Genomic DNA, 55,664 nt, shown 5'->3' on the forward strand with positions numbered 1-55,664 from the left:
AGTAATCCATCTCCACAACCAAACGGATCGCCTCCGCTTTTTCCTCAGATGTAACAACCCGATATCCCATGATGATTCCTAAAGTCGACGCTCCTACATCATGGTCCAAAAATATTCGACCACTACACGGCAGCTCCTACAGGAGCGCTTCGGTCTGCGTAGGAGCTGCCGAAGGCTGCGATCTTTTTAGGTGTCAGGCCTTGTTCAGCGCCTGAGCCGCAGCCAATACCGCATCCACATGGCCCGGCACCTTCACTCCGCGCCATTCCTGACGCAGCACGCCGTCCTTGTCGATCAGGAAGGTGCTGCGATCAACGCCCATGTATTCTTTGCCATAGAGTTTTTTCAGCTTGATCACGTCGAACTGCTGGCAGAGCGCTTCTTCCTTGTCGCTGATCAGCTCAAAGGTGAACGCCTGCTTGGCCTTGAAATTTTCGTGTGATTTAAGGCTGTCGCGGGACACGCCGAAGACTTCGGTGTTGGCGGCTTTAAAAGCATCAAGCTGATCACGAAAGCCCTGACCCTGAGTGGTGCAGCCTGGCGTGCTGTCCTTCGGATAGAAGTAAATCACCACCTGCTTGCCTTTGAGGCTAGCGAGGTTGACGGTCTGCCCGCTGGTGGCGGGTGCTTCGAAGTCGGCAACCGGTTGGTCGATGGCAACGGCCATGAAAGCTTCCTTACATTGGGTTTTGTGGGCGCCACGGTTCGATAAGGGCATCCAGGTTCAGCGCGTCGGCGAAATCCAGGAACTGATCGCGCAGCCAGCTGATTTGCACGCCGGCCGGCAAGGTCACGGTAAACGTGGCATTGAGCATGGTGCCGCCGGTTTGCGGAGCCTGATAGGTGTCGCAGGTCAGGTTTTCCAGCTCGACGTTGTGGTCCATGAAGAACTGGCACAGCTCATTAATGATGTCCGAGCGGTAAGCCGAGCTGACATAGGCGACGTATGGCAGGGCCTGAGGGCGATTCTCCAGCGCCGCGCTGCGCACCACGTTGACCGTAAAGGCGTGCTTCTTGGCGAGGCTCGGCAGGCTGCCTTCGAGGCGCGCCAGGGCGTCCCAGCTGCCGGAGATCTCGAGGATCAACGCACTGCACTCGCCATGACGCGTCAGGCGAGAGGTGACCACGGCGCAGCGGTTTTCATGGCTGGCGCGGCACAGGACGTTAGTCAGCTCCATGGGGTTGGCGCCGAGGGCACTGATGACAAGGAATTGTTCGCGAACTGTGGGGGTGGACATGCAGCATTCCTAAAGCGATGAGCGGTCGATACTTCTACGGGCTTTTTTTACCGGGAGCGAGCCTGCGGATGCGAATTCAAAAAACCCGAGCCGCAAGGTTGCAACGTGCTCCAGAGTGGCAAGAGCGAGGGGTGGCAACGCTGGATCGGGGCTTGTGATGCCGAAAATGGAGGCTGGAACCCGGCGTACGAGCTTATCAGTACCGATCAAAGTCTGAAGGGTAGCGAAAAGCAGCGCCAAGGGGAATGGCAGCAGCGCAGTACTTCGCTTGTACAAGCATCTTGGCGCCAGTACCATTACCGCTCTCTTTTTCCGGCAGGAGCGGTTTCATGATTGCGGGCAGTATGGTGGCACTGGTCACACCCATGGATGCACAAGGGCGTCTTGACTGGGACAGCCTCAGCAAACTCGTGGACTTCCACCTTGAAAACGGCACCCATGCCATTGTCGCGGTCGGTACTACCGGCGAGTCGGCGACCCTCGATGTCAATGAGCACATCGCCGTCATCAAAGCCGTTGTCAAGCAGGTCAATGGCCGTATTCCGGTCATCGCCGGTACCGGCGCCAACTCGACCCGCGAAGCCGTCGAACTGACCCGCAACGCCAAGGATGCCGGCGCCGACGCCTGCCTTCTGGTCGTTCCGTACTACAACAAGCCGACCCAGGAAGGCTTGTACCAGCACTTCAAACACATCGCTGAAGCGGTCGACATTCCACAGATCCTCTATAACGTTCCCGGCCGCACTTCCTGCGACATGCAGGCCGAGACCGTGATTCGCCTGTCCACCGTGCCAAACATCATTGGTATCAAGGAAGCCACCGGCGACATGAAGCGTGCAAAGGCAATCCTTGATGGCGTGAGCAAGGACTTCATCGTGCTTTCCGGCGATGATCCGACCGCTGTCGAGCTGATCCTGATGGGCGGCAAGGGCAACATCTCCGTCACCGCCAACGTCGCCCCGCGCGAAATGGCTGACCTGTGCGAGGCCGCGCTCAAGGGCGACGCCGAGACTGCACGGGCAATCAACGAAAAATTGATGCCGCTGCACAAGGATCTGTTCATCGAAGCCAACCCGATTCCGGTGAAGTGGGCTTTGGTCGAAATGGGCCTGATGCACGAAGGCATTCGCCTGCCGCTGACCTGGCTGAGCGCACCTTGTCATGAAACGCTTCGCACGGCCCTGCGCCAGTGCAGCGTCCTGGTTTAATTGAGGAAGTACTACGCATGAAGCGATTGGCCGGACTTTCCGCACTTGCCTTGATCATCTCCAGCACCAGTGGCTGCGGATGGGTCTGGGGCCCGGAAGGTTATTTCCGTGACCGCGGTAGCGATTACCTGGAAGCGCAACAGACTGCACCCATGCAACTGCCGCCGGATGTCAGCACCGCCAAACGTCTGGATCCGCTGTTGCCGATCCCGCGCAACGTGGCCGATGACACCGTCAAGGGCGAGTACATCGTGCCTCGTCCGCAGCCGTTGTCGGCAGGGGCCGACGCCAGCGCCTACTCCCTGCAAAAGACCGGTGATTCGCGTTGGATCGTCGCGCAGAACCCGCCGGCCGAAGCCTGGCCAGTGGCTGTGCAGTTCTTCCAGGACAACGGTTTCCGTCTGGACGAACAGCGCCCGCAAACCGGCGAATTCACCACCACCTGGCAGCATTCCGACGAACTGTCCGCTGCGATGGCCAAGCGCCTGAGCGCAGCCGGTGTCGGCGCCGACAGCGAAACCCGTGTGCGGGTCCGCATCGAGCCAGGCGTGCAGCGCAACACCAGTGAAATCTACGTGGTCAGCGCCGAGCGTCCTGCTGGCAGCACCTCCGACGTGGCCTTCACCAACCGTTCGGTCAACACTGGCCTGGACGCGGCACTGGTCGACGACATGCTCGCGAGCATGAGCCGCATCTCGGAGAAGGGCGGTTCGGTCTCCATGCTGGCGTCGCGTGACTCCGATACGCCAAGTCGTGTCAGCCTGAGCGAAGACGGCAGCGGTAACCCTGTCCTGAACGTCGGCACCGATCTGGATCGTGCCTGGTCGAGCGTCGGTCGTGCGCTGGAGCAGGGCGAATGGCGCGTTGAAGACATCAACCGCAGCCTCGGTTTGTACTACATCAACCTGTCTGAAAAAGCCGAGAAGAAAGACGAGAAACCTGGTTTCTTCAGCGGCCTGTTCGGCAGCGCGCCGAGCAAGGAAGAAGTTGAAGCCCGTGCCGAGCGTTATCAGGTTCGCCTGAGCAAGGTTGGCGACAACGTCCAGGTCACCGTCGAGAAAAACATCAACACCGTGGCGCCAGCAGATGTGGCGCGCAAGGTATTGAGCGTGATTCAGGACAACCTGGGCTGATCACATGCGTTTTGCCGTTCTCGGCAGCGGTAGCCAAGGGAACGGCACGCTGATAGCCAGCGCTGACACGTATGTGCTGGTGGATTGTGGTTTCTCCCTGCGGGAAACCGAAAAACGCCTGCTGCGCCTGGGTGTGAACCCTGCGCAGCTGAGCGCGATACTCGTGACCCACGAACATGCCGACCACGTGCATGGCGTGGGTTTGCTGTCTCGGCGCTACAATCTGCCTGTCTACCTCAGTCGCGGTACCCTGCGCGGGATGCGCAAACCAATTGAACCGGCTGGCCTTCTGGCTGGCGGCGAGCAACTGCAGATCGGCGCACTGAGCATCGGCGTCATTGCCGTGGCCCATGATGCACATGAGCCGACGCAATATGTCTTCAGTGATGGTGAGCGGCGTTTTGGCCTGTTGACCGACCTGGGCTCGTATTGCAACAAGGTGCTGGACGGCTATCGGGACCTCGATGCGTTGATGATCGAGTCCAACCATTGCCGTGACATGCTGGCTCGCGGTCACTACCCGTACTTTCTCAAGCAGCGGGTAGGCGGTGAACTGGGGCATTTGAACAACCATCAGGCGGCATTCCTGGTGTCCGAGTTGGGCTGGCAAGGCCTGCAACACCTGGTCCTGGCCCATCTGAGCAGCAAGAACAACCTGCCGCAGCTGGCCCGGCAATGTTTTGTCGACACCCTCGGGTGCGACCCGGACTGGCTGCAACTGGCCGATCAAGATTCAGGGCTCGACTGGCGACACATCGCCTAGCCCACCTACTTAGCAAGCGGAGCCCATCATGGAAAAACGTGAAGAACTCTACCGCGGCAAAGCCAAATCGGTTTTCAAGACCGACGACGCTGACCGTTTGATCCTGCTGTTTCGCAACGACACTTCGGCGTTCGACGGCAAGCGCATCGAGCAGCTCGACCGCAAAGGCATGGTGAACAACAAGTTCAACGCCTTCATCATGCAGAAACTCGAAGCAGCCGGCGTGCCGACCCAATTCGACAAACTGCTGGGCGACAATGAATGCCTGGTGAAAAAACTCGACATGATCCCGGTCGAGTGCGTCGTGCGTAACTACGCCGCCGGCAGCCTGGTCAAGCGCCTGGGCGTCGAAGAGGGCATGAAGCTCAACCCTTACACCTTCGAACTGTTCCTGAAGGACGACGCCAAGGGCGACCCGTTCATCAACGAATCCCACGTTGTGGCCTTCGGTTGGGGCACCGCCGAGCAACTGGTTCGCATGAAAGAACTGTCGCTCAAGGTCAACGAAGTCCTGAGCAAACTGTTCGACGACGCCGGCCTGCTGCTGGTCGACTTCAAACTGGAATTCGGCGTGTTCTCCGACGGCTCCATCGTCCTGGGCGACGAATTCAGCCCGGACGGCTGCCGTCTGTGGGACAAGGCCACCGGTAAGAAAATGGACAAGGACCGCTTCCGTCAGGGCCTCGGTGACGTCATCGAAGCCTACGAAGAAGTCGCCAATCGTCTGGGCGTACCGCTTTAATCGACGCAAGCATCTGATAGCACGGAAAAATTTCGCTTAGGGGGTTCGCTTCCGGCAAAAGTGTTGTTATGATGCGCGCCGTTGGAGAGATGCCAGAGTGGCCGAATGGGACGGATTCGAAATCCGTTGTACCTTCACCGGTACCTAGGGTTCGAATCCCTATCTCTCCGCCATTATTGAATAAGACTAAGCCCCTGAAATTGTAAAAGATTTCAGGGGCTTTTTCGTTTCTGGCATTTCGTTCAGGGCAAGTTTGCCGCCTGTTTTCTGGCTGTTTAGCGATACCACCAACGGCGCTACCGCCAGCGCGCAGATCTATAGCCTGGTCGAGACCGCCAAGGTCAACGGCCAAGAGGCCTATACGTAGCTGCGTCACGTACTGGAGCGGTTGCCACAGGCCTCGTCGGTTGAGGACTACGAAGCGCTGCTGCCGTTGAACTGCTCGCCGGAAATGCCAAGGTAGATCGCTGCCCCGTCTTGGGGTAGGTGGGGTTTATGGAACGCTTACGGCCAAAGGCCCTCTCCCGGGCACCAAAACCTCGTAAACGCTCCACCGGAACCGTCCGACAAGCACGCCTTCCTCGCTCCATCGACCTAAGATGATTTCGTCAAGACGTGACTTAATGAAGGAGACAATCATTTTTCTGCAAGCTTCCTGAGAAATGGTTGCCACTTGTGCGTTGCTCCCTTCCAGTAATCACCTGAATCGCTCCAGTCGTTCGCTCCAGATATGCCCACTTCGGCGGTTTCAATCTTTCCACTCAATAATTGGCAGCCTGGGTCAGCAACGGCCAGCCGTGCCTGTGGGCAAACTGTTTTTAGCGCATCCAAGACCAGCAGGTAGTCCTCTTCGGAAGTCTGGAGTTCCTGCTCTTCTGGCATCGAGAATCGGCCGCGTTGGCGAACAAAGACAACATCCGGGGCCTCCGTGATAGTGTCAAACCACCGCTCAGTGACAAATTTCCACTTTGATGTGGCCTGCTCTACTTCCTCCAGCCAATTATCCGAAATGCCTCCGGATTCATCCCGCGAAAACTCATGGTGGAGGAAAACACCATAGCGGGTATTAATGACGGTTTCTAAACGTTTTCCGTTGAATGGGTGGAAGTAGTGCGACTTCTCGAGGAATCGTCTATCGGTGATGAACTTTAATCTTTCCGAGATCATCAGCGGGATTGACTGAAGTGGTGTAACTAGCCAGTCGAATGGCCCAGATAATTGGCGACCGAAAATGTTGCTTATTTGCCAAGCTACTTCGCATCGACCGCCCAAACTCGCAAACATTGGAGTTTGGCTAGCGCCGATTTTTTCTGCTTCCTGATCTCCCAAAGCCAAAAGCTTCTCCAGTTCTGAGATTCGATCACGTAGAGCCGCGCTTTCCTGCGAAATGGTTTCTATTGTTTGCTTTTTGCATATGACATATCCAAGCGAACCAATCATTTTTTGTATTTTGTTTTTCACTGAATAGTCCTTTCCAGTCCGCTTCAGGGCGGCTTATTGGTGCGGAGCATACCATGCTCATCATCCAGCAGAACGCCGGCCCAGTTGGACGTCGCGACCGCGAACTTGTGATCAAGTGCGAATGACGCTCAGCTCACAGACCGCGTTAAAGAGAAGATTTCAGGGGTTTTTTCGTTTCTGGCATTTCGTTCAGGGCAAGTTTGCCGCCTGTTTTCTCGGCGAGCGGTACGAGTTTCTCGCGAAACTCAGGCGGTATCGCTCTTTCCTATCGAACCTGAACTCTCGCCTGGATCACCCACAATCCCAGCAAAGTCAGAACAGCAAAGCCCCCACCCATCAAGAAAGTGCCTTGGAAGCCTACCGTGTCCCACAACGCTCCAGCGATGACGCTGGCCAGCAGCAAGGCCAACCCGGTCAACAGATTGAACATGCCAAATGCCGTTCCGCGCAGTTCAGCCGGCGCGCAATCGGCGATCAGGGCAGCGAATACCCCTTGGGTAAACCCCATGTGCAGCCCCCATAGAACGACGCCGACGACCAGGCCTTCGATGCCCGGCGCGAACGCCAGGGTCAGGTCGGCAGCAATCAGCAATATCAGACCCACGCCGAGCACTGCCACGCGGCTGACACGATCAGACAAGGCCCCGGCGGGATAGGCTGACAGTGAATACGCCACGCTCATCAGGACAAGCACCGCTGGCGCCCACATCGGCGCCAGCCCGACGGCCTGACCGCGCAGAATCAGAAAGGCTTCGCTGAAACGCGCCAGGGTGAACACCGCAGCGACACCCACCACCCACCAGTAGCCCGCGCCCAGTCGGACCAATTCCCGCCGGCTCAAAGGCGCACGCACCCGGTGCGTCCCTTCCACTTGTTTGGGCTCATGAACGAACACCAGCAGCACCGCGACGGCAAGGAAGGCCGGGATGACGGCCACCCAGAACACACTCTGGAAGTGGTTCGCGGTTAGCCACATCAATCCGATCGCCAGCAACGGTCCCAGGAATGCACCAACCGTATCAAGAGTTTGCCGCAGGCCGAAAGCTGCCCCCCGTATCTCGGGCGGCGTGATGTCGGCTACCAACGCATCGCGCGGGGCGCCGCGAATACCTTTGCCAATGCGGTCGATAAAACGCGCCCCGATCAGCCAGTCCAGCGAGCCCGCCAAAGGAAAGATCGGTTTGGACAGTGCCGCCAGTCCATAGCCCAGCGCCGCGAGCAATTTGCGCTTGCCCAATCGATCGCTGAGTGCCCCGGAGAATACCTTGGTGATCGAGGCCGTAGCTTCGGCTATGCCTTCGATGAGACCCACGGCCAAAACGGAGGTACCCAGTACTGTGACCATATAGAGCGGCAACAATGCATGGATCATCTCTGAGGAGATGTCCATCAGCATCGAGACGAAGCCCAGTGCCCAGATGCCGCCAGGCATGGTGCGCCAGACGTTGCCGGTTGACGTCTTCTTGATTGGCGCAGTAACCGAAGTGCCACCTGACTTGTCAGTGGTTTTCATCATGAGCCTCGAAAACCTGTTTTGGCGTAGGCATCCATTAGCGCCCCGCACCCCAGCAGCCGCGTTGCCGCTACCTCCGCCAAGATACGCTGTATCTATGAGTGATTTCGATCAACAGATTGCGCAATCTGCTGAAGAGAGTCGCCTTTCTGCCAGCGATGGCTTTCGGTGTAACCCTGGTCATTAGCTATCATGCAATACAGAGCAAATCACCGGATGACGGGGGAATGCATGAACAGATGGCGACGGATTTGGGTGTTTGTGAAGCTGCTGGCAGCATTTGCCGCCTGTGTGGCCGTTGCTGTTCAGGCTTTTAACTACATGTTGGAAAGTCCCGACGCAGCGCAGATGCACCCTTTGAGCATTTTGGTTGTTGGACTGATCTTTGGCTTCATCACCTATGGAATCCTTTCACTGATTGAAAGGGCTATACGGGGTTTCCTGCCCCATCCTGACCCAGTCACCACCACGGTAGCGGCTCAACCTCAAACAGAACTTGAGGAAGATGCCGGGCTGATGGAAGAACAGCCTTTGGCCCTGTCAGCCGACGATTCAACTCAGCAAAAAAATCAGTGAACAGTCCGTATGGCATGGATTACTGGGCGATCACCAAAGGCTCGAATCAGAGTTTTTGCGTCGGACCAGACAGCACCGCAGCGTAAGAAAAATATGCCTCTTCAAGGGAAAAGTTACTCAGCGCAGTCACCCAATTTACCGCCCCCCGAATCTATTGGTCGTCCCGCCAATCAAGGCTGTATCTGCGAAACATCCCCTGACATTGAAAGACCCTGCTGCAAAAAGTCCTCATCTACTCTCGTTTCGCAGGTCACTGATCTGCCGTCATCAGCAATCGCAAGGAGCGAGCAATGTATTTTGAGATTTACAGGCAAACCCGTGGCATCGCACAGACCGGCAAAGGTCAATGGCGGTGGCGTTTGAGGGCGGGAAACCATGAAACGATTGCCAGCGGGGAGGCTTACGTCAACAAGTCTGATTGTGTGCATGCCATCAGTTTGATCAAAGGGACCCACGATCAGACCCCGGTCAAGGAAATCTAGGCTTCAGGCGGTGAAGCTGCTCAGTCAGAGCAGCTTCGTTTCAGCGGGCGGTCTTACGGTTGTGAGCGCCGCTGCCTGAATCTGGATTAAACGTAAACTGCTCGAGTCGCATAGACGCCGATTGCGACACCTACCTAAACTGTTAGCAGATTTGGGGGCGCGGGGTCAGTGGATGAATCGTAACGAACTACGCAAGGCCGACATCAACCTGATGGTGGTGTTTGAAACGCTGATGCTCGAACGCAACGTCACCCGGGTGGCGGAAAAGTTGTTTCTCGGCCAGCCGACCATCAGTTCGGCACTCAATCGCTTGCGCACGATGTTCAACGACCCGCTGTTCATTCGCGTCGGGCATCGTATGGAGCCGACGGCGCGGGCCGAGGAGATTATTCTGCACCTGTCGCCGGCGCTTGATTCGTTGTCGGTGGCGTTGAGCCTGACCCATAATTTCGACCCCGCCAGCAGCACCATGACTTTTCGTATCGGGCTGTCGGACGATGTCGAGTTTGGCCTGCTGCCGCCGTTGCTGCGTGCCTTGCGCCAGGAAGCACCCAAGGTGGTGTTCGTGGTGCAGCATGTCGATTACTGGCGGATTCCGGATTTGCTGGCGTCGGGCGACATCACGGTTGGTATCAGCCAAACTCGCGGGCTGCCGGCTAACGCCAAGCGCAAGTTATTGCGGCACATCCTGCCCTGCATTTTGCGCGCGGACGCATCGGATACTCCGCTGACACTCGATGAATATTGCGCGCGACCGCACGTGCTGGTTTCTCACACCGCCAATGTCAGTGGTTACGCCGATGAGTGGCTGGCGGAGATTGGTCGTACGCGCCAAGTCGTCCTTTCCGTGCCGCAATACAGCTCGCTACCGGCCTTGCTCGCCGGGACAGATCTGATCGCCAGTCTGCCGGATTACGCCGCCGAAGCGATGGCCGCGTCCGGCCAGCTGTTCAAGGAACCGTTCCCGTTCAAGGCGCCGACCCTGGATCTGTCGATGGTCTGGCTCAGTCATGTCGATACGGACCCCGCCGAGCGCTGGTTGAGGTCGCGGCTGGAGGCGTTCATGAGTGAACGCTCGCTTTTACCGCCCGAGTGAGTAGGGCGATGCTGTGTTATATGTACGACCTTTCTGCCCACTTTCAGGAGCTCAGTCATGCCTCACCTGCACATGGAATACACCGCCAACCTGCCCGAGCTCAATGCCGACATGGCGTTGATCCGGCTCAACAATGCGTTGGTGGCTTCCGGTCAGTTTGCTGCCGAATACGACATCAAGAGCCGAGCGGTGAAGGTTGAGACGTTCAAGGTCGGCACGGTGTCAGGTGAGCGAGCCTTTGTGCATGTGAAACTGGCGCTGTTGAGCGGTCGTTCACCGCAGATCAAGCAGCAGTTGTCCGAAAGTTTGCTGGCCGTGGTGCAGGAGCTGTGTGAATGGCCGACGGACATTGAAGTCCAACTGGCCGTGGAAATCCTCGACATCGATCGAGAGTCCTACACCAAGATTGCCATCAGCCACTGAGTTTCAGGCCATTTCCTGCTCGGCGCAGGCCTTGACCACTTGCTCGCGCAGCCAGGTGTTGGCGCTGTCCTGATCGACATTCTGGCTCCACTGCATGTCGAGGCTGAAACCGGGCAAGCCGTTGGGCGCTTCGCAATGATTGAAGATCGCGTCGTTGGCCAGCAATTGCTGGATACGCCGAGGCAGGGTCAGGATGAAGTCGGTGCCGGTGATCATCTTCAGTGCCGCGCTGTAGCTGTTGGAGCGCGCGACGATCTGCCGTTTTTGCGCCTGCTGCGCCAGCCAGCCGTCGACCATGTTGGTGGTGGAAGTCCAGGGTGTCGGGAACACGTGCCGGCGTTCGACGAAGGCTTGCAGGCTTAAACGTGGCTCCGGCGGTGTGGCACGTTTATCGAAGACACAGACCAGGTCGTCCTCCAGCAGCAGCCGGGATTTGAAATCGCCATGACTGCGATGAAAGTTCGGGCCGAAGCAAATCACCAGGTCGAGGCTGCCGTCGCGTAGCTCTTCGGCCGGGATGTCGGTTTCGAACTTTTGCATGTTGACCATCACTGGAAGGTCGGCGAAATCGAAGCTTTTCAACAGACGCGGCAGGATCAACTGCTCGAAGTATTCCGGCGCGCAGATATTGAAGGTGACTGGTTGCAGGGTGGGGTCGAATGCTGGCGCACCGGCGTGACACAGGTTGATGCTTTCCAGGATCTTCAGCACGTGGGCGTACATGGTGCTGGCTTTGTAGGTAGGGCGCATACCCGCGCGGGTATTGATGAACAGCTCGTCTTCGAAACTGGTGCGCAGCTTTTTCAGGCAGTAACTCACGGTGGACTGGCTGACGCAGAGCGCCTCGGATACACCGCTGACGCTGCTTTGCTCATACACGGCGATAAACACCATGAGGTCCTGCATATCGAGCTTTCTAAGCAAGTTACTGTTCAACATCCGTTCCGTCTCGCTGTGCTCCTTGCGCTGACTGTGCGCAAACTTGTGCGAGTGATCCTAACGGAACGATGGTGCCAGGAGAATGCCTTGTAGGAGTTTTCATGGAAAGTTGTGGGGCGGTTCCAGAGTCCCTCAGCCCTGAACGGCTGCGGGCACCCCGCGGCGGCTGGACATCAGCAGTGCCCACATACCGACTCCCACCAGCAGCGCGCCGATGATTTCCAGCGGCAGTGGCGACTGACGTAACCAGAACCAGTGAAACAATGTGAGGAACAGCGTACTCAGGTAAATGTAGGAAATGACCGAGGAAGGGGCGATGACGCCGATGGCCCGATGCAGCAACCAGAAGGTCGCCAGCGTGGCGAACACCGCCAGGTAAATCAGCCACCAGAAATCGCTCACGGTCAGCAATGACGCCGATCGCCAGCCGCCGCTGAACCCACAGAATGCCAGCAGAAACAGCGCGCCGAACAGCATGTTCCAGAAAGTCATGCCCACCGGGCCGCGCCCCTTGAGGCTGCTGGCCTTGAGTCGTTGACTCAGGGGCGAGTAGAGCGCCATCACCAGGCAACCAACGCCATATACCGACACTGCATACAGCGAAGGTAGCTCACCCGGGCCTGCGCCTTTCAAAACCAGCAACCCGGCCCCGGCAGCGGCAATCAGCATCGGCAGCACCCGCTGTTTCAGGTTGCTGTCGGGCATCAATACGGCTTCGAACAGCAAGGTCAGCAGTGGCACCAAGGTGAACATCGTTCCAGTATTGACGGCCGAGGTGTAGCGCAGTGCCTCGAACAGCGAGCCGAAATACACCGCGAGCAGCAAGCCGAGCACGGCATGGCCGAACAGTCCGCGGGCGGTCATGGCGGTATCGCCCTTGAACAGCAGCAGCGGCAAAAACACCAGGGCGCAGAACAGCAGGCGCAAACCGGTCAGCAGGATCGGGTCGATGGCCTGGCTGACCTGTGCTGCCGCAGAAAACGAAGCCGCGATCAACAGTGCCCAGAGCAGCATGCCGACGTGAGCGGCGGCGAAACCGGTGTGTTTCATGGTGGGGTATCCGGGTCAGTGAATGTGTTGGGCGTAATGCCGCGGATCGAAGCGCAAAACCATCAGGATCATCAGTGCCATCACGCCGGTCAGTGACCACCAGGCCCATTCGAAGCTGCCAAGCTGATCGCGGATCAACCCGGCAATCAGCGGCGATAGACCGGCGATCAGGTAGCCGATGCCTTGCACGAACGCGGTCAGGCCTCCGGCACGCTGGGGATTGTCCAAATGATCCAGGGACACGATCAGGCTCATCGGGAACAGTCCGCCGATGCCGAGCCCCAACAGACATGGCCACAACAGACTCAGGTACTGCGGGCTGAGAATAAGTCCGCAGAAACCGGCCATGATCAGCGCCAGCAACACCACCAGCACCACGCGCCGGTCACGGCTGCGGTTGGCGATGGCTGGTGTCAGCAGGCCGGACAACACTTCCATGGCGGTTAGGAAACCCAGCAGCAATCCGGCGTTTTGTTCGCTCCAACCCTTTTCCACGTAGTACGGCGCCAGCCAGGCCAGCACACAGGTGTAGGACGCCGTGCCCAGGCCGAAGAAGATGGCGAGCAGCCAGGCGCGGGAATTGCCGAAGAAGGAGCCATTGCGCTGCGCCTGAGCAGGCTGCGCCGGCAGCCGTTCACGTTGCACGCACCAAAACAGCAACGCTATCAGCGCCAGCGCCGCCCAGATCGCCAGGCCTACGCGCCAGCTGCCAGTGCGGATCATCACCAGCGGCGCAAACGACGCCGCAATCGCTGCGCCGGTCATTATCGACGTGACGTAGAGCCCCATGCACACGGAAACGTTGTCGCTGAAGCGGGATTTGATCAGCGCCGGCATCAACGCCTGGATCAGCGCGATACCGATACCCGCCAGCACGGCGCTGAGGATCAGTTCGGCCGCCGAATCGAGGAATAACCGCGACACCGTGGCCACGCCGATGATCAGCAGCGAGAGCACCACGGTGCGTTGTTCGCCGATTCGTTGGCTGACGCCCAGCCCAAAGAACATCGCCAGCCCCATTGCCATCACTGGCAGCATGGTCAACAGCGAGGCCAGGCTGAAACTCAGTGCAATGTCACCGCGAATCGCCGACAGCAAAGGACCAATCGCGGCCATGGAAGGCCGCAGGTTCAGGGCGACAAGAATGATGCTGAACATCAGCCAGAGGGCGGGGCGGGAGATTGCGCGAACGTTTTCCATCTATCGGACCTTGAATGACAAGGAGCCGATTAGGCGCGCGAGGCCTAGGGGCCGCAAATCAGAAAGTCCGAAGCAGTATTTAGAAATTAAATAGTTCTGCTGCGACGCGAGCCCCAATGTGAATGTTTAGCCATATCGCAACCAAAGTTCTTCAAATCCCGATTTAACGACTTAACCTCCCGTGTGACGCTGCTGCTCACCTGTTCTCTGCGGTTTTATCTATGGACGGTTGTCCCGTCGCACTTCCCTCCGAATTAGCCTTTTGGGCGCTGTGGCACTGCCGTCACGCGCGCCCACCGGATTCCTGCCTTTCCCGTTGATTGTTCCTACAGTTCCCGCACTGCGTGCCGGGATCAAAACGGCGACGCCTGTGCGTTTGCCTGACGCGGAAATAAGAGAATTCCCATGAGTATTGCCACGACATCTTTCGCCTCCAAGCAAGAAGCCCAGACCTTTCTGGAGCAGAACCCGGATATCGAGATGTTCGAGTTGTTCATCCTCGACAACAACGGTGTGCCTCGGGGCAAATTGCTGCACCGCGATGAATTGCTGGCGGTGTACGAAAGCGGGCGGCCATTGCCGAGTACCATTCTTGGCCTGACCATCAATGGCGATGACGTGGAAAACTCCGGCCTGGTCTGGGACGTTGGCGATATCGACTGCCGGGCGTACCCGATCAGCGGCAGTTTGACGCGCATGCCGTGGCGGCTGATTCCTACGGCGGCGGTGCAGGTCAGCATGCACCCGACGGAGGGGATGCCCGCGACGATTGCCGATCCACGGCATCTGCTGGCGAAAGTCATCGAAGGCTTGCAGGCCGACGGTTATTACCCGGTGATGGCGGCGGAGCTGGAGTTCTACCTGCTGGATCAGCAGCGCGACAGCAACGGTCGGCCGCAACCGGCGCGGGATGTCGATGGCGGGCGGCCGCGAGGGACTCAGGTCTACGGTTTGCGTGAACTGGAACAGATCGAGCCGTTTCTGGCCGATCTTTACAGCGCCTGCAAACTCCAGGGCATTCCCGCGCGCACGGCGATTTCCGAATACGCGCCGGGGCAAGTGGAAATCACCCTCGAACACCGCACCGACGCCTTGCAGGCGATGGACGAGGCGGTACGCTACAAACGACTGGTCAAGGGCGTGGCGCACAAGCACGGGATGACGGCGTGCTTCATGGCCAAACCGTTCGATGACCTGGCGGGCACTGGCATGCACATGCACGTCAGCCTGGCGGACAAGGAGGGCAACAACCTGTTCGCCAGCGAAGCCCCGGACGGCACGCCACTGCTCAAACAGGCGGTCGGCGGGATGCTCAGTACCTTGCTCGATTCGTTGCTGCTGTTCTGCCCGAACGCCAACTCCTACCGTCGCTTCCAGACCAACAGCTATGCGCCGCTGGCACCCACGTGGGGCGTGGACAATCGCACCGTGAGTTTGCGCGTGCCCGGCGGGCCGGCGTTTTCCCGGCATATCGAACACCGCATCTGTGGCGCCGACGCCAACCCGTATCTGGCGGCCGCGGCGATTCTGGCCGGGATCCATCGCGGTATACGCGAACAGCTCGATCCAGGCGCGCCGGTGGAGGGCAATGGGTACGCCCAGGCCACGGAGCTGTTACCGACTGACTGGCTGACCACGTTGCGAGCGCTGGAAGGTTCGGGCTGGGCACGGGAAGCGTTCGGTGGTCAGTTCCTCGGCGTGTACCTGGCAGTAAAACGTGCCGAGTATCGACAGTTCATGGGCGAAGTCGGCGAGCAGGACTGGCGTTGGTATTTGAATCAAGCCTGAACAGAACCTGAACCATTCTCAAATAAGTTGAGCGCTTTGGCCTCATACCATGAGCCAACTAATCGTTGGCTTCTTTTTCACAAAAAATTGATGGTTGGCAGCCTAAAATTAGTGCTGTCACGGTAAATGAAATTTTCACATTTGCCGAAGGCACTTCTTTTCAGGAACAGCCGATCATCATGTTGAAGATTAAAGCCGTGCGCCCCGAGTGGGTGACACTGATTGCCAGTGCCTTTCTATTAACGGGCTTCAATCTTGTTCTCTGGCAACACCTGTTTGAAATCACGGCCTCTGACGGTCAAGGCATCGTCATGCGCGTGGCGTTCGGCTTGATGATTCTGGCTGCCTTCAACATTGTGCTGACCCTGCTGGCTTTCCGACCCGTGATGAAGCCGGTCCTGACGCTGATCTTCATGGTCAGTGCGGGCGTGGCGTACTTCATGAGCCAATATGGTGTTTTGATTGATACCGGCATGTTGCGTAACTTTGCTCAAACCAATGCGACGGAAGTGCGTGACTTACTCTCGATCAAGTTGCTTGTTTATATTGTTTTGCTCGGTGTATTGCCGTCCTGTTTGTTATGGAGAACGCCGGTTAGTTACCGTCGCTGGCACCGTGAACTACTCAGTAAAATTCTCGTGAGTGTCGCATCAGTTGCCGTGATCGGTGGTGTCGCACTGGTTAACTATCAAGGCTTGTCCTCATTGTTTCGCAATCACCATGAATTGCGCCTGATGGTAGTGCCAAGCAACTACATCGGTGCCTCTTTCGGCTTTCTGCGTGAGCAGGTCGCGTCTGCGCGGCAACCCTTTGTCACACTGGGCGAAGATGCCCAGCGAAATCCCGCCTGGCAAACCCATGGCCGAAAATCCCTGACCGTGCTGGTGGTGGGCGAAAGTGCCCGGGCCGAGAACTTCGGCATTCTGGGGTATAACCGTGACACCACACCGAAACTGAGTAAAGAGGCCGGCTTGATCGCGTTCACCGACGTGCATTCCTGCGGGACGGAAACAGCAGTGTCGGTGCCGTGCATGTTCTCCGACATGGGCCGCAAGGATTACAACGCCAGCAAGGCAAAGAACCAGGAAGGCCTGCTGGATGTACTCAAACGCGCGGGTCTCGACGTGATCTGGCGCGATAACCAATCGGGCTGCAAAGGCACTTGCGATCGGGTTACCGTCGACGACGTCAGTAACCTGAAAGACCCGGTGCTGTGCGCCAATAGCGAATGCCGCGATGAAATCCTGCTGCAGGGTTTGCAGCACTTCATCGATACCCTGGATAAAGACACGGTGCTGGTGTTGCATCAGATGGGCAGTCACGGTCCGGAATACTTCAAGCGCTACCCGAAAGAATACGAGCGCTTCACCCCGGTTTGTGAAAGTAACGCCCTGAACAATTGCAGTCGCGAAAGTATCGTCAATGGCTACGACAACACCCTGGTGTATACCGACCACGTGCTGTCCACCCTGATCGATTTGTTGCGTAGTAATCAGGACAAAGTTGATACCGCAATGCTCTATCTGTCGGACCACGGCGAATCCCTGGGCGAGTACAACTTGTTCCTGCATGGCACGCCTTACATGCTGGCGCCGGAACAACAAAAGCATGTCGCGATGCTGGCCTGGTTTTCCGACAGCTATCAAAAGTCGTTCTCGGTGGACACCCATTGCCTGCAACTGAGTCGCGACAAGCCCTTGAGCCAGGACAACCTGTTCCATTCGATGCTCGGTCTGCTGGAGGTCCAGAGCAAGGTGTACAAGCAGAATCTGGATATGTTTGCTGGATGTCGTGGTGCGGTGATCGACGGCGTGTTGGCCACAGAGTGAGTACCTCAACCTTTTTTTCATGCGCCGGTCGCTAACGTGCGGCCGGCAGAGTTTCCTCCGAGAGCCATTGCACATGTCCGCTCAACCCCCATCTGCCATCGAGCTTGAGATCGCCCGGCGCTACGATCAGGAGCACGCCCGCGTCTGTCTTCAGCCGCGACCGCGTGGCCTGGCCGGGCGGTTGACGTTCTGGCGTGACGAGCAATTGGTGCGCAACGCGCTCAAGGCTGCCGGCGAGCCGGGCCTGGTTCTCGATGTGGCCTGCGGTGTCGGGCGCTTCTGGCCGGTACTGGCCGAGCATGCAAACCGGGTGATCCTCGCAGCCGATCCGTCTCAGGACATACTCGATCATGCCCGCACCCACCATCCGCAGAGCCTGCTGAAACGGGTCAAGACCTTTCAGAGTTCAGCGTTCACCATCGGCTTGTCGGCGAATGCGGTTGACTGCATTTTTTGCATGCAGTTGTTTCAACACATCGCCTGCCCCGAGCATCGTTTGGCCATGCTTAAGGAGTTTCATCGGGTCAGTCGCGATACGGTGATTGTGGCGGTACGGGTCGATGCTCATTTCAAAGGCCGGCGCACGGATGCACAGGGCGCTCCGCCCCGACCGTTGGCCAGCAAGGCCGACGTGGAAGCCGAGTTCAAGCGCGCAGGTTTGCGCTTGCTCAGTCATCAGGACTTCCTGCCCGGCTGTGCGCGGATGCGCGTCTACGTACTGCGTAAGGCCGGCTAGTCTCCGCTTGTCAGACATTTCTTGCTGTTTTGCAGGAGTTTTCGCTAAAGCTCTTGTTCAGTGAATGCGCGGAAATCGCCGGGGGCGATATATACTGCGCGCCATTCTTCAAGGGAGAGCCGTGTGGCCATCGATATTCACTGGATTCGCGACAACGATAGCCTCGGTCAGTTTTGCGCCGAGTGGCAGCAGCTGCCATTCGTTGCCCTCGACACCGAATTCATGCGGGTCGACACCTTTTATCCGATCGCGGGCCTGCTGCAGATCGGCGATGGCGTACGCGCTTACCTGATTGACCCGCTGAGCATCGACAACTGGCAGCCTCTGGCCGCATTGCTGGAAAACCCGGCCGTGGTCAAAGTCGTCCATGCGTGCAGCGAAGACCTCGAAGTCCTGCTGCGCCTGACCGGTAGCCTGCCGGCGCCGTTGTTCGACACTCAGTTGGCCGCCGCTTACCTGAACCTGGGTTTCTCCATGGGCTATTCGCGGCTGGTGCAGGAAGTGCTCGGCATCGACCTGCCCAAGGGCGAGACCCGTTCCGACTGGCTGCAACGTCCACTTTCCGACACCCAAATCAGCTACGCCGCCGAAGATGCTTTGCACTTGGCGGAAGTTTTCGTACAGCTTCGTCCGAAGCTGTCTGACGACAAGTACGCCTGGGTCCAGGAAGACGGCGCCGAGCTGGTGGCCAACCTGCGACGCGAAGTTGATCCGTATGAGGTCTATCGCGAAGCCAAGCTGGCCTGGAAACTCTCCCGCGCCCAGCTCGTCGTGTTGCGTGAACTGTGCGCCTGGCGTGAGCGCGAGGCCCGCGCCCGTGATCTGCCGCGCAACCGCATCGTGCGTGAGCATTCCCTGTGGCCGCTGGCGCGGACTCAGCCGGACAACCTCGGCGCGCTGGCGAAAATCGAAGACATGCACCCGCGTACCGTGCGTCAGGATGGCGAATTTCTGCTTGATCTGATCAAGCGCTCTGGCAGTGTGTCGCCTGATCAATGGCCGCCAGCGGTACCGGAGCCTTTGCCGGTGGACGCCGCGACGCTGGTCAAACAGCTGCGTGCGATCGGCCAGGCCGAAGCCGAGCGCCTGAACATTGCGCCGGAGCTGATGCTGCGCAAGAAAACCCTGGAAGCGCTGCTCAAGAGCGGCTACCCCAACGGTCCTTACCAATTGCCTGATTCGCTGCGTGGCTGGCGCCGCGAATTGATGGGCCAGGCGCTGCTCGACAGCCTGGCCACCGCCGGAGAACAGCCTTGAAACGTATTTGTTCCATCTACCGAAGCCTGAAGAAAAACGAGATGTACCTTTATGTGCTCAAAAGCGATGCACTGGAACGCGTCCCGGAAAGTCTGATGGCCGCCTTCGGCAAACCGCATCACGCCTTCGACCTGGTGCTGACCCCCGAGCGCAAACTGTCGCGCGAGGACATCACCGTGGTGCTGGATAACCTTGAGAAGCAGGGTTACCACTTGCAAATGCCGCCGGCCGAAGACGAGTACATCGAACACTTGCCGGAAGAATTGCTGCGCCGCAACGACCCGATGTGACGGGCAGACAGGCTCTGTTCAGAGCCTTTATGAAACACTGGAATGATTTTGGCGATGGCCAGGGCGATGGAGCGTTACTCCATCGGCGGCCGTCTGCACTGTTTTTGAAAGGTTTGAACCATGCGCGTTCTGATTGCTGAACACGACCACCCGGTGTACGCCCAGCTGTTGCGTCAAGCAGCGCCCGACCTGGAAGTGCTGACCAGCGGCGACTCCGCCGAACTGGCCAGCCAGGCCGCTGATTGTCCAATCTGGCTCGGTCAGCCGGACCTGCTGGCGACCTTGCTGCGTCAGGGCCACGAGCCACAATGGCTGCAATCGACCTGGGCGGGCATTACGCCGCTGCTGGCCGACGGCTTGCCTCGGCACTATCGCCTGACTCGGGCGGTGGGGATTTTCGGTCAGGTCATGGCCGAATACGTGCTGACTTATATGCTCGGCCACGAACGCGAAGTGCTGCCGCGGCTGGTCAGCCAGGTCGAGCGCAAGTGGGACAGTCGACATGGCCAAAGCCTGGCCGGGCGCAAAGTGTTGATCGTCGGCACCGGTGACATCGGCCAGACCGTGGCGCGGTTCCTTCTGCCGTTTGGCATCGAGTTGTACGGCATCGCCAGCGAAGCCCGCGAGCAGGCGCCGTTTGTCGAAATCGGGGCGCTGGCTGATCTGCCGCGTCTGGTGGGTGAAGTGGATTACGTGATCAATCTGCTGCCCAATACGCCGAACACCCACGACCTGTACGACGCGGCGCTGTTCAAGCAATTCAAGCCGACCGGGTTGTTCATCAACGTCGGGCGCGGCGTGGCGGTGGTCGATGCGGACCTGGTGGAGGCCTTGAAAGAAGGGCATCTGGCCGGTGCGGTGATCGACGTCTGCCGTCAGGAGCCGCTGCCGCAACGTCATCCGTTCTGGACCGCTTGGGGCCTGCTGCTGACCGGCCACAGCTCGGCACCGACCTCGCCATCGATGATGGTGAATCTGTTTGTCGAGAACCTGCGGGCGTATCAGGCGGGTGAGGCATTGCGCGGGGAAGTGGATTTCAATCGCGGGTATTGAATCCACCACCAATCAAATTGTGGGAGCGGGCTTGCTCGCGAAAGCGGTCTGTCAGTCAACATCGATGTTGAACGTGATGGCCCCTTCGCGAGCAAGCCCGCTCCCACATTGGTTTTTCGGTGTGGCTTAGAGGGTGAAGTCGCCTTCGGCGGCCAACTCGCTCAGCGGACGACGTGGGCTTGGCTCTTCACGCGCTTGCAGGTAATCCGCCAGCGTCGCCTTGTCGCCCAGTTTGCCCACTGCCACCGCCGCGTGCAGCGCATAACCCTCGGGAATGTTCAGCTCCTTGCGAGTCAGGTCCTGGTCGAAACCGGCCATGCCGTGGGTGTGCCAGCCGCTGATGCTCGCTTGCAGCGCCAGATGCCCCCAAGCGGAACCGGTGTCGAAGGTGTGCCACAAGGCCGGGGTTTCTTCGGTGGCGCCAGGCACCGCGAAGGTGGTTTTCGAGATCACGATCACCAGTGCCGAGGCGTGTTGCGCCCAGCCGCGGTTGAACTCATTCAGCAGGCCCAGGAAACGCTCCCAGTTTGGCGTGTCGCGACGCGCATACAGAAACCGCCAAGGCTGCGAGTTGTAGGCCGATGGCGCCCAGCGCGCGGCTTCGAAGAAGCTCAGCAGGGTCTCTTCCGGGATGCTTTCGCCGGTGAAGGCGCGGGGCGACCAGCGGTCGGTGAACTGAGGGTGGATGGCATAGTCGGCAACGCGTGGATTAGCACTCATCAGGAGATTCCTTGCTACGTTTGAAGGTGAGGGGCGACGCAAAACCCTACTGGGCGGCGCAATAACTGACAAGCTCGTTCTACCGGCAGTCGCCAACGCTTGGCCCACAAGGGCCTTGGCACTAGACTGGCGGCCTTTTCACCACCTGATGTTGATGCTTGAGCCATGGCCGCCAAAGTCGAACCGTTCTGGATACGCAAAACCCTCGATCAACTCGATCAAGAGGAATGGGAATCGCTGTGCGACGGCTGCGGTCTGTGCTGCCTGCAAAAGCTCGAAGATGAAGACGACAACAGCGTCTATTACACGCGTATCGCCTGCAAACTGCTGGACCTGAAAACCTGTCAGTGCACCGATTACCCGAACCGCCGCGATTTCGTCCCCGACTGTATTCAGCTCACCCCAGGCAAGGCCGATGAGTTCAAATGGCTGCCGCCGACCTGCGGCTATCGACTGGTCAGCGAAGGCCAGGACCTGCCGCTCTGGCACCATCTGGTGTGCGGGGATCGCGATGCGGTGCACCACGAACGTATTTCCCAGTCCGGGCGCATGCTCGCCGAAGGCAGCGTGGCCGAAGACGATTGGGAAGACCATCTGATTTTTCGAGCGGGTTAATTCCCACTCAAAAACCGGCAGTGATTACTAGAATTCAAGGCTGCTATGCAGCCCAGCGCGAGCAAGCTCGCTCGCCACAAGGAGTGTGTATGGCTGTGGGATTGCGGCTGGCGTTGGCCCTTGGGCTTTTGGCCCTGAGTTCGCCCGTGTGGGCGGCGAAGAAGGTTGATCTGGATTACCACGTGCGCCTGTTGCCGCAAAGCGATCAGGCCGAAGTTCGGCTGACCCTGGCTCAGGGTTCGGCGGTGCGCAGTCTGGATTTCGACCTGGGCGATGGCAGTCACTACAGCGATTTCAAGGCCGATGGCCAATGGCAGCTCACGCCGGGCAAGCAGGCCCGTGGTATCTGGCGTCCGGCCGCCGACAAGGCCAGCCTGACCTACCGCGTACGCATCAGCCACGGGCGCAAGAGCGGCAGCTTCGATACGCGCATGACGCCAACTTGGGCGCTGCTGCGCGGCGACGATCTGGTGCCGGCGGCCAAACTCGATCAGCAGGACGGCATTGAGCTGGTTTCACGCCTTGAATTCGAATTGCCCACCGGCTGGAAAAGCGTTGAAACCGCCTGGCCGCGAATCGGCAAGAACAAATTCCGGGTCGATAACGTTTCTCGCTTGTTCGACCGGCCCACCGGCTGGATGCTCGCCGGCCACCTCGGCAGCCGTCGCACGCGATTGGGGGAAACCGAAGTCACCGTCGCCTCGCCTCAAGGCCAGGGCATGCGCCGCATGGATGTGCTGACGCTGCTGACCTTTGTCTGGCCGCAAGTTCAGGCGGTATATCCCCGTCATCCCGTCAAACTGCTGATTGTCGGTGCCAACGACCCAATGTGGCGTGGCAGTCTGGGCGCTCGCGAATCGATCTATCTGAACACGCGTCTGCCGCTGGTCAGCGAAAGCGGTACCAGTGCGCTGGTGCGGGAATTGGCGCAGGTGTTCGGGCGGATCAACGACCAGCAGCGCAGTGACTGGATCAGCGAAGGATTTGCCGAGTATTACGCCATCGAACTGGTGCGCCGCGCCGGCGGCATGAGTGATGAGCGGTATGAGAGTTTGCAGAAGAAGTTGGCCAGGGACGGCCAGAACGTCACGACCTTGCGCGCTGAGCAGGTCAGCCCGGCGCAGGTGTCGAAAGCGGTCGTGTTATTGCAGGAACTGGATCGCGAGATTCGCCTGAAGACCCGCAACAAGCGTTCGCTGGATGATGTGTTGCGCGGGGCGATGCATCTGGAGAGCGTGGATACCAAGGAATTCGTTCAGCTCGCCGAAAGCGTTATTGGCGAGTCTTCCAAGGTCCTTGATACCGAGTTGCTTCAGTAATACCGCCTTCGCGAGCAAGCCCGCTCCCACATTAGATCTCTGTCGTACACATAACCAGTGTCCACTGACGATCAAATGTGGGAGCGGGCTTGCTCGCGAAGAGGCCCTAAGCCTCATCGAATTTCCTGGATCAAACCCCGGTTTTAGGCGACTTCAACGAATCATTGCCAGTCACCGTAGCGGTATTGGTTGCCGCTTCGGCATTCGCCTTCAACCGGTTCAGCTCTTCACCGGCCCGCTGAATCTTCGCCCGCACGTTGTTCATGTCCTGGCGGCTTTTCTCCAGCAGGCTTTTCGCCGAACTGTGCCCGGTAATACCACGCGCCAGGGCCACACCGCCGATAGCCACTTGAATCAAGCCGAACAGACCACCGCGACGCAGACCCTTGCCGACCATCACCACGCCGCCGGCCAGGGAGCCGATGCGTTCCCAGCCCTGCACGTTCTGGTCAGTGTGAGTCTGGAACGGGGTGGATTCGATGCGTTCTACGCGTTTGAGTTCGCTCATGATCTGTCTCCTGGCTGGAATGACGCTTCAAGAATAGATAATCAAGAATAGATAATTAAGCTGACTGCCAAGGCGGGCGGCTTGTTCCATCGGATGTACGCTGAATCAGCGAAATTTCGCCCCGGAGCGAGTGTTGAGCCCCTTGGACATGCGGTCATAGAGCACGACGTTGACGGTGGCCGCCAGGTTCATGCAACCGGTGGTCGGGATGTAGACCACGTCTTCGCACCAGTCGCGAATCTCTTTATCCAGCGAGCCGTCTTCCGGGCCGAAGATGTACAGCGCGCGGTCCGGATGCGTGTATTCCGGCAGCGAACGGGCGCCGTCCACCAGTTCCACAGCGACCGGCACGCAGCCCAGCGGCAGGATTTTTTTCAGGTCGTCGATGCCGATCAGCGGAATGTCGTAGTGGACGCGCTTGGTGTCGGTGACGAAGTCGGCGGCGCGTTCATAACGCTTGCCGGTGTAGAACACGGACGCCACGCCATAACAGCCAGCGGCGCGCATCACCGAACCGACGTTCTCCGGTGATTTGGGGTTATACAAACCAATGCAGCTGTACCGTTTGTCTGCCACGAGCGGGTGCCTTCGGGGAAAAAACGGCGATTATACGGGGATTGGGGGAGGGGTGTTCGGTTTGGAGATTGCTGGTGTCTGGTCAGCCGCCTTCGCGAGCAGGCTCGCGAAGGGGCCGGTCGAGGCGCTGAAGATATTACTCGTCTTTCTTCATCAGGCCGGCCAACGCGGCAAACGGGTTATGCGTCGCCTTGGCGATTTTCGGCGAGCTCAGCGAGCCTTCATCGAAATACTGTTGATCGGTGTACCGCGAGTGTTCGTTGTCGTGGCAGTACAGGCACAACAATTCCCAGTTCGAGCCGTCCTGCGGGTTGTTGTCGTGGTTGTGGTCGCGGTGGTGCACGGTCAGTTCGCTCAGGCGCTTGCCGGAAAACTCACGGGCGCAACGACCGCACACGTGCGGGTACATTTTCAGGGCCTTGTCGCGGTAACCCATTTCCTTGTCGCGCTGGTTGTCGGCAAGGATGCGGTCCAGCTTCGACGTGTTGGTCGGTGGCGTTGACGAACTCATGGGTTCACCTTTGTAAAAAGACTAATGACGGTATTAATCGCAGTTTAGCTCAGCCCTTGAGCTTCTCGGCAATCCAGATGGTGTGGCGGGTACCTTTGTTGCCATGGGCGAAGACCTGGACTTCCTCAGCCTTGAAGCCGGCCTTCTTCAGTTTGTCGGAAAACTGTCGGTCAGCGCTCGCGGACCAGACGGCCAGCACGCCTTTGGGCCGCAAGGCCTTGGCGCAGGCGCTCAGGCCGCCAGCGGAGTAGAGCCAGCTGTTGGCCTTCTGGGTCAGGCCTTCGGGGCCGTTGTCGACGTCGAGCATGATTGCGTCGAAACCTTGCGGCTCGGCTTGCAGGACTTTGGCCACGTCTTCCATGCGGATCACGGTGCGCGGGTCAAGCAGCGGGTTCCCGGCTTTTTCGCCCAGCGGCCCACGGTTCCACTCCACCACGCCCGGCACCAGTTCGGCGACCACCACTTCAGCGGTCTTGCCCAGATGCTTGAGGGCCGAGGCGAGGGTGAAGCCCATGCCCAGGCCGCCGATCAGCACACGTGAGTTCGGCCGGCCGGCCACTTTACGGCACGGGATCTCCGCCAGAGCGTCTTCCGAGCCGTGCATGCGGGTGTTCATCAGTTGCCCGCCGTCGCCGCCCTGGATCTTGATGACGAAATCCTCGCCGTATTCGAACAGGCACAAGGCACCGCCATTTTCAGGAATTGGAGTGGTGTCGAGCAGAACGAAACGTTTCATGGGACTCACTTGAGGAGAAATTGGCATAGGAGGGAGAAGGCAAACACGCGCAGTTGGGAGTAGCCTGCAAAAAGACAACAAGGCCAACGGAGCCATTGATGAAGCGCACCATTCTAACGGTCATTGCCTTGGCCGCGCTCTCGATAACTGCAGTGCAGGCCCAGCAGTTGCAAACCATTCCGACCAACCCTGCGCCGCTGCCCGGTTCGCCCGGCACCGCGACCCCGACACCGTACCCGCAAATCACCCCGACCAGTGCGCCCAAGGTCGGCCCCGGCAGTGGCGGTCCGCCGTTGGTGCCCATTGAAATGCCTAGTCCGCCCACCAAGGACCAGCCACTGCCGGGGCTGGAGCAAAACCCGTCGAAAGCCAAATCACCCGGTGGTTAAACCTGCTGCGAGAGCAGTTGCCCATCGGCCATGCGCAAGCGTTTGGAGAGGGAGACGGCGAGGGCGCGGATGATTTTGGCAGCGATTTTCGGCGCATCGTTGAGCATCTTTTCCAACGAGTCCTTGCCCAGATTGAGCAACTGGCAATTGCTTGCGGCCACGCAACTGGCCGAGCGGCGTTCGCCGTCGAGTACGGCCATTTCGCCGAACGCCCGACCGCTGCGTAACGTTGCCATGGTCACCAGGTGCCCGTCGCTGTTGGTTTTCTGCACCGCCACCTGGCCGGTGTGGATGATGCACATGAAGCTGCCGGCATCACCCTCATGGAAAATCTCTTGGCCCTGAGCAATGGTGCTGATGCTGAAGTAGCCCGAGGCTGTGGCGAAGTCCGCCGGCAGCAGTTGATCGAACAGGCCACAGTCCATCAGCCAGTCGCGAATTTCGTTGTTCAGTAAGGTCGGTTCTGACATGTCGTCACGGTCTTTTTCTTGTGTCTGTTGCTGTTCCGGATCTGCAATCCACCACAAATCCCTTGTGGGAGCGGGCTTGCTCGCGAAGGCGGTGTGTCAGACAACATTGATGTTGAAAGTCATGGCCTCTTCGCGAGCAAGCCCGCTCCCACAGGGGGTATGTGTCGTACCGAGCCCGGTGTTCGGTGTTAAGACCGACACGCCGGGCCAAGTTCCTCAGGCGATGCCCAAAACCTTGAAAACAAATGCGTATTCGAGTGCTACGTCACGCAATCCCTGATAACGACCGCTCATCCCGCCATGCCCGGCACCCAATTCGGTCTTGAGCAGCAGAGGATTGGTGTCGGTTTTGGTCGCGCGTAATTTCGCCACCCACTTGGCCGCTTCCCAGTACTGCACGCGACTGTCGTTGTAGCCGGCGATCACCAGAGTCGCCGGATAAGCTTGTGCGGTGACGTTTTCGTACGGGGCGTAGGCCTTGATCCGCTCATAGACGTCCGGTTCTTCAGGATTGCCCCACTCGTCGTATTCGGTGACGGTCAACGGCAGATCCGGGTCGAGCATGGTGTTCAGCACGTCGACGAACGGCACTTCGGCAATCGCAGCAGCAAACAACTCCGGCCGCTGATTGAGCACCGCGCCGATCAGCAGACCACCGGCACTGCCACCGCTGATCGCCAATTGCTGTGAAGTAGTGAAGCCATCGGCGATCAGGTGTTCGGCGCAGGCGATGAAGTCGCTGAAGGTGTTGTGTTTGTGTTCCTGCTTGCCAGCGCGATACCAGGCCTCGCCCAGTTCACCGCCGCCACGCACGTGAGCGATGGCGAACGCCACGCCACGATCCAGCAGGCTCAAACGAGCGTGGGAGAACCACGGGTCGAGGCTTTCACCGTAAGCACCGTAGCCGTACAGATAAAGTGGCGTGGGCTTATCGAGGGCTTCGCGTTTGACGACGAGGCTGATCGGCACTTTCGTACCGTCCGGTGCCGTCGCCCACAGGCGCTGACTGACGTAGGCATCGGCGTCGAACGGGCCGAGCACAGGTGTTTCCTTGAGGACTTTCTGCTCGCCGCTGCCCAATACCAGTTGGCGGATTTGCGCCGGACGGTTCAAGGCTTCGTAGCGCAGGCGGATCCTGTCGCTGACGAATTCCAGGCTGTTCTGCACGTGCAGGCTGTAGGCCGCATCCGGCAACTGCACGCGGTAGCTCGGCAGGTCTTGCGGATGAACTTCGATGATCGGCAAGCCACCTTCACGCAGGCTCAGGGTCATGGCCCCGGCATTCAGGCTCATGCCTTCGATCATCACCGTGTCGCTGTGCGGGATCAGGTTTTGCCAGTCGGCCTCGGTCGGCGCCACGCCGGTATCTACGGCTTGGTACAGGGCAAAGTTGATGCCGTCGCGATTGGTGCGAATGAACCAGGTCCATTGACCGTCGAGCGCGCCGTGGTCGGCGTCGTACTCATGGTCTTCAACCCTCGGTGCGATGCAGGTAAAGGCTTGCTGCGGCTGGAACGCGTCGAGCACCCAGACTTCGCTGGTGGTCTTGCTGCCCAGGGACAGCAGCAATTGCTGCTCGGAACTGGAGCGATAGCAATGCATGAAGAATCGACCGTCCGGCTCATGGAACACTTCTTCAGCCGCCGTACCGTCCAGCCGATAACGGAACAGTTTGTGCGGGCGATGGGTCTCGTCCAGCTCGCCGAAGAACAGCGTCAGGCTGTCATTGGCCCAGGTCATGCTGCCGTCGCAATCCTGGAATTCCAGTTCACTGACACGGCCGTTGGACAATTCCTTCACGAACAGCGTGAAAATCTCATCGCCGGTGGCGTCGATGCTGTAGGCCAGACGCTGGTGGTCCGGGCTGATACTGAAGGCGCCCAGGGAAAAGAAGCCACCTTTGGCCAGTTCGTTCGGGTCCAGCAGCAGCTGTTCCTGGCTTTCGTCGAGCTGCAGGCTGTCATCGACAGGGCGCGGGCAGCGGTAGTGACGAGCATATTCATCACCGGCCGTGGTGCGCGTGTAATACAGGTACGGGCCCCAAGGGGAGGGCAAGGACAGGTCGGTTTCGAGAATCCGGGCCTTGATCTCTTCGAACAGGGTTTCACGCAACCCGGCCTGATCGGCGGTTTGCGCCTCTTGGTAGCGGTTTTCCGCTTTCAGGTAGTCGAGCACCGCGTCGGTGTCGCGCTCCTGCAGCCAGGCATACGGGTCGTCGCCTTCGGCCTTGCGGGCAATGGGAGCGTCGGAAACGTTGACGGATAGGGGCATGAAGGACTCTCGAGCGTTTTACGAAATAGGGTTCGCAGACGGCGGGCAAGCCTGACGTGCGAAAAGTCGTTACTATAAGCGCCTCTTTGCCTGCCTTGCCATGGACACCATGACCGAGAACGACTATCTGATCGCTTGGGGCCTCTACGCCTTTGCCGCTTTGGGCTGCCTGTTGGTGTGGATGCGTATCACCCGCTGGATGTGGCGCTGGCTGCGTGAGCCGTTACGGCTATTGGTTGCTGTGTTGCTGTTCAGCCCGACCATCATTGATCCGGTGAAGGAAAAGGTCGCTCCGGCCATTGCCATCACGGCCCTCGATCTGCTGTTCAAGGTCGGCAACAACGCCTGGCGGGCGGTTTCCGACCTGTTCATGTACGGCATGATCGCCTTCGGCATTTACCTGGTGTTCGTGGTGATCCGTTTCCCTATCGAACGTGCGTCCAACGCTCGCAAGGAACAGGCTGCCGCTGCCAAGGCTGCGGCCAGGGCCGATGAAGCAGAAGAAGACCATCCATTCGGCGGTGCGGGCGATGATCGTTACGGTCGTCCACCGGTGCCGAGCAACCCTCAGCGATTGCGGGTCGAGCCGCGTCTGTAACCTTGCCCCTGCCTTTCAGCGAGAATCCGAGCATGTGTGAGTTATTGGGCATGAGCGCCAATGTCCCGACCGATATCGTGTTCAGCTTCACCGGGCTGATGCAGCGCGGCGGCCGCACTGGTCCGCACCGTGACGGCTGGGGCATCGCCTTTTACGAGGGCCGTGGCCTGCGCCTGTTTCAGGACCCGGCGGCGAGCTGTGAGTCCGAAGTCGCGAATCTGGTGCAACGCTATCCGATCAAGAGCGAAGTGGTGATCGGGCACATCCGCCAGGCCAACGTCGGCAAGGTCTGCCTGTCCAATACCCATCCATTCGTGCGCGAGCTGTGGGGCCGTAACTGGTGTTTTGCCCACAACGGCCAGCTCGCGGAGTTTCAACCGATCAAGAGTTTTTACCGCCCGGTCGGCGATACCGACAGCGAAGCGGCGTTCTGCGATTTGCTCAACCGCGTGCGCGCAGCGTTCCCGGAACCGGTAGAGGTCGAAGAACTGCTGCCAGACCTGGTGGCCGCCTGCGCCGAGTACCGTAGCAAAGGCGTGTTCAACTGCCTGCTCAGCGATGGCGATTGGTTGTTCTGCTATTGCTCGACCAAACTGGCGCAGATCACCCGTCGCGCGCCATTCGGTCCGGCGCGCTTGAAGGATGTCGATGTGATCGTCGATTTCCAGGCCGAAACCACGCCCAACGACGTGGTCACGGTGATCGCCACCGAACCCTTGACCGAAAACGAAACCTGGACCCGCTACGAACCGGGCCAATGGAGCCTCTGGCGACGCGGTGAATGCGTCAGCCAGGGCAAGACCGAATAAGGATTTCCCTTCATGTTGCTTAGTTATCTACGGCTGGTGTTGTTCGCGGCGGGCCTGTTGATCGGTGTCCAGGTGCCGGGGTTCATCAGCGATTATGCCAAACGGGTCGAAGCGCATCTGATTGAGGCGCAGACCAGTCTGAGCGGTTTTCAGGGCACGGCGATTCAGTTCTTCAAGGGTGACATGCAGGCGTTGGTGGCCCATTACCGCGCTAGCGAAGATCCGATTTTTCGCAGTGATGCCGACAGCCTGAGTACCTTGCTGACCCGTCAACTGGCCTTGGATAAACAGTTCCAGGCCATGCAGGGCCCGTGGTACATCCGCCTCCTGCAAGTGGCATTGGCCGCCGATCCGGATATTCGCAAGGAAACCTGGAATGGCTACAGCTACCAGATCCTGCTGACGCCGGAGGCGATGATCTGGGGTATGAGCGGGGCGTTGCTGTTGTCGTTCGGCATTGAATGCCTGTTCCGTCTGATCGACTGGGTGGTGCTGGGTGGCAAACGCCTGCGCCAGAGCCGGCCGATCGAAGATCGGGATGTGCGCGGCCTCTAAGCCTGTAGCCGGTTTGCCGGCGATTGCTGCGACACGGTATGTCTGGCAGATCGCATCGCTGGCAAGCCGGCTCCTGTTTTTACCAGTCGACCGAGTAGCTCATGCTCAATGTCCGACCTTCAGCATTGGCGTACGGCGCTCTGGCATTGGCCTGGGTGAACAGGTTCTGGTAGGTGCGGTTGGTCAGGTTGTACACCCCGCCTTCAAGACGACCGACCGGCAGTTGCACGGAGCCGAGCAGGTCCACCAGCGTATAGCCTTCGATGTCGCGTCCGTTATTGTCCTTGGCGGCGGCGTCGTAACTGGACAAATGCATGCCTTGCAGACGCAGGGTGTAGTCGTCTTTGGTGTAGCCGACGAACAGTGTGGTCTTGGCCGGTGAGATGCGCGTGGCCGGCAGATCGATCCATTTGCCATTCTGCTCGGTCTCGCCTTTGGCCCAGGCGTAAGTGCCACCCACCGACCATTGATCGGTCACGCGGTAGGTCAGATTGTTTTCGATGCCGCGAACGCGTTCTTTCTGGTTGATCAGGCGCAATACCCGATCAGTCGCATCGTAGAACTGGGTCACGTCCGAGGTGTTTTCATACACGGTGACGTCGGCCTGCCACTGGTCCCAGTCACCGCGCCAGCCCAGCTCGTAACTGTTGACCTTGATGGCCTGGGCGTTGAGGCTCTGGATGTCGAAGGTGCTGCTGACATCACGCATGAAGCGCTGGATATCCGGCAGTGAAAATCCCTGGCTGAAATTGGCGAATACGTCCTGGTTTTCACTCAGGTGGTAAACCGCCCCCAGGTTGTACAGCGTGGCATCGTATTTGAGGGTGTCGCCAGGCAGCGTTGCGCGTACGCCGGTCTGGACGATCTGACCATAAGCAATGCTGTCGGAGACATCGCTTTCGATCCATTCACGGCGCACACCGCCACGCAAGGTCCAGTCACCGATGTCCCAGGACATCTGCCCGAACAGCGATTTGGTGGTGGTTTCGATGTCCGGGCCCAGCTCGTAGGTGGTGCCGGTCTTGGTGTAGGTCAGGCCCTTGAGCGTGTATTGATCACCTCGTTGGCGGGAGCGCTCATTATCATAGTCAGCCCCCCAGACCAGGTTACCCGTGGCGCTGCCGATGGCTGGCAGCGGCGTGTCGATGGCCGCGCGCAGGCCGTAGACATCCTGCACGCTGTTGTTGTCGGAGATCCCGGCCTTGCCCCGCGACAGATCCGGGAAGAACAGTGCATCGGCGCGACGCCAGTAGCTTTCCAGTTGCAGGCCCTGGCCGTAGAAGTCCTTGTCGGTGTAATTGAGGTTGACCGACTGGTTATGGGTATAGGGTTGATCGTCGAGTTTCAGCCCTTTGACTGCCACGGCTTGCTGCGAGTTTTTCGGGTCTTTTGTGTAGCCGGTGTCCTGCTGATCCTTGTAGTCCTGCAGCGACAGGCTGAGTTTTTTGTCGGCATCCAGTTCGTAACCGAAACGACCTTGCAGGTCATAGGTTTCGGTGTCCATGTTGCTGCCCTGGGAGGTGTCCTGAGGGATGCGGTTGCCGTTGCCATCGTACTGATCGTTACGCTGGGTCAGGTCGGCGGAGACGTACCAGTCCAGGGCATCCTTGCGCCCGGTCGCACTCTGGAAGGCTTCGTAGGCGAAGCCTTTGCGGTTGAGGTTGTTGCCGCTGGTCAGGCCCAGTTTGCTGCTGTAGGCAATGTCCTGGCCCTGATTGCGCTTGGTGATGATGTTGATGATGCCGCCTGAAGCGCCGGCACCGTAGATGCTGCTGGCGCCAGAGATCACTTCGATGCGTTCGATGCTGGCCGGGGCGATGCTGTTGAGCTGGCGAAAGTTGTCGCGCGTGGCGTTCTGCGATACGCCGTCGATCAATACCAGCATGTTGCGTCCGCGCAGGGTCTGACCGAAGTTGCTCATCCCGCCACTGGACGGCGCAAGGCCGGGGACCAATTGCCCGAGGATATCGGAGACCCGGCGACCTGCGCCGCTTTGCTCACGAACCTGCTGTTCGTCGATCACCTGGACCGAGCCTGGAATCGAAGCAATGCTCGCTTCGCTGCGAGTCGCGGAGACAACGGTGGCTTGCAGGTTCAAGGTGCCGGGCTGTTGCTCGGTATCCTCGGCCCAGGTCTGGGCGCTGAAGGTACTGAGCAGCGGGATCAGCAGGGAGAGTTTGGTACGGGTCATGACGTGGTCTTTTTTAGTTGTGATAAGTGTGTGGCGATAAGTTCGAGCGGTCAGGCGCGGAGTTGAACGACCGCACCCAGCGGATGCCGATGGCGAGGCGACGAGTACAGGGTGTCGTTGCTGAAGCTGTCATCCAGTTCCAGGGCCAGACGTTCCAGTACCTGCTGTGAGGCTGGTGGGTTGCTCAAATGATCGAGGGTGATGCGGTGGGACTGGAAAGCCTCAGTGCCGAGGGCTTCGCTCCAGTGAACGAGCAATTGCTGCTGTTTTTGCGTATAGGCGCGCATCAAGTCCGATTCCTTCTGGACAGTTGGTTAGCTGAAAGCGCGCAGAGAATACCGCCCTGAAAAAATAATGCAAATGATAGTGGTTCATATTTAAAGCTTGGGGAGTGTCCTTCAGATCCCGGCTATGGGTTTGCTCAAAACGATGTAGTGCTCGCCCACTTTCTGCGCATAGCGCTCCACGACTTGCTGACACAACGCCACGATTTCTTCGACCCACTCCACGCCAACCCGCCACGACACCACCACCTGCAAATTCGGTGGCCGTTGATCGATGGCCAGCAAGGTCAATTCCCCCCGCGCCAGTTCCTCGGCTACCAGCACCGGCGGCAGCGCGCCAATACCGAAACCGTCCCGCAGCAACCGGGTGATCGCCGATACCGAGTTCACGCAGTTCAACCGTGGCGTCATGATGCCGTTGGCCTGCATCAGGGCGAGAATCTCCTGATGCGGATGGGAGTTTTTCGAATAGGTAATGATCCGTTCCCGCGCCAGGTCGGCAATCCCTGAATACTCGCGGTTATAGATCGAATTAGTCGCCACAATCCAGCCCATCGGGTGACTGGCCAGCTCAAGGCTGCGCACGCTTTCCTGACGCAACAGGTCGGTTTGCAGGATCAGGTCGAGAAAGCCTTTTTGCAGCTGATCGCAGAGGTTGAGTGCGGTATCGGCCACTAACTCGATTTCCACCAGCGGATAGTGATCCATCATCTGCGCCACCAACGGGCTCAGCCAGGTATGGATGACCGTGTCCATCACGCCGATGCGAACCCGTCCGACCTTGCTCGAACGGGTTTCGATCGACTGCTTGAGGGCTTGCATGGTGTCCATCATTTGCTCGGCGTATTCGAGCACTTTCAAGCCTTCGGGCGTCAGGCTCACGCCACGTGAATCGCGCAGGAACAGCTTCACCCCGAGCTCGCCTTCGAGCACGGCAATGCGGCTGGATATCGACGCCTGGGTGGTGAAGAGCTTGTCTGCCGTCAGGCGAAAACTCTTGAGTCGGGCGACCCAGACAAAGGTCTCGAGAAACTTCAGGTTCATAGGGACAAGTTTTTCTTATGTCTAGAGCGGGTTTTTATTAGTTGGACGCAGCAGGGCAAGGAGCCCAAAAATCAGGCCATCCGGTTCCCACGATAGGCGTCGTCGGGGCTCAGAACAATACCAATAAAAACTAGCGCGGAGATTTGCCATGAGTGCGCCCGACACGCTCAACATCCCAAAAGCCACGGTTCGCCCGGGACCTTTCGACTGGTACCGCAACATCAATAAACAGGAACGCCGCACCTTCTGGAGCTGCAAGATCGGCTATGGCCTGGACGGCATGGACACTCAGATGCTCAGCTTCGTGGTGCCGACCCTGATTGCGATGTGGGGCATCACCACTGGCGAGGCCGGGCTGATTCACACCAGCACCCTGATCGCCTCGGCCATCGGCGGTTGGGTGGCGGGAATTCTCTCCGACCGCATCGGTCGCGTACGCACCTTGCAACTCACCGTGCTGTGGTTCGCTTTCTTCACCTTCCTCTGCGGTTTCGCCCAGAACTACGAGCAACTGCTGATCAGCCGCACGCTGATGGGCTTCGGTTTCGGCGGCGAATGGACCGCCGGCGCGGTGCTGATGGGCGAAGTGATTCGCGCCAAGGACCGCGGCAAAGCGGTGGGCATGGTGCAATCGGGCTGGGCATTGGGTTGGGGGCTGACGGCGATTTTGTATGCGCTGCTATTCTCGGTGTTGCCACCGGAAGACGCCTGGCGCGCGCTGTTCCTCCTTGGCATCGTGCCGGCGATCTTTGTGATCTTCGTCCGTCGGCTGGTCAAGGACCCGGAAATCTATCGCGAAGCCAAGGCTAAGCAAGAACCCAGCAACCCGGCAAAATTCTACGAGATATTCGCTCCCGGCATCCTCTTCACCACGATTCGCGCGTCGGTGCTGACCACCGGTGCTCTGGGCGGTTACTACGCGATCACTTCCTGGTTGCCGACGTTTCTGAAGAACGAACGCGGTTTGAGCGTACTCGGTACGGGCGGTTATCTGGCGATGGTGATCGTCGGTTCCTACGTCGGCTATGTCATCAGCGCGTATTTGACTGACATCCTCGGGCGTAAAAAGAACTTCATTCTGTTCGCGGTCGGCTCGTTCACCATTGTTCTGCTCTACACCCAATTGCAGGTCAGCAATGGCGTGATGCTCTGGCTGGGCTTTCCTTTGGGCTTCTTCGCTTCGGGGATTTTCAGTGGAATGGGCTCGTTTTTGACCGAGCTGTTTCCAACGCGGATTCGCGGTTCGGGTCAGGGCTTTTGCTACAACATCGGCCGGGCGCTGGCGGCGTTGTTCCCACTGTTGATCGGCTTGATGAGCCAGAAGGTGCCATTGAGTGTGGGAATCGGTGCTTTTGCGGCGGTGTCCTACGGGGTGGTGATCCTTGCGGCCCTGAGCCTGCCGGAAACCCGTGGCAAGCAACTCGAAGCCCAATAACTTAATGCCCAGCAACTGATAATCTGCGGGCCTGCCGTTACAAAAATGGTCCCGCAGTTAAAAAGAATAAAGCTGAAAGGAGTGTTCACCGTGAGCCGCCTGCTATTGAACTGCGACATCGGCGAGAGTTTCGGCAACTGGACCATGGGTCTGGACGCCGAGGTCATGCCCTTCATCGATTGCGCCAACATCGCCTGCGGTTTTCATGCCGGCGACCCGAGCATCATGCGCAAGACTGTCAGCCTGGCCTTGAGCAACGGGGTTCAGATCGGTGCTCATCCGGCGTATCAGGATCTGGTCGGCTTCGGCCGCCGTTCCATGGCCTACACCGCCCAGGAACTTCAGGACATTGTGCATTACCAGATCGGCGCCCTCGACGGCATTTGCCGGGCTCAGGGCGGTCGGGTGAATTACGTCAAGCCGCACGGCGCGATGTACAACGACATGATGGCCAACCCGGCGCAATTGCGCGCGGTGCTTCAGGCCGTGGCGTCCTATGATCGCCAGTTACCGCTGATGTTGATGGCCACTCGCGACAACAGCGCAGCCCAGCAGTTGGGCGATGAATACGGCGTAACCCTGTGGTTCGAAGCCTTCGCCGATCGCGCTTACGACAGCGCGGGAATGCTGGTCTCGCGGCAACTGCCGGGCGCGGTGCATCACGATCCCGAAACAATCATCGAGCAGGCGCTGACCATTGCCCGCGGCGGCAACCTCACGGCCAGCGATGGCAGTGCCTTGCACCTGCAGGCCAACACCCTCTGCGTACACGGCGACAATGCCAGTTCGGTAGCCGCTGTACGGCGTATTCGCGAAGCACTTGATCAGCAGAGCGCGCCATGAAACTGCGGGTAGAAGTGGTGGCGCTGGATTGCCTGATGGTGCGCCTGTTCGATGAGATTGCCGAAGCGAACATGCCGTGGATGCTCGCAGCCAGTGAAAGTCTGCGTGCTGCATTCGCCGGGCATCTGATCGATCTGGTGCCGTCCTATACGACGTTGATGGTGCATTACGATCTGACCGCGTTGAGTCCGGCCCAGGCTCGGGAGCTGATCGCCGAGGCCTTGATCGATCTGTCGCCCAACGCCTGCACCCGCGGCAAATGTCATGTGCTGCCGGTCTGGTATGACTTGAGCGTTGGCCCGGAGTTGAGCCTGTTGTCCCGGCTCAGCGGATTGGCCGTGGATGAAGTGATCCGTCGCCACAGCGAGCGCGAATATCAGGTGTTCGCCTTGGGTTTCGCGCCGGGTTTCGCCTTCATGGGGCTGGTGGAAGAAGTGCTGGCCGCGCCGCGTTTGAACACTCCGCGTAAAAAAGTGGCGGCGGGAAGCGTCGGCATCGCCGAACGCCAAACCGCCGCTTACCCGGTGGTGTCCCCCGGTGGCTGGAATCTGATCGGTCGCACCCCGGCCAAATTGTTCGACCGCGAACGCGACGGCTACAGCCTGATGCAACCAGGCGACACGGTGCGCTTCGAAGCCGTCAGCCATGCCGAATTCATCAATCTGGGCGGTGACGACACGCCGTTGGAGGCGCAGGCATGAGCCGTCTATCAATAGAAGCGAGTACACCGCTGTGCCTGTTGCAGGATGCTGGCCGTTTCGGCGTGCGGCATCTGGGCGTGACCCAGGGCGGGGCGGCGGATTGGCGATCGATGTCTTGGGCTAATTGGTTGCTGGGTAATGACCTGGATGCACCGGTGATTGAAATCACCCTCGGCGGGTTTACGGTCGTTGCCGAAGAGGATTGCGTGCTGGCGTTGGCCGGGGCGGATCTGGGGGCGCAGTTGGATGGCGAGGCGTTGGCGCCGTGGCGCAGTTTCAGGCTGAACAAAGGTCAGCAATTGCAATTCACTCAGCCGCTGCTTGGCGCTCGGGCATATTTGGCAGCCCCGGGCGGGTTTGATGCGCCAAAGGTGTTGGGCAGTAGCGCAACCGTGGTCCGTGAGGAACTCGGCGGGCTGGATGGCATGGGCCGGGCGTTGGCCAAAGATGCGCAGTTGAGCTACTCGGGCAGCTCGCTGCTCCTGCTGCGGGAGTTGGCGCGCGAACAGGTGCCGGATTTCAAACTCAACGCGCCGCTGGACCTGGTGCTCGGTGCCCAGATCGGCGAGTTCAGTGGACAGAGTTTGTTCGACGCGTTCAACAGCGTCTGGACCCTCGATAGCCGTGCCGACCGGATGGGCATCCGCTTGCTGGGAACGGCGTTGCAGTATCAGGGTAAGCCGATGATTTCCGAAGGCATCCCGCTGGGTGCGGTTCAGGTGCCGCCGGACGGGCAGCCGATTGTGTTGCTCAATGATCGGCAGACCATTGGGGGTTATCCGCGATTGGGCGCGTTGACGCCGTTGGCGCTGGCGCGATTGGCGCAGTGTCTGCCGGGGGCAACGGTACGATTGAGACCGGTGGTGCAGGATGTCGCGCATCGGGAACAAGTCGAGTATCTACGGCGATTCCTGAATAGCTAAAAGCTTCGCGAGCAAGCCCGCTCCCACACTGGACCTGTGTCGTACACAAAACCAATGTGGGAGCGGCGGTGCGACGATTCGACTTGCTCGCGAAGGGGGCATCACAGACAACAACAATCTTTATTTGGAGAGAAACCGCATCCCTTCCTCCAACCCCCGCAACGTCAGCGGATACATCTGGTCGTTAATCAAGTCCCGCACGATGTTGGTCGAAGACGTATAGCCCCACGTATCTTTCGGATACGGGTTGATCCAGATGACCTTCTTGTACTTCTCCATGAACCGCTGCATCCACACATAACCCGCTTCCTCGTTCCAGTGCTCGACGCTGCCGCCGGCCTGGGTGATCTCGTACGGCGCCATGGCGGCGTCACCGATGAAGATCACTTTGTAGTCGGCGCCGTATTTGTGCAGCAGGTCCTGGGTCGAGGTGCGCTCGGAGCTGCGGCGCATGTTGTTCTTCCACACCGATTCATAAATGAAGTTGTGGAAGTAGAAATACTCCAAGTGCTTGAACTCGGTCTTGCAGGCCGAGAACAGTTCTTCGCAGATCTTCACGTGGGCGTCCATCGAGCCGCCGATGTCGAACAGCAGCAACAGCTTGATGGTGTTACGCCGCTCCGGACGCATCTGAATATTCAGCAACCCGGCATCACGCGCGGTGTGGTCGATGGTGCCATCGATGTCCAGTTCTTCCGCCGCACCTTGGCGCGCGAATTTGCGCAGCCGCCGCAGGGCGACCTTGATGTTGCGCGTGCCCAGCTCCACCGAATCGTCGAGGTTCTTGTACTCGCGCTGATCCCAGACCTTGACCGCTTTGCCCTGACGCTTGCCGGCATCGCCGACGCGAATGCCTTCCGGGTTGAAGCCGCCGGAGCCGAACGGGCTGGTACCGCCCGTGCCGATCCACTTGTTACCGCCGGCATGACGTTCTTTCTGTTCTTCGAGGCGTTTCTTGAACTCTTCGATCAGCTTGTCCAGGCCGCCGAGGGACTGGATTGCCGCCCGCTCTTCGTCGGTCAGCGAACGCTCGAACTCCTTGCGCAACCAGTCTTCCGGGATCAATGCCTGAAGGTGATCGTCGAGTTTTTCCAGGCCGTTGAAGTAGGCACCGAAGGCCCGGTCGAATTTGTCGAAATGCTTTTCGTCCTTCACCAGAATCGCCCGGGACAGGTAATAAAACTCGTCCATGTCGGCGAAGGTCACGCGCTGCTTCAGCGCGTTGATCAGGTCCAGCAGCTCCCGTACCGAGACCGGTACTTTGGCTGCGCGCATTTCATTGAACAGGTTAAGCAGCATGGCTATCGCCCTCTATCTTGTTAAACAGAGGGATCAGCGAGTGCCGCGACGGCTCATGAACGCCAAACGTTCAAGCAACTGTACGTCCTGTTCGTTCTTCACCAAAGCGCCTGCCAGCGGTGGAATGGCCTTGGTCGGATCGCGCTCGCGCAGCACTGCTTCGCCGATGTTGTCGGCCATCAGCAGCTTCAGCCAGTCCACCAATTCGGAGGTCGATGGCTTCTTCTTCAGACCCGGCACTTTGCGCACGTCGAAGAACACGTCCAGCGCTTCGCTGACCAGGTCTTTCTTGATGTTTGGGTAGTGCACGTCGACGATCCTCTGCATCGTGGTGCGATCCGGGAAGGCGATGTAGTGGAAGAAGCAGCGGCGCAGGAAGGCGTCCGGCAGCTCTTTTTCGTTGTTGGAGGTAATGATGATGATCGGGCGTTTCTTGGCCTTGATGGTCTCGTCGATCTCGTAAACGTAGAACTCCATCTTGTCGAGTTCTTGCAGCAGGTCATTCGGGAACTCGATGTCAGCCTTGTCGATTTCGTCGATCAGCAGGATCACCCGCTCTTCGGACTCGAAGGCTTCCCAGAGCTTGCCCTTTTTCAGGTAATTGCGAACGTCGTGAACCTTTTCCGTGCCCAGTTGTGAGTCGCGCAGACGGCTGACCGCGTCGTACTCGTACAGGCCTTGATGCGCCTTGGTGGTGGACTTGATGTGCCAGGTGATCAGTTTGGCGCCGAAGGACTCGGCCAGTTGCTCGGCGAGCATGGTCTTGCCGGTGCCCGGTTCGCCCTTGACCAGCAGCGGACGCTCCAGGGTGATGGCGGCGTTGACCGCCAGCTTCAGGTCATCGGTGGCGACGTAGGCCTGGGTGCCTTCGAACTTCATCTGCTAATCCTCGAACGGTAACGCCGACCTGAACGAAGCAGGGCGGGGCGCAATAATTGTAGTACCCGACTATAACGCGGTGCCCGGTCGACTGTGAACGCAGACGGCTTATTCAGTCTCTGAATGGGGCGTCACATCTTGACTCAGTCTCGGCCGCTAGCCAGTATTGAGCTATCGCCATTTTGGCGATAGCTTGCGGGGCATGTCTACTAAATACCGATTTCGTGATACGTACCGCATTCAGTTGCGCGAGAAGGATCATCCGCCACCCCATGTCCACCTGACGGGTGGCGGGCTGGACGTCATGCTCAGCCTTGAAACCGTCGAAGTGATGGTGGGCAAGGCGCCGCCGCTGATTATCAAGGAAGCGCTGGAGTGGGTCAGGGCCCATCAGGTGCAATTGCTGGAGGATTGGAAACGATGTTACCCATGAAGCGACCACGGCTGTCGGCCGTGCAGGCGTTGCCGGATCACCGCTTGGCGCTGACCTTTATCGACGGTCAGCAACTGAACCTCGATTTGAGTCGGGACCTGCGCGCCTATCCAGGGTTGCAGCCATTGCTGGAGGCTGGCGCTTTCGAAGGGGCAACCCTGGGTGATGAAGGCTGGAGCGTTGAGTGGCCCGAACTGGACATCCAGATCGGCGCAGACACCCTTTATCTGGATGCTCTCGCACAAAATGCGTTGGACGAAAACACCCGGATCTTCATCGACTGGCGCGCTCGCACCGGGTTACCGCTCAATCAGGCGGCCGAAGCGTTGGGGGTCAGTGCCCGCAGCATTACGCGTTACAGCAGTGGTCGTGAAGCCGTACCGCGATCGCTGGCACTGGCCTGCCTGGGCTGGGATTTCTTGCAGCAGCAATCGAACCCGGCGCGAGCGGCGGAAGAAACCGGTCGCTACACCGTCACCCGAAAACCTTAGCCCGCATCCGGTTTTGGCCGTTCGTACTGGGCATTGAAGGCCTGGATGAAGCCGTTGCGTAAAATCTGCAAAAAAGCCTCGAATGCGCTGATATCTTGCTGATGCACGCTGCCCCTGAGTTGGACGCGAGTGGCGAACTGGTTTTTCGGCTGGTTCTTCAACACATTCTCGGTACCCCCGACGAGTGCTTCCCAGATGGAGCGAAAAATCCCTTTGTCTTTGTTTTCCACGTCCTGTTGCCAATTGAAAACATCGACGTCCCGCAATAACGGCTTGATGTAGCCAGTGAGTTGGCCCTTGTTGGCTTCGGCCTCGATGACCAGATCACCATGGCCAGCATTGAAGTCGAACTTGCCGTAGGCCGAGGCGAAATCATTCATGCGTTTGAGTTCAAGGTTTTTTGCGCGCAGGCGGAATTCGAAGTTCTGGAAGTCACTCAGGGGGTCGAAGGTTGCCGTTGTTTCCAGCGGAGCATGCCCCAGCAACAGAGCCTTGCCGTCGAAGCGAGCGTCGCGTTTGCCTTTGGTGTCGACCACGTTGGTCAGGTTGTAAATGCTGGCATTAACCTGGGTGGCATTCATGTTCACGGGCGGTTTTGAATTGAAGTTTCGAAAGGTGACCCGGCCGTCGTTGATCCGCACTTCGTTCAGGGTAATCGGCAGCAATTTTTCCAATTGTGCCCGCCAGTCGGTGCCCTGACCGGTCTGGGAGTTTTTCTTGTTGGCACCGCCGTCGACGAAGTTCACCTCGGGTTTGTCGAACTGCGCCTCGGCCACCACTGCGTGGTCATACCAGAGCGAGTGCCAGCTGACGGAGAGGTCAATCAATGGCGCGTTGACGAAAGGCACGGGGACCTTGCCATTGACCTTGACGATTTTCAGTCCATTGATTTTGTACGCACCGCGCCACAGGGCCAGGTCTACGTCGGTAATCTGGCCGCGGTAGTCACCCATGTTCGCCAATCTCTCGTTGAGGTAGTCGCGCACCATGTAGGGCAGGGCGATGTGCAGGGCAATCAGCAGCACAACGAGGCCGGCGAGGGTCCACAGGGGCCAACTGTATCGGCGTTTCATGATGGCAAATCTCTGGCGTTGTAAAGCCATTGACTGCTGCGGTTGCGGGACGTTCGACTGACTGGACGACCAAGGGCAACAAGCATACCTTGGAGAGCTTATTTAACGCTGTATAAGGACCCAGCCATGAGCCGTATCTACGCTGACAACGCCCATTCCATCGGCAATACACCGCTGGTGCAGATCAACCGTATCGCCCCGCGCGGCGTGACCATCCTGGCCAAGATCGAAGGGCGTAACCCCGGTTACTCGGTCAAGTGCCGGATCGGTGCAAACATGATCTGGGACGCCGAAAGCACCGGCAAACTCAAGCCTGGCATGACCATCGTCGAACCGACCTCGGGTAATACCGGTATCGGCCTGGCATTCGTCGCTGCGGCCCGGGGTTACAAGCTGATGCTGACCATGCCGGCGTCCATGAGTATCGAGCGACGCAAAGTGCTCAAGGCACTGGGGGCCGAACTGGTACTGACCGAACCGGCCAAGGGCATGAAAGGAGCAATCGAGAAGGCTGCTGACATTGTCGCCAGCGACCCGACCGCCTACTTCATGCCGTCGCAGTTTGAAAACCCGGCCAACCCGGCCATCCACGAAAAAACGACCGGTCCGGAAATCTGGAACGACACCGACGGTGCAATCGACGTATTGGTGGCAGGCGTCGGAACGGGTGGAACCATTACCGGGGTTTCGCGGTATATCAAGAATACCCAGGGAAAGCCGATTATTTCGGTGGCGGTGGAGCCAGCAGTGTCGCCGGTCATCACCCAGGCAATGGCCGGTGAAGAAATCAAGCCGAGCCCTCACAAGATCCAGGGTATTGGTGCCGGTTTTGTGCCGAAGAATCTTGATCTGTCGATGGTCGATCGGGTTGAGTTGGTCAGCGATGAAGAATCCAAGGCCATGGCCCTGCGCCTGATGCAGGAAGAAGGGATTTTGAGTGGCATTTCCTGCGGCGCTGCCATGGCGGTGGCCGTCCGCCTGGCGGAAACCCCGGAAATGCAGGGCAAGACCATCGTGGTGATCCTGCCGGATTCCGGTGAACGCTACCTGTCGAGCATGCTGTTCAGTGATCTGTTCACCGAGCAGGAGAATCAACAATAGGCGTTGCGATTTTTTGATCCGGTGGGAGGGGGTGATTCAGGTCAGCCCTCGTTCAGGAACCTTATGTTAAGAAGTGCTTTATTGCGTAATCCTTAACACTGAATGTTGGGATACACGGGTGTTTCCCGAGGCCGGTAGTGTTTATCATGGCCGGCTGCCACGTCGGGTAAATGGCATTGTGCAAAGTTGTCTACTATCAAGGAGTTGTTGATGACCGTTTCCCTTGCCGCAAAGGCGTCGCTTTTGTTGCTGTTCTTCGGCAGCACTCTCTATGTGCATTTACGCGGCAAGGCGCGTTTGCCGGTCTTGCGTCAGTTCGTCAACCACTCGGCTTTGTTCGCGCCCTATAACGCCTTGATGTACCTGTTCTCCAGCGTGCCATCCAAACCCTATCTTGACCGCAGCAAGTTCCCGGAACTGGATGTGCTCAAGGACAACTGGGAAGTCATCCGCGACGAAGCGATGCATTTGTTCGACGAGGGTTACATCCGCGCCGCCGAAAGGAACAACGACGCTGGGTTCGGTTCGTTCTTCAAGAAAGGCTGGAAGCGCTTTTACCTCAAGTGGTACGACAAACCACTGCCATCGGCCGAAGCCCTGTGCCCGAAAACCGTGGCACTGGTGAGCAGCATTCCCAATGTCAAAGGCGCGATGTTCGCCTTGTTGCCGGGCGGTAGCCACCTCAACCCGCACCGTGATCCGTTCGGCGGTTCCCTGCGTTATCACTTGGGGCTGTCGACGCCGAACTCCGACGATTGCCGGATCTTCGTCGATGGACAGGTCTACGCCTGGCGTGATGGCGAAGACGTGATGTTCGACGAAACCTACGTGCATTGGGTCAAGAACGAAACCGACAAGACTCGGGTCATCCTTTTTTGCGACATCGAACGACCGCTGAGCAACCGCCTGATGACCCGCATCAACCGCTGGGTCAGTGGCTTTTTGGGGCGCGCCACTGCACCGCAGAATCTTGATGATGAACGTGTTGGCGGGATTAACCATGTTTACGCATGGAGCAAGAACTCCAGCGACAAGTTCAGTGGTGTGATCAAACAGTGGAAGCGTCGCAATCCCAAGGCCTACCGTGTGCTGCGACCGGTGTTGGCGGTGGTGGTGTTTACGTTGTTGGGATATTGGTTGTTTGGGTGATTCCGAACACAGAAAAATATCAAGCGAAACACCCTCTTTTGTAGCAGCTGGCGAAGCCTGCGTTCGGCTGCGCAGCAGTCGTGAAATCAGGCAACGCGGTGTTTCAGGAAGACAGCGGGCTCAGGTTCACGACTGCTGCGCAGCCGAACGCAGGCTTCGCCAGCTGCTACAGGTCGCGTTGCAGCGAGCTGTTTTTACTGGCCATTGCAATCCATGTCAGTGGCTGGTTATAGTCGGCGCTCGGTGGTTTTCTAACCCACCTTTCCACCTATCAAAAAAGATCAGCCCATGCCTGCTTCCCTCATCAACGCGGTAGTCGATTCAGCGGTCAACGCTGGCGTCGTGCCGTGCGGGAATCAGCAGCCTGCGCAGATCAGTCATTACCCCCCACCTGTCAGTAGCTCGCCGGTGTGCGCAGTCGTATCACCGCCAGGCGTTGGCTTTTCGGGCTGATCAGCTTTTTTCTGCTGTTTCCACGCCCGCCTGAAAAAGCGCCCGCTTAAAAAACTACTGAATTTCAGTTTCGGCTGAGTTGGCTTTTTGCCTGACTACAGGTGGTATTCATGTTTGTCCTTTCGAAAAACACCGCTCTCGCGGCGGCGTCCACGAGCCTGTTCGTTCTGCTGTGGAGCAGCGGGGCGATCTTCTCCAAATGGGGCCTGGCTCACGCGTCACCCTTTGCCTTTCTGCTGTTTCGCTTTGCCATCGCGCTATTCGGTCTGGTGCTGCTGGTGCCGTTGCTCAAGCTGAAGCTGCCCAAGGGCGGCAAGCCGATGATGTATGCAATGGCCACAGGTGTGGTGTTGCTGGGGGCTTATCAGATTTTCTATCTGTTGGCTCTGGACCTCAAAGTCACGCCGGGAGTGATGGCGACGATCATGGGCGTGCAGCCCATTCTTACGGTGGTCATCATGGAGCGTCAGCGATCAACCAGCAGAATGTTCGGTTTGTCGCTGGGCTTGGCCGGCTTGATCATGGTGGTTTACCAAGGCATCGGTCTGGCGGGTATGTCATTGGCCGGTATGCTCTTCGGTTTGCTGGCGCTGGCAAGCATGACGTTCGGTTCGATCATGCAGAAGCGCATCACCGACAATCCACTCGGCACGCTGCCAGTGCAGTACCTGGCGGGACTGTTGCTCTGCGGGATCTTCGTGCCATTCCAACCCTTTCATTTCGAACACAGCACCGGTTTTATCGTACCGGTGTTGTGGATGGGATTGGTGGTGTCGGTGCTGGCAACCTTGCTGCTGTATCGCTTGATCGCCCGGGGCAACCTGGTGAATGTCACCAGTCTGTTTTACCTGGTGCCGGCCGTGACGGCTGTCATGGACTATCTGATTTTCGGCAATCGGCTGGCGGCATTGAGCCTGCTGGGGATGGGGCTGATCATCGTCGGTCTGGTGTTCGTATTCCGTAAAAACGCCTGAAACAAAACAAGGCCTGGGGCGTGAGCTCCAGGCCTTTTTTATTTGGCCAGCGCATGCTCGGCCCGGGCACACCGCAAAACTACTTGGCAGTCACTTCTACCACCTTCACCACCGCCGCCTTCAACACCAACCACAACGCCGCCGCAATCAACACCCCGCCATAGATGTGCGCCATCGACAACGGCTCATCCAGCAACAACGCCCCCCACAACACCCCGAACGGCGGGATCAGGAAGGTCGTGGTCATCGACTTCACCGGCCCGACCGAGCTGAGTAACCGGAAGTAAATAATGTACGCAAGCGCCGTACACACCAGCCCCAACCCCAGCAGCGACAGCCATACACTCCAACCACCCCAGCTCTCCGGTGGCTGGCTGATCACGCTGTAACCGAACAGCGGCAGCAAAAACAACGTCGCGCCGAGCATGCTGCCCACCGCCGATAGACGACTGTCGAGACCACCGGCCTGATCAAGCCAGCGTCGTGCGAGGAACCCGGCGAAACCGTAGCAGGTCGTGGCGAGCAGGCAGGCGAGGGCGCCCATCAGCAGTTCCATGTCGAACGCCACCGGACCGGCTCGGGTCAGGATGCCCACGCCCAACAGCCCGAGGAACACACCGCCAAGTTTGGCGGCGGTAAGTTTTTCATGGAAGAACAGACCGCCGATCAGCACGCCCATCAATGGCGTGGTGGCGTTGAAAATCGCCGAATAACCGGCCGGCAGCACTTGCGCGGCCACCGAATATAGGGTCGCCGGAATCCCGGAGTTGATCACTCCGAGGAGCATCACGGTTTTGAGTTTGCCTTTGAAATCCCAGCTGATGCGCATCAGCCCGAGAATCACCAACAGGCCAACCGCGGCAATCGACACGCGGAAAAAAGCAGTGGGGATTGTGCCAATCACCGGGGCGATGATGCGCATGAACAAAAAGCTCGCGCCCCAAATGGCAGCAAGCGATAACAAACGCAGAGTATCGACGGGGTTCACAGCGCTTTCCTTCCTTGATTGGGGCGCAAGTGTCGCGCCAGTCAGGACGCAAGGCAATGGTTGCGTTGCGTAACAAAGGGCCACTAAGCTCAGGCCCCAACGATAAGAATCAGCCGCCGAGGTTTTACCTATGCCGCAGCAATGGCCAGCCGCCGACATCGCCCGAATGATCCTCGATGGCTTTGACGATTACCGCGAGCATTTCCGCCAGATCACCGACGGCGCCCGGGCTCGCTTCGAGCAGGCCAAGTGGCAGGAGACGCAATCAGCGTCGGCCGCGCGGATCAATCTCTACGAAGAAAAAGTCAGCGAAACGGTGGCGCGGCTGCACATCGCTTTCGACGCCGACACGCTGGATGTCAGCTGCTGGCCGCTGGTCAAAAATGCTTACATCACGCTGATCGACCTGCGCTTCGACGATGAACTGTCCGAAACCTGGTACAACTCGATCTTCTGCGGGCTGTTCAGCCACGACCTGATCAGCGACGGCTGCATGTTCATCCACACCACCCGACCAAGTTTGCGCCGTGCCCGCGCCGCACAAACCCGCACGTACAAGCCCCACGGCCAGTTGTCCGGGATGCTGGCGAGCATTTTTGCCGACTACCGCTTCAGTGAGGATTACGCCAACCTGGCGGGCGACCTGAGTCGTCTCGAAGGGCAATTACGCGAGAACCTGCCGGACTGGGTCTGCAAGGACCCGGAGCTGAGCGTCGAACTGTTTTCCTCGGTGCTTTACCGCAACAAAGGCGCGTACCTGGTCGGGCGCATCTACACCCAGGACGAACAGTGGCCGCTGGTGATTCCGCTGCTGCACCGCGAAGGGCGCGGGATTCAGATCGATGCGCTGATCACCGATGAAGCGGACGTGTCGATCATCTTCTCGTTCACCCGTTCGTATTTCATGGTCGACGTGCCGGTGCCGGCGGAGTTCATCGGTTTCCTCAAACGCATTTTGCCGGGTAAGCACATCGCCGAGCTGTACACCTCGATCGGCTTTTACAAACATGGAAAATCCGAGTTCTACCGGGCGCTGATCAATCACCTGGCCAACACCGACGACCAGTTCATCATGGCCCCGGGCGTGCGTGGCATGGTGATGAGCGTGTTTACCCTGCCGGGCTTCAACACCGTATTCAAGATCATCAAGGACCGCTTCTCGCCGTCAAAGAACGTCGACCGCGCCACGGTGATCGAGAAGTACCGTTTGGTGAAAAGCGTCGACCGGGTCGGGCGTTTGGCCGACACCCAGGAATTCGCCGACTTCCGCTTCCCGTTGAGCAAGTTCGACCCGGCCTGTCTGGAAGAATTGCTCGAAGTGGCAGCGTCCACCGTGTCGGTAGAGGACGACACCGTGCTGATCCGCCACTGCTGGACCGAACGGCGGATGACGCCGCTGAACCTGTACCTGGAGAACGCCAACGACGCTCAGGTCCGCGAGGCGCTGGAAGATTACGGCCTGGCGATCAAGCAACTGGCGGCGGCGAACATCTTTCCCGGCGACATGCTGCTGAAGAACTTTGGCGTCACGCGTCACGGGCGGGTGGTGTTTTATGACTATGACGAGATCTGCTTCCTGACCGAGGCCAACTTCCGGCATATCCCGCAACCGCGCACGCCAGAAGACGAGATGGCGTCGGAGCCTTGGTATTCGATCGGACCGCTGGATGTGTTTCCTGAAGAGTTTCCGCCGTTTTTGTTTGCTGATTCGGGGCAAAGGAAGTTGTTTGATCAGTTGCATGGTGAGCTTTACAACGCCGATTACTGGAAAAGCCTTCAGGAAGCCATTCGCGCCGGGAAGGTCATCGACGTGTTCCCATATCGACGCAAGGGCCTCGACAACGAGTAACCGTATTCGCACGATCTATGTAGCAGCTGTCGAGCCCCAGCGAGGCTGCGTTCGGCTGCGAAGCAGTCGTCAATTCAATCACCTCGGTTTACCTGAAACACCGCGCTGGCTGATTTTACGACCGCTTCGCAGCCGAACGCAGCCTCGCTGGGGCTCGACAGCTGCTACAAGGGATCTCGTTCGCCCTTTAAATCTGCGACAATCCGCCCCCTGCGCCACTAGACGACTTATTGCGTACCTGATGACTGACGAATCGCCTTCCATCGACAAACTGCTGAAAAACCTTGATCACGCCATGCTCGCCGACCGCCACCGGCTGCGGCGGCAGTTGCTTGAGCTGCGCAAGAAACCGGACGAGGCCAAACTGGCCCAGTGGGTGACACGCACGCAGGCGTCCTGTGATCAGGTGTTGGCGCGGCGGGCCAGCCTGCCGGTGATTCGTTACGACGACAGCCTGCCGATCGCCGCCAAGCGCGACGAAATCAAAGCAGCGCTGCTCAAGCATCAGGTGCTGATCATTGCCGGTGAAACCGGTTCGGGTAAAACCACCCAGTTGCCGAAGATCTGCCTGGAAATCGGTCGCGGTCAGCATGGCCTGATCGGCCATACCCAGCCCCGTCGAATCGCCGCCCGCAGCGTGGCGAGCCGGGTCGCCGAAGAACTGGCGACACCCTTGGGCGCACTGGTCGGCTATCAGGTGCGCTTCGAGGATCAGAGCGATTCCAATACCCTGATCAAGCTGATGACCGACGGCATCCTGCTGGCGGAAACCCAGAACGACCGCTACCTCGAACGCTACGACACGATCATCGTCGACGAAGCCCATGAACGCAGCCTCAACATCGACTTCCTGCTCGGTTACCTGAAAACCCTGCTGCCACGGCGCCCGGACCTGAAAGTCATCATCACCTCGGCGACCATCGACCTGGAGCGTTTCTCCAAGCATTTCGACGATGCGCCGATTGTCGAAGTCTCTGGTCGCACCTTCCCGGTGGAAACCTGGTATCGCCCGCTGACCCTGGAGCAGGACGAAGAGGGCAACCGCGTTGAAGACGACTTGACTGTGGATCAGGCGATCCTCGCCACCCTCGACGAAATCGCCGCGTTCGAACGCAGCGAACGCAAGAGCCCCGGCGATGTGCTGGTGTTCCTGCCCGGCGAGCGCGAGATTCGCGACGCCGCCGACATGCTGCGCAAGGCCCAGCTCAAGCACACCGAAATTCTGCCGCTCTACGCACGACTGTCGCCGGCTGAACAGCAGCGGATTTTCCAGTCGCACCCAGGCCGACGCGTGGTCCTGGCGACCAACGTCGCGGAAACCTCGCTGACCGTGCCGGGCATTCGTTACGTGATCGACAGCGGCACCGCGCGCATCAGCCGTTACAGCTACCGCGCCAAGGTCCAGCGCCTGCCCATCGAAGCGATTTCCCAGGCCAGCGCCAACCAGCGTAAAGGTCGTTGCGGACGGGTCGAGCCGGGCATTTGCATCCGCCTCTATGGCGAAGAAGATTTCATCGGTCGCCCGGAATTTACCGATCCGGAAATCCTGCGCACCAACCTCGCGGCGGTGATTTTGCAGATGCTGCATCTGCGCCTCGGCGAGATCACCGATTTCCCGTTTATCGAGCCGCCGGATGGCAAAGCCATCAGCGACGGTTTCAACCTGCTGCAAGAACTCTCGGCGGTCGACCGCAACAGCCAGCTGACGCCGCTCGGTCGCCAGTTGGCGCGCTTGCCAGTGGACCCGCGAATGGGCCGCATGCTGCTGGAAGCGGCGAAACTCGGCAGCTTGCAGGAAGTGCTGATCGTTGCCAGCGCCATGTCGATTCAGGACCCGCGCGAGCGTCCGCCGGAACGTCAGCAAGCGGCCGATCAGGCGCACGCGCAATGGAAAGACGTGGACTCGGACTTCGCCGGGCTGGTCAATCTGTGGCGTGGTTTCGAAGAACAGCGCCAGGCGCTGACCGCCAGCCCGCTGCGCAATTGGTGCCGCAAGAATTTCCTGAATTACCTGCGTCTGCGCGAATGGCGCGACTCCCATCGGCAGTTGAGCCTGATCTGCCGCGACATGCAGTTGAGCCTCAACAAAGAGCCGGCGGATTACCCGAAACTGCACAAAGCCGTGCTCTCGGGGCTGCTCAGCCAGATCGGCCAGAAAACCGATGAAGGCGATTACCTCGGTGCGCGTCAGCGGCGCTTCTGGATTCACCCGTCATCGGGCCTCGGTAAAAAGCGCCCGCAATGGCTGATGGCCGCCGAACTGGTGGAAACCACCAAGCTCTACGCACGCATGGTCGCCAAGATCGACGCCGACTGGATCGAGCCACTGGCCGGGCACCTGATCAAGAAAAACCACTTCGAACCCCATTGGGAGAAGAAGCGCGGTCAGGTGGTGGCGTTCGAGCAGATCACTTTGTTCGGGCTGATCGTGGTCGGTCGCCGGCCGGTGCATTACGGGCCGATCGACCCGGTGGTGTCTCGTGAGTTCTTTATTCGTGAAGGTCTGGTGCGCGGCGAGATTCAGTCCAAAGCCAAGTGCTTGTCGGCCAATGCGCAGTTGCTGGAACAGCTCGACGAACTGGAAGCCAAGGCTCGCCGTCGCGACATTCTCGCCGACGAAGAAACCCTGTTCGCCTTCTACGATGCGCGACTGCCGGCGGAGATCCACCAGACGGCGACCTTCGACAGCTGGTATCGGGTCAACAGCCAGAAAGACCCGCAGCTGCTGATCATGCGCGAAGAAGACGTGCTGGCCCGGGAGGCGAGTGAAGTCACCGCGCTGCATTACCCGGACACCTTGCACATCGGTGATCTGGAGTTGGCGCTGAGCTACCACTTCGAACCGAACCACCCGCGTGACGGCGTGACCCTGCGCGTGCCGGCGCCGCTGTTGCCGATGCTGCCGCCGGAACGTCTGGAATGGCTGGTGCCGGGCGTGATCGAGGCCAAGTGCATCGCGCTGGTGCGCAACCTGCCCAAAGCCCTGCGCAAGAATTTCGTGCCGGTGCCGGACTTCGTCAAAGCGGCGTTGCAGCGCATGACCTTCGCCGAGGGCTCATTGCCACAGACGTTGGGTCGTGAACTGTTGCGCATGACTGGTGCGCGGGTCAGCGATGAAGCCTGGGCCGAAGCGTCGCAGCAGGTCGACAGTCATTTGCGGATGAACCTGGAAATCGTCGACGGCCAGGGCAAGTTCCTTGGCGAGGGGCGTGATCTGGCGGAACTGACCGCACGCTTTGCCGAAGCCAGTCAGGCCGCGTTGGCTGTGCCGCAAACTGCGAAAAACCAGCAACCGGTGGAGCCGAAAGTGTTTGCCGCCGTCGCCGAGAAAACCCAGCAGAAGATTGCCGGGCTATCGATGACGGTGTATCCGGCGCTGGTGGAAGAGAGCGGCACGGTCAAGGAAGGACGTTTCTCGACGCCGGTCGAAGCCGAGTTTCAACATCGCCGCGCCTTGCAGCGTTTGCTGATGCAGCAACTGGCCGAACCGGCGAAGTTCCTGCGCAGCAAGTTGCCGGGGCTGACCGAATTGGGCCTGATGTACCGCGACATGGGGCGCATCGACAGTCTGGTCGAAGACATCCTGCTGGCCAGCCTCGACAGCTGCATTCTCGATGGCGAAGATCCGTTGCCTCGCGATGGCGCCGGGTTGGCCTCACTGGCCGAACGCAAGCGCGGCGGCTGGACCGAGCACGCCGAGCGCCTGGCCAAGCTGACGCTGGAAATCCTCAAGCTTTGGCACGGCCTGCAAAAACGCTTCAAGGGCAAGATCGACCTGGCGCAAGCCGTGGCCCTGAACGACATCAAGCAGCAGCTCAGTCATCTGGTGTATCCGGGGTTTGTCCGGGAAACCCCGATGCAGTGGCTCAAGGAATTGCCGCGTTATCTGAAAGCGGTCGAGCAGCGCTTCGAGAAAATCGGCGCTCAGGTGCAGAGGGATCGGGTCTGGAGTGGCGAGTTGTCTGGCCTGTGGACGCAATATCAAACCCGCGCCAACAAACATGCCCAGGAAGGCAAGCGCGATCCGCAGCTGGAACTCTATCGCTGGTGGCTGGAGGAATACCGGGTTTCCCTGTTCGCCCAACAATTGGGGACCAAGGTGCCGATCTCCGACAAGCGCCTGAACAAGCAGTGGACCCAAGTCGAACCGTAACCCCTGTGGGAGCGTTGCTCTCGCAAAAGGCGCCAAAACCCAATGTTTATGGCAAACTTCGCGCCTATAAACGCCGGCCCCGCGGTTTTGAGCCTTCACAGGTCTGGGCGGATCGGAAAAAAGCGATGCCAGGTTTGCTCCCCCTGGCGGGAGCAGATCCTTTGTGTGTTGGTACGTCGGTGCCAACACTTTCTGCCTGAACAGATTAGAGAAACGACCATGCATAACGTCGTCATCAGCGGCACCGGCCTGTACACCCCGGCCAACAGCATCTCCAACGAAGAGCTGGTGCAGTCTTTCAACGCTTACGTCGCGCAATTCAACGCCGACAACGCCGACGCCATCGCGCGCGGCGAAATCGAAGCGTTGACCGAGTCCAGCGCGGCGTTTATCGAAAAGGCGTCTGGCATCAAAAGCCGCTTTGTCATGGACAAAGAAGGCATCCTCGATCCGCAACGCATGGCGCCACGCCTGCCGGAACGCTCGAATGACGAGTGGTCGGTGCTTTGCCAAATGGCCATCGGCGCCGCCGAACAAGCCTTGCAACGTGCCGGCAAGACCGCCGCGGACATCGACGGCGTGATCGTCGCCTGCTCCAACCTGCAACGTGCCTATCCGGCCATCGCCATCGAAGTCCAGGAAGCCTTGGGCATCCAGGGTTTCGGTTACGACATGAACGTCGCCTGCTCCTCGGCGACCTTCGGCATTCAGGCGGCGACCAACAGCGTGCAACTGGGCCAGGCCCGGGCGATCCTGATGGTCAACCCGGAAGTCTGCACCGGTCACCTGAACTTCCGCGACCGCGACAGCCACTTCATCTTCGGCGACGCCGCTACCGCGGTGATCATCGAACGTGCTGACCTGGCGACGTCCAAGTACCAGTTCGACATTGTCAGCACCAAGCTGCTGACCAAGTTCTCCAACAACATCCGCAACAACTTCGGCTTCCTCAACCGCGCGGCGGAAGAGGGCATCGGTGCCAAGGACAAACTGTTCGTGCAGGAAGGCCGCAAGGTGTTCCGCGATGTCTGCCCGATGGTCGCCGAGCTGATCGCTACGCACCTGGAAGAGAACACGCTCAACATCAGTGACGTGAAACGCTTCTGGCTGCACCAGGCCAACCTCAGCATGAACCACCTGATCGTCAAGAAACTGCTGGGCCGCGAAGCCACCGAAGAAGAAGCCCCGGTGATTCTCGACACCTACGCCAACACCAGCTCCGCCGGTTCCGTGATTGCGTTTCACAAGAACCAGGACGATCTGGCCGCCGGTTCGCTGGCAGTACTCAGCTCGTTCGGTGCCGGTTACTCGATTGGTAGCGTGATTCTGCGCAAGCGCTGAGTTTGCCTTAAAAGATCGCAGCCTGCGGCAGCTCCTACACGGGATTGGATTTCAACGCGATATCGCGGTTGGAATACGGTCGGTGTAGGCGCTGCCGCAGGCTGCGATCTTTTTTTGCGCCAACAAAAAAACTCGCGCTGCAATATCGGACGGATGATGGGGACCGATACCACAACGCGAGTTTGTAAAAGCGCCTCGAGCTTCCTTGCCCGAGTCGTGTAGCGGGGAATCAGAACTTCGCTTCGGCATCCAGTTGCAGGGTGTTGATGTCGGAGTCTTTCTTGTTGAGGCTAGCGTTGGTTTGGTCAGATGTAGCCATGAAGTACGTCGCGCCGAGGTTGAAGTTCTTGTCCAACTCGTAGCTCACTTTCAACTTGCTGCCGCGCGAACCGGTGTAACCGTTGGCAAAGTCGGAGTCGGTGAAGGCGCCGACCACCGCGTTACGCTGTACATCGCGGTAGTTGTAGTCCACTGCGAAGCCGTAGATCTTGGACTTCACACCGGCCAACCAACCAGTGTCCTGATCGTTGCTCGCGTCTTTGTTGTTGACGTACTGACCGTACAACGAGAGCGGTACTGGCAGGTTGCTGAAGTCGAGCTGACCAAAGCCTTCGTACAGTTTGAAGGTTTCGTTCGGGCTGTTGCCGTTGACGGCCAGGGCGCATGGCGCGGTGACGGTGCCGGTGGTAGGGCAGGCGCTGTTCTTGTCGTTGTCGTACGAGTAGATACTGCCGCCCAAGGTCATTTTCATGCTGTCGGTGATGGCGAAGCGCGCACCCAACTGGCCAGCGTACAGGCGCAGGTCGTGTTTGAACTGCACACCCTCGCCGTCGACGTTGTCCTTGAGGGTGTAGTGACCGGCACTACCGAACAGCTCGGTGCTGCCGCCCAGCGGGTACTTGTAAGTCGCAGCCAGACCTTCCGGGTTGATGTCGCTATCCCAGATGATGTCGCCCATGCTTACCCATGGCTGAGACATCTTTCCGCCAATGAGGTGCAGGTTCTTGATCGCGTCAGGGTGGTAGTCGACGTAGCCCTGGTCCAGCCAGATCGACTTCTTGTCGAAGTAGTTGTTCAGGTCCTGGTTGGTGGAGCGGGCGTCATCGTTGCTGCCGGTGGCGATACGAATACCGGTGTCGACTTGCGGGTTGATTTCGCTGTAGGCACCCAGGCGGGCACGAATGCGCTGACGATCCTGGTCCTTGT

At 58.9% G+C, this 55,664-nt stretch carries 54 protein-coding genes, 1 tRNA gene and 1 pseudogene (1 of these 56 running past the window's edge); 34 read left to right on the plus strand and 22 right to left on the minus strand.

Annotation, left to right across the window (positions count from 1 at the left end):
• Positions 1-193: 193 nt before the first annotated feature.
• Together KGB23_RS17650 and KGB23_RS17655 are read right to left on the minus strand one after the other, a co-directional pair.
• Entirely contained in the window at positions 194-667 is a 474-nt protein-coding gene (locus tag KGB23_RS17650) for a peroxiredoxin (protein ID WP_008153083.1), read from the minus strand.
• 10 nt (positions 668-677) lie between these two features.
• The gene (locus KGB23_RS17655) at positions 678-1,238 is read right to left on the minus strand and encodes a glycine cleavage system protein R (protein WP_008034925.1); all 561 of its coding nucleotides are present in this window, start codon (positions 1,236-1,238) and stop codon (positions 678-680) included.
• A gap of 329 nt (positions 1,239-1,567) precedes the next feature.
• On the opposite strand from KGB23_RS17655, the gene dapA reads away from it, so the two are divergent.
• The 6 genes and pseudogenes from dapA to KGB23_RS17685 all read left to right on the plus strand — a co-directional run.
• Positions 1,568-2,446 carry a 4-hydroxy-tetrahydrodipicolinate synthase gene (dapA, locus tag KGB23_RS17660; RefSeq protein ID WP_223431996.1) on the plus strand — a complete coding sequence of 293 codons (879 nt, stop codon included), beginning with the start codon at positions 1,568-1,570 and terminating at the stop codon, positions 2,444-2,446.
• Positions 2,447-2,463: 17 nt separating this feature from the next.
• Positions 2,464-3,579, plus strand: coding sequence for an outer membrane protein assembly factor BamC (gene bamC, locus KGB23_RS17665; RefSeq protein WP_223431997.1), 1,116 nt, complete (start codon positions 2,464-2,466; stop codon positions 3,577-3,579).
• 4 nt (positions 3,580-3,583) lie between these two features.
• Entirely contained in the window at positions 3,584-4,342 is a 759-nt protein-coding gene (locus tag KGB23_RS17670) for an MBL fold metallo-hydrolase (protein ID WP_223431998.1), read from the plus strand.
• 28 nt (positions 4,343-4,370) lie between these two features.
• Positions 4,371-5,084, plus strand: coding sequence for a phosphoribosylaminoimidazolesuccinocarboxamide synthase (purC, locus tag KGB23_RS17675; protein ID WP_008034929.1), 714 nt, complete (start codon positions 4,371-4,373; stop codon positions 5,082-5,084).
• Positions 5,085-5,167: 83 nt separating this feature from the next.
• A tRNA-Ser gene (locus tag KGB23_RS17680) sits at positions 5,168-5,257 on the plus strand.
• Positions 5,258-5,352: 95 nt separating this feature from the next.
• Positions 5,353-5,547, plus strand: a pseudogene (locus KGB23_RS17685) (transposase domain-containing protein); the annotation flags it as partial.
• Between the two features lie 173 nt (positions 5,548-5,720).
• Here KGB23_RS17685 and KGB23_RS17690 read toward each other — a convergent pair.
• Positions 5,721-6,545, minus strand: a complete 825-nt coding sequence (locus KGB23_RS17690) for a DUF1796 family putative cysteine peptidase (protein ID WP_223431999.1) — start codon at positions 6,543-6,545, stop codon at positions 5,721-5,723.
• Between the two features lie 265 nt (positions 6,546-6,810).
• On the minus strand, positions 6,811-7,977 hold the full coding sequence (locus KGB23_RS17695; protein WP_223432053.1) for an MFS transporter: 1,167 nt from the start codon (positions 7,975-7,977) through the stop codon (positions 6,811-6,813).
• A gap of 312 nt (positions 7,978-8,289) precedes the next feature.
• On the opposite strand from KGB23_RS17695, the gene KGB23_RS17700 reads away from it, so the two are divergent.
• The 4 genes from KGB23_RS17700 to KGB23_RS17715 all read left to right on the plus strand — a co-directional run bounded on the left by KGB23_RS17700 (position 8,290) and on the right by KGB23_RS17715 (position 10,635).
• The gene (locus KGB23_RS17700; protein ID WP_223432000.1) at positions 8,290-8,634 is read left to right on the plus strand and encodes a hypothetical protein; all 345 of its coding nucleotides are present in this window, start codon (positions 8,290-8,292) and stop codon (positions 8,632-8,634) included.
• 290 nt (positions 8,635-8,924) lie between these two features.
• Entirely contained in the window at positions 8,925-9,116 is a 192-nt protein-coding gene (locus tag KGB23_RS17705) for a YegP family protein (RefSeq protein ID WP_008074435.1), read from the plus strand.
• Between the two features lie 172 nt (positions 9,117-9,288).
• Positions 9,289-10,212 carry a LysR substrate-binding domain-containing protein gene (locus KGB23_RS17710; protein WP_223432001.1) on the plus strand — a complete coding sequence of 308 codons (924 nt, stop codon included), beginning with the start codon at positions 9,289-9,291 and terminating at the stop codon, positions 10,210-10,212.
• Between the two features lie 57 nt (positions 10,213-10,269).
• Positions 10,270-10,635, plus strand: a complete 366-nt coding sequence (locus tag KGB23_RS17715) for a 5-carboxymethyl-2-hydroxymuconate Delta-isomerase (RefSeq protein ID WP_223432002.1) — start codon at positions 10,270-10,272, stop codon at positions 10,633-10,635.
• A 3-nt stretch (positions 10,636-10,638) separates the two neighbouring features.
• Here the strand turns inward: KGB23_RS17715 and KGB23_RS17720 are convergent, their stop codons facing one another.
• From KGB23_RS17720 to KGB23_RS17730, 3 genes are all read right to left on the minus strand, one after another.
• Complete coding sequence (locus KGB23_RS17720) at positions 10,639-11,574, minus strand: LysR family transcriptional regulator (RefSeq protein ID WP_223432003.1); 936 nt, start codon at positions 11,572-11,574, stop codon at positions 10,639-10,641.
• 132 nt (positions 11,575-11,706) lie between these two features.
• A complete protein-coding gene (locus KGB23_RS17725; RefSeq protein ID WP_223432004.1) occupies positions 11,707-12,624 on the minus strand; it encodes a DMT family transporter in 918 nt (305 codons plus the stop codon).
• A gap of 15 nt (positions 12,625-12,639) precedes the next feature.
• The gene (locus tag KGB23_RS17730; protein ID WP_223432005.1) at positions 12,640-13,824 is read right to left on the minus strand and encodes a cyanate transporter; all 1,185 of its coding nucleotides are present in this window, start codon (positions 13,822-13,824) and stop codon (positions 12,640-12,642) included.
• 405 nt (positions 13,825-14,229) lie between these two features.
• Here KGB23_RS17730 and KGB23_RS17735 point away from each other — a divergent pair, with 405 nt between their 5' ends.
• From KGB23_RS17735 to KGB23_RS17760, 6 genes are all read left to right on the plus strand, one after another.
• Entirely contained in the window at positions 14,230-15,612 is a 1,383-nt protein-coding gene (locus KGB23_RS17735; RefSeq protein ID WP_223432006.1) for a glutamine synthetase family protein, read from the plus strand.
• Positions 15,613-15,791: 179 nt separating this feature from the next.
• Positions 15,792-17,441, plus strand: coding sequence for a phosphoethanolamine transferase (locus KGB23_RS17740; protein WP_223432007.1), 1,650 nt, complete (start codon positions 15,792-15,794; stop codon positions 17,439-17,441).
• A gap of 73 nt (positions 17,442-17,514) precedes the next feature.
• Positions 17,515-18,177, plus strand: coding sequence for a class I SAM-dependent methyltransferase (locus tag KGB23_RS17745; RefSeq protein ID WP_223432008.1), 663 nt, complete (start codon positions 17,515-17,517; stop codon positions 18,175-18,177).
• A gap of 123 nt (positions 18,178-18,300) precedes the next feature.
• Positions 18,301-19,434 carry a ribonuclease D gene (rnd, locus tag KGB23_RS17750; protein ID WP_223432009.1) on the plus strand — a complete coding sequence of 378 codons (1,134 nt, stop codon included), beginning with the start codon at positions 18,301-18,303 and terminating at the stop codon, positions 19,432-19,434.
• A complete protein-coding gene (locus KGB23_RS17755; protein ID WP_223432010.1) occupies positions 19,431-19,724 on the plus strand; it encodes a YcgL domain-containing protein in 294 nt (97 codons plus the stop codon). The genes rnd and KGB23_RS17755 overlap by 4 nt, the downstream gene beginning before the upstream one ends.
• 120 nt (positions 19,725-19,844) lie before the next feature.
• Positions 19,845-20,777 carry a D-2-hydroxyacid dehydrogenase gene (locus tag KGB23_RS17760; protein WP_223432011.1) on the plus strand — a complete coding sequence of 311 codons (933 nt, stop codon included), beginning with the start codon at positions 19,845-19,847 and terminating at the stop codon, positions 20,775-20,777.
• Positions 20,778-20,903: 126 nt separating this feature from the next.
• On the opposite strand, the gene KGB23_RS17765 is transcribed toward KGB23_RS17760, so the two are convergent.
• The gene (locus KGB23_RS17765; RefSeq protein ID WP_150654991.1) at positions 20,904-21,497 is read right to left on the minus strand and encodes a nitroreductase family protein; all 594 of its coding nucleotides are present in this window, start codon (positions 21,495-21,497) and stop codon (positions 20,904-20,906) included.
• 165 nt (positions 21,498-21,662) lie between these two features.
• Here KGB23_RS17765 and KGB23_RS17770 point away from each other — a divergent pair, with 165 nt between their 5' ends.
• Positions 21,663-22,112, plus strand: a complete 450-nt coding sequence (locus KGB23_RS17770; RefSeq protein ID WP_223432012.1) for a YcgN family cysteine cluster protein — start codon at positions 21,663-21,665, stop codon at positions 22,110-22,112.
• 89 nt (positions 22,113-22,201) lie between these two features.
• Entirely contained in the window at positions 22,202-23,431 is a 1,230-nt protein-coding gene (locus KGB23_RS17775; RefSeq protein WP_223432013.1) for a hypothetical protein, read from the plus strand.
• A 130-nt stretch (positions 23,432-23,561) separates the two neighbouring features.
• Here the strand turns inward: KGB23_RS17775 and KGB23_RS17780 are convergent, their stop codons facing one another.
• From KGB23_RS17780 to KGB23_RS17795, 4 genes are all read right to left on the minus strand, one after another.
• Positions 23,562-23,939, minus strand: a complete 378-nt coding sequence (locus KGB23_RS17780; RefSeq protein WP_223432014.1) for a DUF2892 domain-containing protein — start codon at positions 23,937-23,939, stop codon at positions 23,562-23,564.
• Positions 23,940-24,044: 105 nt separating this feature from the next.
• Positions 24,045-24,515, minus strand: a complete 471-nt coding sequence (locus tag KGB23_RS17785; RefSeq protein WP_007944014.1) for an RNA methyltransferase — start codon at positions 24,513-24,515, stop codon at positions 24,045-24,047.
• A gap of 136 nt (positions 24,516-24,651) precedes the next feature.
• Positions 24,652-25,026 carry a YajD family HNH nuclease gene (locus KGB23_RS17790; protein ID WP_223432015.1) on the minus strand — a complete coding sequence of 125 codons (375 nt, stop codon included), beginning with the start codon at positions 25,024-25,026 and terminating at the stop codon, positions 24,652-24,654.
• Between the two features lie 49 nt (positions 25,027-25,075).
• On the minus strand, positions 25,076-25,762 hold the full coding sequence (locus KGB23_RS17795; protein WP_007898703.1) for a spermidine synthase: 687 nt from the start codon (positions 25,760-25,762) through the stop codon (positions 25,076-25,078).
• 98 nt (positions 25,763-25,860) lie between these two features.
• On the opposite strand from KGB23_RS17795, the gene KGB23_RS17800 reads away from it, so the two are divergent.
• The gene (locus KGB23_RS17800; protein ID WP_150654994.1) at positions 25,861-26,151 is read left to right on the plus strand and encodes a hypothetical protein; all 291 of its coding nucleotides are present in this window, start codon (positions 25,861-25,863) and stop codon (positions 26,149-26,151) included.
• Here the strand turns inward: KGB23_RS17800 and KGB23_RS17805 are convergent.
• Together KGB23_RS17805 and KGB23_RS17810 are read right to left on the minus strand one after the other, a co-directional pair.
• Positions 26,148-26,621, minus strand: a complete 474-nt coding sequence (locus KGB23_RS17805; RefSeq protein ID WP_223432016.1) for a cyclic nucleotide-binding domain-containing protein — start codon at positions 26,619-26,621, stop codon at positions 26,148-26,150. The genes KGB23_RS17800 and KGB23_RS17805 overlap by 4 nt on opposite strands.
• A 216-nt stretch (positions 26,622-26,837) precedes the next feature.
• A complete protein-coding gene (locus KGB23_RS17810; RefSeq protein WP_223432017.1) occupies positions 26,838-28,892 on the minus strand; it encodes a S9 family peptidase in 2,055 nt (684 codons plus the stop codon).
• Between the two features lie 100 nt (positions 28,893-28,992).
• Here KGB23_RS17810 and KGB23_RS17815 point away from each other — a divergent pair, with 100 nt between their 5' ends.
• From KGB23_RS17815 to KGB23_RS17825, 3 genes are read left to right on the plus strand one after another with little or no spacing between them, the layout of a single operon-like run.
• Entirely contained in the window at positions 28,993-29,490 is a 498-nt protein-coding gene (locus tag KGB23_RS17815; protein WP_150654999.1) for an MFS transporter, read from the plus strand.
• A 32-nt stretch (positions 29,491-29,522) separates the two neighbouring features.
• Positions 29,523-30,299 (plus strand): class II glutamine amidotransferase, encoded by a 777-nt coding sequence (locus KGB23_RS17820; protein WP_046046095.1) that lies wholly within the window; start codon positions 29,523-29,525, stop codon positions 30,297-30,299.
• Between the two features lie 12 nt (positions 30,300-30,311).
• Positions 30,312-30,854 carry a DUF2937 family protein gene (locus tag KGB23_RS17825; protein ID WP_223432018.1) on the plus strand — a complete coding sequence of 181 codons (543 nt, stop codon included), beginning with the start codon at positions 30,312-30,314 and terminating at the stop codon, positions 30,852-30,854.
• Positions 30,855-30,933: 79 nt separating this feature from the next.
• Here KGB23_RS17825 and KGB23_RS17830 read toward each other — a convergent pair whose 3' ends face one another.
• The 3 genes from KGB23_RS17830 to KGB23_RS17840 all read right to left on the minus strand — a co-directional run bounded on the left by KGB23_RS17830 (position 30,934) and on the right by KGB23_RS17840 (position 34,373).
• The gene (locus KGB23_RS17830) at positions 30,934-33,045 is read right to left on the minus strand and encodes a TonB-dependent receptor (RefSeq protein ID WP_223432019.1); all 2,112 of its coding nucleotides are present in this window, start codon (positions 33,043-33,045) and stop codon (positions 30,934-30,936) included.
• Positions 33,046-33,095: 50 nt separating this feature from the next.
• Positions 33,096-33,332 (minus strand): hypothetical protein, encoded by a 237-nt coding sequence (locus KGB23_RS17835; RefSeq protein ID WP_223432020.1) that lies wholly within the window; start codon positions 33,330-33,332, stop codon positions 33,096-33,098.
• Between the two features lie 111 nt (positions 33,333-33,443).
• Positions 33,444-34,373: a LysR family transcriptional regulator gene (locus KGB23_RS17840; RefSeq protein WP_223432021.1), complete on the minus strand. Its 930-nt coding sequence runs from the start codon at positions 34,371-34,373 to the stop codon at positions 33,444-33,446.
• 148 nt (positions 34,374-34,521) lie between these two features.
• On the opposite strand from KGB23_RS17840, the gene KGB23_RS17845 reads away from it, so the two are divergent.
• From KGB23_RS17845 to KGB23_RS17860, 4 genes are all read left to right on the plus strand, one after another.
• A complete protein-coding gene (locus KGB23_RS17845) occupies positions 34,522-35,808 on the plus strand; it encodes an MFS transporter (protein ID WP_223432022.1) in 1,287 nt (428 codons plus the stop codon).
• A 90-nt stretch (positions 35,809-35,898) separates the two neighbouring features.
• Positions 35,899-36,651, plus strand: a complete 753-nt coding sequence (locus KGB23_RS17850) for a 5-oxoprolinase subunit PxpA (protein ID WP_223432023.1) — start codon at positions 35,899-35,901, stop codon at positions 36,649-36,651.
• The gene (locus KGB23_RS17855) at positions 36,648-37,352 is read left to right on the plus strand and encodes a 5-oxoprolinase subunit B family protein (protein ID WP_223432024.1); all 705 of its coding nucleotides are present in this window, start codon (positions 36,648-36,650) and stop codon (positions 37,350-37,352) included. The genes KGB23_RS17850 and KGB23_RS17855 overlap by 4 nt, the downstream gene beginning before the upstream one ends.
• Positions 37,349-38,275 (plus strand): biotin-dependent carboxyltransferase family protein, encoded by a 927-nt coding sequence (locus tag KGB23_RS17860; protein ID WP_223432025.1) that lies wholly within the window; start codon positions 37,349-37,351, stop codon positions 38,273-38,275. Before KGB23_RS17855 ends, KGB23_RS17860 begins: the two co-directional genes overlap by 4 nt.
• A gap of 120 nt (positions 38,276-38,395) precedes the next feature.
• On the opposite strand, the gene KGB23_RS17865 is transcribed toward KGB23_RS17860, so the two are convergent.
• Positions 38,396-39,574, minus strand: coding sequence for a vWA domain-containing protein (locus KGB23_RS17865; protein ID WP_150655009.1), 1,179 nt, complete (start codon positions 39,572-39,574; stop codon positions 38,396-38,398).
• A 33-nt stretch (positions 39,575-39,607) separates the two neighbouring features.
• Entirely contained in the window at positions 39,608-40,453 is an 846-nt protein-coding gene (locus KGB23_RS17870) for an AAA family ATPase (protein ID WP_008153159.1), read from the minus strand.
• 202 nt (positions 40,454-40,655) lie between these two features.
• On the opposite strand from KGB23_RS17870, the gene KGB23_RS17875 reads away from it, so the two are divergent.
• Positions 40,656-40,886: a DUF4160 domain-containing protein gene (locus tag KGB23_RS17875; protein ID WP_033047627.1), complete on the plus strand. Its 231-nt coding sequence runs from the start codon at positions 40,656-40,658 to the stop codon at positions 40,884-40,886.
• Positions 40,874-41,377: a DUF2442 domain-containing protein gene (locus KGB23_RS17880; RefSeq protein WP_223432026.1), complete on the plus strand. Its 504-nt coding sequence runs from the start codon at positions 40,874-40,876 to the stop codon at positions 41,375-41,377. Before KGB23_RS17875 ends, KGB23_RS17880 begins: the two co-directional genes overlap by 13 nt.
• Here KGB23_RS17880 and KGB23_RS17885 read toward each other — a convergent pair.
• Positions 41,374-42,450, minus strand: coding sequence for a DUF748 domain-containing protein (locus KGB23_RS17885; protein ID WP_223432027.1), 1,077 nt, complete (start codon positions 42,448-42,450; stop codon positions 41,374-41,376). The two genes, KGB23_RS17880 and KGB23_RS17885, sit on opposite strands and share 4 nt — an antisense overlap.
• A 126-nt stretch (positions 42,451-42,576) precedes the next feature.
• Between KGB23_RS17885 and cysK the strand changes: the two genes are divergently transcribed.
• From cysK to KGB23_RS17900, 3 genes are all read left to right on the plus strand, one after another.
• The gene (cysK, locus tag KGB23_RS17890) at positions 42,577-43,551 is read left to right on the plus strand and encodes a cysteine synthase A (RefSeq protein ID WP_223432028.1); all 975 of its coding nucleotides are present in this window, start codon (positions 42,577-42,579) and stop codon (positions 43,549-43,551) included.
• A gap of 210 nt (positions 43,552-43,761) precedes the next feature.
• Positions 43,762-44,700 (plus strand): aspartyl/asparaginyl beta-hydroxylase domain-containing protein, encoded by a 939-nt coding sequence (locus KGB23_RS17895; protein WP_150655014.1) that lies wholly within the window; start codon positions 43,762-43,764, stop codon positions 44,698-44,700.
• 563 nt (positions 44,701-45,263) lie between these two features.
• Positions 45,264-46,127, plus strand: a complete 864-nt coding sequence (locus KGB23_RS17900) for a DMT family transporter (RefSeq protein ID WP_223432029.1) — start codon at positions 45,264-45,266, stop codon at positions 46,125-46,127.
• Between the two features lie 79 nt (positions 46,128-46,206).
• Here KGB23_RS17900 and KGB23_RS17905 read toward each other — a convergent pair whose 3' ends face one another.
• Positions 46,207-47,115 (minus strand): DMT family transporter, encoded by a 909-nt coding sequence (locus KGB23_RS17905; protein ID WP_223432030.1) that lies wholly within the window; start codon positions 47,113-47,115, stop codon positions 46,207-46,209.
• Positions 47,116-47,245: 130 nt separating this feature from the next.
• Here KGB23_RS17905 and aceK point away from each other — a divergent pair, with 130 nt between their 5' ends.
• The 3 genes from aceK (at position 47,246) to KGB23_RS17920 (ending at position 54,458) form a co-directional block, all read left to right on the plus strand.
• Positions 47,246-48,964, plus strand: a complete 1,719-nt coding sequence (gene aceK, locus KGB23_RS17910; protein WP_223432031.1) for a bifunctional isocitrate dehydrogenase kinase/phosphatase — start codon at positions 47,246-47,248, stop codon at positions 48,962-48,964.
• Positions 48,965-49,205: 241 nt separating this feature from the next.
• Positions 49,206-53,117 carry an ATP-dependent RNA helicase HrpA gene (hrpA, locus tag KGB23_RS17915; protein ID WP_223432032.1) on the plus strand — a complete coding sequence of 1,304 codons (3,912 nt, stop codon included), beginning with the start codon at positions 49,206-49,208 and terminating at the stop codon, positions 53,115-53,117.
• 219 nt (positions 53,118-53,336) lie between these two features.
• Entirely contained in the window at positions 53,337-54,458 is a 1,122-nt protein-coding gene (locus tag KGB23_RS17920) for a beta-ketoacyl-ACP synthase III (protein ID WP_223432033.1), read from the plus strand.
• Between the two features lie 229 nt (positions 54,459-54,687).
• Here KGB23_RS17920 and KGB23_RS17925 read toward each other — a convergent pair whose 3' ends face one another.
• On the minus strand, positions 54,688-55,664 hold the 3' portion of the coding sequence (locus KGB23_RS17925) for a putative porin (RefSeq protein ID WP_223432034.1). Its footprint extends 355 nt past the window's final position; only the last 977 of its 1,332 coding nucleotides appear in the window; its start codon lies off the right edge, out of view — the gene reads right to left on this strand; it ends in the stop codon at positions 54,688-54,690.

The organism is Pseudomonas sp. GL-B-26 (genome assembly GCF_019947405.1).
Lineage (GTDB): Bacteria > Pseudomonadota > Gammaproteobacteria > Pseudomonadales > Pseudomonadaceae > Aquipseudomonas.

What these genes read in the sequence shown, in the direction of transcription:
- KGB23_RS17845 (WP_223432022.1), top strand. Translation starts at nt 34,522, where the DNA reads ATGAGTGCGCCCGACACGCTCAACATCCCAAAAGCCACGGTTCGCCCG.
- KGB23_RS17865 (WP_150655009.1), bottom strand. Translation starts at nt 39,574, where the DNA reads ATGCTGCTTAACCTGTTCAATGAAATGCGCGCAGCCAAAGTACCGGTC.
- KGB23_RS17720 (WP_223432003.1), bottom strand. Translation starts at nt 11,574, where the DNA reads ATGTTGAACAGTAACTTGCTTAGAAAGCTCGATATGCAGGACCTCATG.
- hrpA (WP_223432032.1), top strand. Translation starts at nt 49,206, where the DNA reads ATGACTGACGAATCGCCTTCCATCGACAAACTGCTGAAAAACCTTGAT.
- KGB23_RS17655 (WP_008034925.1), bottom strand. Translation starts at nt 1,238, where the DNA reads ATGTCCACCCCCACAGTTCGCGAACAATTCCTTGTCATCAGTGCCCTC.
- KGB23_RS17740 (WP_223432007.1), top strand. Translation starts at nt 15,792, where the DNA reads ATGTTGAAGATTAAAGCCGTGCGCCCCGAGTGGGTGACACTGATTGCC.
- KGB23_RS17875 (WP_033047627.1), top strand. Translation starts at nt 40,656, where the DNA reads ATGTCTACTAAATACCGATTTCGTGATACGTACCGCATTCAGTTGCGC.
- KGB23_RS17800 (WP_150654994.1), top strand. Translation starts at nt 25,861, where the DNA reads ATGAAGCGCACCATTCTAACGGTCATTGCCTTGGCCGCGCTCTCGATA.
- KGB23_RS17810 (WP_223432017.1), bottom strand. Translation starts at nt 28,892, where the DNA reads ATGCCCCTATCCGTCAACGTTTCCGACGCTCCCATTGCCCGCAAGGCC.
- aceK (WP_223432031.1), top strand. Translation starts at nt 47,246, where the DNA reads ATGCCGCAGCAATGGCCAGCCGCCGACATCGCCCGAATGATCCTCGAT.
- dapA (WP_223431996.1), top strand. Translation starts at nt 1,568, where the DNA reads ATGATTGCGGGCAGTATGGTGGCACTGGTCACACCCATGGATGCACAA.
- KGB23_RS17775 (WP_223432013.1), top strand. Translation starts at nt 22,202, where the DNA reads ATGGCTGTGGGATTGCGGCTGGCGTTGGCCCTTGGGCTTTTGGCCCTG.
- KGB23_RS17820 (WP_046046095.1), top strand. Translation starts at nt 29,523, where the DNA reads ATGTGTGAGTTATTGGGCATGAGCGCCAATGTCCCGACCGATATCGTG.
- KGB23_RS17735 (WP_223432006.1), top strand. Translation starts at nt 14,230, where the DNA reads ATGAGTATTGCCACGACATCTTTCGCCTCCAAGCAAGAAGCCCAGACC.
- KGB23_RS17760 (WP_223432011.1), top strand. Translation starts at nt 19,845, where the DNA reads ATGCGCGTTCTGATTGCTGAACACGACCACCCGGTGTACGCCCAGCTG.
- KGB23_RS17920 (WP_223432033.1), top strand. Translation starts at nt 53,337, where the DNA reads ATGCATAACGTCGTCATCAGCGGCACCGGCCTGTACACCCCGGCCAAC.
- KGB23_RS17825 (WP_223432018.1), top strand. Translation starts at nt 30,312, where the DNA reads ATGTTGCTTAGTTATCTACGGCTGGTGTTGTTCGCGGCGGGCCTGTTG.
- KGB23_RS17710 (WP_223432001.1), top strand. Translation starts at nt 9,289, where the DNA reads ATGAATCGTAACGAACTACGCAAGGCCGACATCAACCTGATGGTGGTG.
- KGB23_RS17885 (WP_223432027.1), bottom strand. Translation starts at nt 42,450, where the DNA reads ATGAAACGCCGATACAGTTGGCCCCTGTGGACCCTCGCCGGCCTCGTT.
- KGB23_RS17730 (WP_223432005.1), bottom strand. Translation starts at nt 13,824, where the DNA reads ATGGAAAACGTTCGCGCAATCTCCCGCCCCGCCCTCTGGCTGATGTTC.
- KGB23_RS17895 (WP_150655014.1), top strand. Translation starts at nt 43,762, where the DNA reads ATGACCGTTTCCCTTGCCGCAAAGGCGTCGCTTTTGTTGCTGTTCTTC.
- KGB23_RS17705 (WP_008074435.1), top strand. Translation starts at nt 8,925, where the DNA reads ATGTATTTTGAGATTTACAGGCAAACCCGTGGCATCGCACAGACCGGC.
- KGB23_RS17770 (WP_223432012.1), top strand. Translation starts at nt 21,663, where the DNA reads ATGGCCGCCAAAGTCGAACCGTTCTGGATACGCAAAACCCTCGATCAA.
- KGB23_RS17870 (WP_008153159.1), bottom strand. Translation starts at nt 40,453, where the DNA reads ATGAAGTTCGAAGGCACCCAGGCCTACGTCGCCACCGATGACCTGAAG.
- KGB23_RS17805 (WP_223432016.1), bottom strand. Translation starts at nt 26,621, where the DNA reads ATGTCAGAACCGACCTTACTGAACAACGAAATTCGCGACTGGCTGATG.
- KGB23_RS17815 (WP_150654999.1), top strand. Translation starts at nt 28,993, where the DNA reads ATGGACACCATGACCGAGAACGACTATCTGATCGCTTGGGGCCTCTAC.
- KGB23_RS17855 (WP_223432024.1), top strand. Translation starts at nt 36,648, where the DNA reads ATGAAACTGCGGGTAGAAGTGGTGGCGCTGGATTGCCTGATGGTGCGC.
- KGB23_RS17880 (WP_223432026.1), top strand. Translation starts at nt 40,874, where the DNA reads ATGTTACCCATGAAGCGACCACGGCTGTCGGCCGTGCAGGCGTTGCCG.
- KGB23_RS17860 (WP_223432025.1), top strand. Translation starts at nt 37,349, where the DNA reads ATGAGCCGTCTATCAATAGAAGCGAGTACACCGCTGTGCCTGTTGCAG.
- cysK (WP_223432028.1), top strand. Translation starts at nt 42,577, where the DNA reads ATGAGCCGTATCTACGCTGACAACGCCCATTCCATCGGCAATACACCG.
- KGB23_RS17900 (WP_223432029.1), top strand. Translation starts at nt 45,264, where the DNA reads ATGTTTGTCCTTTCGAAAAACACCGCTCTCGCGGCGGCGTCCACGAGC.
- KGB23_RS17715 (WP_223432002.1), top strand. Translation starts at nt 10,270, where the DNA reads ATGCCTCACCTGCACATGGAATACACCGCCAACCTGCCCGAGCTCAAT.
- bamC (WP_223431997.1), top strand. Translation starts at nt 2,464, where the DNA reads ATGAAGCGATTGGCCGGACTTTCCGCACTTGCCTTGATCATCTCCAGC.
- KGB23_RS17790 (WP_223432015.1), bottom strand. Translation starts at nt 25,026, where the DNA reads ATGAGTTCGTCAACGCCACCGACCAACACGTCGAAGCTGGACCGCATC.
- KGB23_RS17700 (WP_223432000.1), top strand. Translation starts at nt 8,290, where the DNA reads ATGAACAGATGGCGACGGATTTGGGTGTTTGTGAAGCTGCTGGCAGCA.
- purC (WP_008034929.1), top strand. Translation starts at nt 4,371, where the DNA reads ATGGAAAAACGTGAAGAACTCTACCGCGGCAAAGCCAAATCGGTTTTC.
- KGB23_RS17650 (WP_008153083.1), bottom strand. Translation starts at nt 667, where the DNA reads ATGGCCGTTGCCATCGACCAACCGGTTGCCGACTTCGAAGCACCCGCC.
- KGB23_RS17830 (WP_223432019.1), bottom strand. Translation starts at nt 33,045, where the DNA reads ATGACCCGTACCAAACTCTCCCTGCTGATCCCGCTGCTCAGTACCTTC.
- KGB23_RS17765 (WP_150654991.1), bottom strand. Translation starts at nt 21,497, where the DNA reads ATGAGTGCTAATCCACGCGTTGCCGACTATGCCATCCACCCTCAGTTC.
- KGB23_RS17670 (WP_223431998.1), top strand. Translation starts at nt 3,584, where the DNA reads ATGCGTTTTGCCGTTCTCGGCAGCGGTAGCCAAGGGAACGGCACGCTG.
- KGB23_RS17795 (WP_007898703.1), bottom strand. Translation starts at nt 25,762, where the DNA reads ATGAAACGTTTCGTTCTGCTCGACACCACTCCAATTCCTGAAAATGGC.
- KGB23_RS17745 (WP_223432008.1), top strand. Translation starts at nt 17,515, where the DNA reads ATGTCCGCTCAACCCCCATCTGCCATCGAGCTTGAGATCGCCCGGCGC.
- KGB23_RS17725 (WP_223432004.1), bottom strand. Translation starts at nt 12,624, where the DNA reads ATGAAACACACCGGTTTCGCCGCCGCTCACGTCGGCATGCTGCTCTGG.
- KGB23_RS17840 (WP_223432021.1), bottom strand. Translation starts at nt 34,373, where the DNA reads ATGAACCTGAAGTTTCTCGAGACCTTTGTCTGGGTCGCCCGACTCAAG.
- KGB23_RS17780 (WP_223432014.1), bottom strand. Translation starts at nt 23,939, where the DNA reads ATGAGCGAACTCAAACGCGTAGAACGCATCGAATCCACCCCGTTCCAG.
- KGB23_RS17835 (WP_223432020.1), bottom strand. Translation starts at nt 33,332, where the DNA reads ATGCGCGCCTATACGCAAAAACAGCAGCAATTGCTCGTTCACTGGAGC.
- KGB23_RS17695 (WP_223432053.1), bottom strand. Translation starts at nt 7,977, where the DNA reads ATGCCTGGCGGCATCTGGGCACTGGGCTTCGTCTCGATGCTGATGGAC.